Raw genomic sequence first — 57,671 nt, forward strand, 5'->3', positions numbered from 1 at the left:
AGAGAACGCGCGTCGGGTCCCGTCGCCGCCCGCGCCCAGCGCGCTGACCGGCACGTACCGTAGTCACCCTTGATGACGCGGCGGCCCCTCCTCCGCAGCGACGTCGAGCAGGGGCGGGAGGTTGAACGGCAAGCTGAGCGTTGACCTTTCACTCCCGGTTCAGCCGGGTCGGTGATGGCCCGGGTTCGGGTCGAGGATCGCGAAAGCGGGCGGTTCGGCACGCTGGGAGGCGTCGGTGTCCTCCATCGACCGGAGAAGGTCGCCGTCCGGTGCCGGATATCCGTCCCGGGCGGAGCCGGCTGCGGTCTCCGGAACGCGTCGATCCTCTCGTGGCGGGGCGCGATCCGTGTGGCGGGCTGCCGGAGGGCGAGGGTGGCGTGCACGGGAGAAGCCGTATCCGGGCCTCGAGGATCCGCCAGTCGTATTCGGTGACCGGCGGGTCGTTGCCATCGGCGACCGTTTCGTAGAGTTCGACGGCTTCGCTGACGAGTTCGGCGGCACGTGCGGCGTGCTGATCGGGTGTCATGCCTTCCAACACTGCAGGTGTCCGCTGGCCGGGGCTGTCCCGGCGGCGTGCTGGACTGTCACCGCGGCCGTCCAGCGTTCGTAGCCGCGCCGCCATTTGTTGTACCGGCCGGCGTGCACGGGCAGCAGGTGCGGGCGGCGGGACCGGCTGAAACGGCAGGGCTTCCCGGCGCCGGCCTTGCAGTGGGGGCAGGTGTAGTCGGTGTAGCGGGGTGCGGGCGGGATGGTGAGGGTGTCGGCCATGACGGCTCCCGGATCTTGGTGTGTGGAACCCGGAGATACCGCAAAACCGGCGGCTGTACCGTCGAGATGGTCACGGATTTTCACGGTGAACCGTGTTCGAGGCAGGGCTGGGGTCCGCGGGCCGGCAGATCAGGCCGCGGTTTCCGGTTCTCGCGTCGGTTCGGTGGCCGGCGCGTACACGATCCGTTCACCCGGTGACCGGCAAGACGGGCTGGTGGTAGCCCGCCCTCGTCTGCTGACAGGCGCGCTCCAGATCGGCCGCGGCAACCTGCCAGGCCCGGCCGCCGTCCTTGGCGCTGCGTCCCATCGCGGCGGAACTCGCCACGATCTCTCCGTTGTCGCTGCGCCGCGCCTGCCGTCCTACATCGTCAGCCAGTAGCAGCCGTGCCGGTGCGTCCGTGGCCTGCCGCCAACCGGCTCGGAACTCTGCGCATGCCTGACGGCCGTGCGGGTCCAAGCCGCCCGCAGACCCGTTCGGGCGCTCGGCAGCGATCACCGACCGCTCGTCACACCCGGCCATCGTCGCCATCGGCAGCGTCAGCAGGAGAGCGGCAACACCGCGACGCCACCGGCAACCAGTCATCATGCGCATGGTGCCGCCATACCCACCGGCCGGGACGCATGAAGCTCGCAGACTGCCCAGGTCACTCGGCCGAGGTAGGCGGCGGCCCCACCCCGTTACTCCTGCTCCTCGGGTCGAGTGAACCTGTCCGGCCGGGCGATCGAGATGCCCGTCCTCACTCGCCTTCGCCTGCTGAACCCAGCAAGCCCCAAAGGCTGGCAGACGAATCTCTACGCCGGCGGCCGCCCACGCTCGGAGACCACCACAGGCACCTCCGCAGCCGGCCACACCTGCAATCGCACGCGCTCCATCGTCTGCGGATCCGCATCCGAGTCGATGCCGGCCCGATGGGCGCGATCGAGATCGGATCGGGACACGCGTAGCCGCAGCCAACCGGCTGCCACCGGAAACCGTCGGGCGTCGGGCTCGAAGTCGGTGCATCCCATGACCACCAGGTGTCCCGACGAGCAGCGAAGACTGGCTTCCGCGACATGATCGAAGTCGACGCTGTCGTCGGACGGCTGCCCGTCCAGCAGTTCGACACCGACACCGACACCGACGTCGACGTCGACCGTGGTGCCGGCTGCGACCGCGTCTCGGCCGACGGCTACCTGATCATCCATTGCCTGATCGGTCCACTCGTCGCCGAGGTCCGTCTCCGATCCCTCGTCGAGGACGTGGATCTGGTGGTAGTCCGCGAACAAGGTCAACTCAGCCACGCTGTCATGATGCACATCCGCCTCCGCGGTTCGCGCACGACGCACGGCTGCAAGATGATCCGGTGCACCCAGGTGGTGTCACTTCCCATGACCATTGATCATCATGGTCCGGACGCGAGCCGGGGCCGTGACCAGGACCTTGGGGCCCCGGTGGGCGACGGCGCCGGTGGTGAGCGGGCGCGAGAACGGTCGGACTGGCGGCGAGCGAACGAGCGCGCGTGCCAGATTCAGGCCCGGCGAGATTCGCTCCGCAGAAGATCAAAACCGGCACGCCCATGTCCACCGGCACAGTGCCGCCGGGTGTCCGTCCCGCGAGCCTGGGCATTCAGCGGATGTGGTCTGGGGAGTACGCGTGACGCGGCTCATCGGGGACGTGCACTTGCCGCTAGTAGACCAGTCGTCTAGGGTTCGGTTCGTGGCCGGCGAGGCCGCACCGGACCGTAAGGCCCGCAGTGAACGAAGGGTTCCGACATGAACGTTCTGATCGTTCTGACCTCGCACGACGAGCTGGGCTCCACGGGCCGCAAGACCGGCTTCTGGCTGGAGGAGCTCGCGGCGCCGTATTACCGGCTCAAGCAGGCCGGCGCCACCGTCACCCTGGCGTCGCCGAAGGGTGGGCGCCCGCCGCTGGATCCGAAGAGCAACGAGCCCGGCTCCCAGACCGACGACACCCGCCGGTTCGAGGCGGATGCGGAGGCGTCGGCAGCGCTGGACGCGACGGTGGTGCTGAGCACGGTGGACCCGGCCGACTACGACGCGGTGTTCTACCCGGGCGGCCACGGCCCGTTGTGGGACCTGGCCGAGGACGCCGACTCGCGGAACATCATCGAGACCACGCTGCGTTCGGGCAAGCCGGTGGCGCTGGTCTGCCACGCGCCGGGTGTGCTGCGGCACGTCACCGACGAGGACGGCGCGCCGCTGGTGCGGGGGCGCACGGTGACCGGGTTCGCCAACACCGAGGAGGAGGGCGTCGGCCTGACCGAGGTCGTGCCGTTCCTGGTCGAGGACGAGCTCAAGGCCAAGGGTGGCGTCTACTCCAAGGGCGCCGACTGGGGCTCCTACGTGGTGCGCGACGGGCTGCTGATCACCGGCCAGAACCCGGCGTCGTCGGCCGAGGCCGCGGACGTGCTGGTGGGGCTGCTCGGCGAGCGCGCCACCGCGTGACCGCAGGGCCATGTCGTCGCGATAGACGACTGGTCTAATGGCCCCGTAGGCTGCCGGGATGACCACCAGGAACCTGAACCGGGACACGCGAGCCGACCTGCTGTCGGCCGCGGAGCGGATTTTCGCGCACAAGGGTTACGCCGCGGTCGGGATCAACGAGGTGCTGTCCAGTGTCGGTGTGCCGAAGGGCTCCTTCTATCACTACTTCAGGTCGAAGGACGCCTTCGGTGAGGCGGTCATCGCGCGTTACTTCCAGCAGTACCTGGCGGAGATGGACGAGATCCTGAACGGCGCCGGCCAGGACGGGGCCGCGAGGATCCTGGCGTATTTCGCGTCCTGGCGGGAGTCGCAGAGCTTCGGCGACTGCGCGGGCAAGTGCCTGGCGGTCAAGCTCGGGGCCGAGGTGGCGGACATGTCCGAGCCCATGCGCCTGGCCCTGAAGGCGGGCACCACGGAGATCGTCGATCGCTTGGAGCGCGCGATCATCGGCGCCGCCGGCGACGGCTCCTCGCCGTTCACCGGGGACGCCCGCGCGACCGCCGAGGCTCTGTATCAGCTGTGGACGGGGGCCAGCGTCATGGCCAAGGTGCACCGCACCCTGGCCCCCCTCGACACCGCGAGCACGGTGACCCGTCAACTGCTCGGGATCTGACCGTGGGCTAACTCGCCCGGTCGGCGACGGCGTGGGCGGGCAGCTCGTCGGCGGGCGGCGGGTCCGTCCCGGCGCCGGGCAGGGCGGCGTGGCGGATGCCGGAGCTGAAGGTGGCGGTGAGGGCGGACAGGCCCACGAAAGCCGCGAAGAACAGCACCGCGGTGGACGCCGACCAGGTGGCCAGGAGCAGGCCGCCGAGGATGGGGGCGAGGGCGGCCATCGAGGTGGCGACGAACATGACGACGCTGATCACCCGGCCCTGCAGACGGTCCGGGGTGACGGCGGCCTGGAAACCGAAGAGCGCGGCGTTGCAGGCGGGACCCAGGAACACGGCCAGGCCCAGGGGTACGGCGGCGGCGATGCTGGACGTGAGCAGCGAGGCGGTGGCCAGCAGACCGGCGGCGGCCCAGCAGATGACGCGGGTGAGGGTGGGCAGACTGAGGCGGCTCTGCAGGGCGGGGGCGAAGGCGGCGCCGAGGAGGCCGCCGGCGGCGACGATGGTCTCGGTGAGGCCGATGACGCCGGGCTGGGTGCCGTTCTGCTGCAACGCCACGATCAGCGTGAACAGGACGCCACCGATGGCGAAGTTCAACGGGGCGGCGACCAGCAGCAGGGCGCGCAGGAACGGGTTGGCGAGCACGAACCGGACACCTTCGGTGAGCGCGGCCCCGTACGTCTGCGGCTCCTCGTCTCTGTCGCTCTGCAACGGTCTGCGGATGAACAGCACGGCGACGATGGAGATCAGGTAGGAGATGACGTTGCCGATGAACGGCACGGCGTGACCGATGCTGAACAGCACGCCGCCGAGCGGGGGACCGGCGAGGGAGACCCCGTACGAACGGGCCTCGTTGCGGGCCACCGCGGCGGGTAGCTGCTCCACCGGGACGATGCTGCGCAGCGACGCGTCCTCGGCGGTGCTGAACAGGGCGCTGCCGGCCGCGTCGAGGACCGCGACGACGAGGATCAGGGCCAGCCCGGCGCTGCCGGTGAAGACGGCGACGGCCAGGGCGCCGAACGCGACCAGCCGCAGCAGGTCACAGAGGATCATGACGCGGCGGCGGTCGAACCGGTCGGCGAGCACGCCGGCCGGCAACCGGAACGCGAGCCGGGCGACGTGCGAGGCGGTGCCGACGACCCCGGCGCTGACCGGGTCCCCGGTCTCCACCAGCACGAGCAGGGCGAGTGCCAGGGAGGCGACGCCGTCGCCCAGGTCGGACAGGGCCTGCGAGGTCCACAGCAGGTTGAACTCGCGGTTGCGCCACAGACTTCTCATCACGAGCCTTCCACGGGCAGGGTGGCGGTGTCGACGACGAACCGGTAGCGCACGTCGGCACTGAGCACCCGCTCGTACGCCTCGTTGATCCGGTCCGCGGCGATGATCTCGACGTCGGCGCCGATCCGGTGGGTGGCGCAGAACTCCAGCATCTCCCGGGTCTCCGCGATGCCGCCGATCAGCGATCCGGCCAGGGAGCGCCGGGCGTCGATGAGGGAGAACGCGTTCAGGGTGAGCGGGGCGGCGGGGGCGCCGACGTTGACCAGGGTGCCGTCGACGGCGACCAGGCTGAGGTAGGCGTCCAGGTCCACGGCCGAGCCGGCGGTGTTGAGGATCAGGTCGAACCGGCCGGCGAGCCGTTCCACGGAGTCGATGACGTGGTAGTGGTCGGCGCCCAGCCGGACGGCGTCCTCCTGCTTCTTGTACGACCGGGACAGCACCGTCACCTCGGCGCCGAGCGCGTGGCCGATCCGCACGGCCAGGTGGCCCAGCCCGCCGAGGCCGACGACGGCGAGGCGGGTGCCGGGCCCGGCGTTCCAGCGGCGCAGCGGGGAGTACGTGGTGATGCCCGCGCAGAGCAGCGGGGCGGCGGTCGCCGGGTCCAGGCCGTCCGGCAGGGGCAGCACGAAGTCCTCGTCGACGACGATGTGGCCGGCGTAGCCGCCCTGGGTGACGGCGCCGTCCCGGCCGATCGCGCCGTAGGTGCCGACCATGCCGGACCGGCAGTACTGCTCGTTGCCGGCGCGGCAGTCGGCGCAGGTCCGGCAGGAGTCGACGATGCAGCCGACGCCGACCCGGTCGCCGGCCCGGTGCCGGGTGACGCCGGAGCCGGTCGCGGTGACGACGCCGGTGATCTCGTGCCCGGGCACCAGCGGGTACGGCCGCGGGCCCCAGTCGCCGCGGACGGTGTGGATGTCGGAGTGGCAGATCCCGGCGTACCCGATCGCGATGAGCACGTCGTGCGGGCCGGGGTCGCGCCGTTCGATGAGGGTGGGTGCCAGCGGTTCACCCGGTGCGGGCGCCGCGTAGGCGGGTACGTGCACTGTGTCTGCTCCGTGTCGGCGTGGCCGGTCCGTCCGGGGCGTGGCGGCGCCCCGGACGGACCGGCGAGGGTGTGGTCAGGCGAGCGGGCTGAGATGCCCCGCCCGGTGCAGCAGGTCGAGGTCGAGGGCCATGCAGCGGATGCCGCCGCCGGCCTTGAGGAACTCGCCGACCGGTGCGATCCGGACGGTGAAGCCCCGGCTCTCCAGTTCGGCGCGGATCCGGGGCGGGCAGGCCGGCATGATCGCGGTGCGCCCGACCATCACCGCGTTGGCGCTGAACGTCAGCGCCTCCTCGATGCTGATCAGAAGCGGTTCGGGTACGAGTTTCTCGACCGCCCGCTGCCCCTCGGAGTCCCACACGTCCGGCGCGTACATCGCCTGCCGCTCGTCGAGCGGGAAGAACGACATGTCCAGGTGGTAGAACCGCGGATCGACGATCGGCACGGTGACCACCGGCACCCCGAGAACCCGGGACAGGTGTTCGGCCGCGGCCGGTGAGGTGCGCGGCCCGTTGCCGCACAGCAGCCCGTCCGCGAACCGGACGACGTCGCCGCCCTCCAGGTACATGTCCGGATCATCCGGCCACGGGATCTCGGTGAAGCCCCGTTCGAGGAGCCAGTCCGCCCCGTGCGCGGCCTCGTCGCGGCGTTCCGGGTGCCGGAACCGGCCGCGGACGAACCGGTCGCCGTCGACGACCCCGACGTCGGTGGGGAACACCATGTCCGACAGGCCGGGCAGGGACGGGAAGTGGTGCACCACCGCCCCGGCGGCCCGTAGTTCGGACACCAGCCCGAACCATTCGTTCCAGCTCTGCTCACGGTCCGGGCGGCGTTCGGTCGTCATCCACGGGTTGATCTCGAAGGTGACGTCGAAGTGGTCGGGGCTGCACAGCAGGAACCTGCGCGGCGTGTCGGTGATGTGCACGGGAGACCTCTTCCGGTCGGGGCGACGGGTCACAGCAGGATGCGGGATCCGGCGCCGGCCCGGATCGCCCGCGAGGCGCGCAGGTCCCGGCTGACGACGATCTTCTTGAGCCAGCGGTCCCGGCCGTCGTACGCGGCCCGGAACGGCCGCCGCCCGTGCACGGCCCGGAAGTTGTCGATGAACAGGATCTCCCCGGCCCGCACGACGATGTCCTGCAGGCAGCCGTCGAGCTGCTTGGTCGCCAGGGTGAGGGCGTTCTCGGCCTCGGTGTCGCCGGGCACGGCCGACATGAAGTACGGGTCGATCCGCAGGTAGGGCCGGTCGGCGCCGCCGAAGAGGACCGCCGCGGGCACCGGGTCGTCGCCGATCTGCATGATCGTCGAGTTCGGCCCGGCGTCCCGGCGGGCGTTGGCGAGGTGCTCGTCGTCCGGCCGGATCAGGAACCGCGGCTCGGCCAGCACCCGCATCACGTCGTCGGGCAGGTTGAGCGCGAGGACGCTGGCGTGCGTGGTCGGCACCGCGGTGTGGTTGCGCATGCCCATCAGGCCCAGGTAGTCGCACCGGTACGGGTGGAACCCGTCCTCGGTGTGCCATTCGAGCAGGTCGGCGCTGCCGTGCCCGCTCTGCTGGTGCTCCTCGCCGCGGATCGGGATGACGTTGTGGATCAGGTTGCCGCCCTGCAGGGTGGACCAGCCGAACGGCTCGCCGAGCACGGTGGCGACCAGCATGAAGTAGATCTCCTCGCGCCGGGTCGACGCCGGGTCCGCCTGCTTCGACCAGTGCGGCGGGGTCGCCCCGATCGCGGCGTCGTCGACCGGGAAGCCCCGCACGACGAGGGCGCTGGCCGGTTCGGACAGCCGGAACGTGCGCAGGAAGCGGGTCAGCCCGGTGGGCAGCCCGGCCGCGAGCCGCGGGGCGTCCAGCAGGAAGGCGGTGTCCTGCGGGTCCCGGTGGTCCGCGCCGATGTCGCTGATCAGGGTCTCGATGGCGGCCAGTTCGCGGTCGGTGAGGTCATAGTGGGTGACGTCGTGAAGGGTGGTGGTGTTCATCGCGGCCTTCCGTGGCAGTTCAGTTCGACAGGAGCGCGGGGGAGGGGGCTATCCGGCCGGCCAGTTCGGCGGGCGTCGGGGCCTCGAAGACGATGCGGACGCCGACATCCGTGCCGAGCGCCGCGTTGAGCCGGTTGACCAGCCGTGTCGCGAGCAGCGAGTGCCCGCCGAGGTCGAAGAAGTCGTCGCGGGCGCCGGTTCCGGTGGCGCCGAGGACGTCGTCGAACAGTTCACAGATGCGGGCCTCGAGCGGGCTCGCCGGGGTGTCGCCGCCGGTGCCCCGGTGGACGGGTCTGGGCAGCCGGTCGCGGTCCACCTTGCCGTTGGTGGTGACCGGCAGGCTGTCGAGGACCACGAACGCGGACGGAACGACGGCCTCCGGCACCACGGCGGCGACGTGCCGGCGCAACGCGGACGGCTCCGGCCGGTCACCGGCGCCGGCCGCGACGACGTAGCAGACCAGACGAGGGTCGCCCGGGTCGTCGGTGCGCAACACGGTCGCGGCCTGTGCCACCGCGGGGTGGGCCGCGACGATCGCGTTCAACTCGGCGAGCTCCACCCGTACCCCGCGGATCTTGACCTGGTCGTCGGTTCTGCCGACCAGCTCCACCGTGCCGTCGGGATGCCAGCGGCCGCGGTCGCCGCTGCGGTACATCCGCGAGCCGGGTGCGCCGAACGGGTTCGCGACGAACCGGGCGGCGGTCAGACCGGGCCGGTTCAGGTAGCCGTGCGCCAGGTTGACGCCGGCCAGGTACAGCTCGCCGACCACACCGACCGGGACCGGCCGGAGCGCCTGGTCGAGGATGTGGACCTGGGTGTTCCAGATCGGCGGGCCGATGGTGGGCCGCACCGGCCAGTCGGCGGTGTCGGCGGGCAGCGCGCCGCCGGTGACGCCGTGGGTCTCCGACGGGCCGTACTCGTTGCGCAGCACCAGCCCGGGACGCGCGGCGTGGAAACCGCGGATCAGCGGGGTGATCTGCAGCGGCTCGCCGCCCTGGATGACGTACCGCAGCGCGGGCAGGTCCAGGCCCTGCGCGGTGGCCGCCTCGTAGACCGCCGTCAGCATCGAGGTGGTCTGGTAGAAGTCGGTGATCCGCTCGGACTCCAGCCAGCGGGCCAGCCGGGCCGGATCACGACGGGTGTCCTCGTCGGGGACGCACAGCGTCTTGCCGTTCATCAGGCCGGCGAGCATCTCGTGTTCGGCCACGTCGAAACCCACCGAGGCGACCTGCGCGACCCGGGCGCCGTACGGCGACGGCACCTCCGCGTCGTGCCAGGCCAGCTCGTTGACCAGCACCCGGCCGGGCAGGACGACGCCCTTGGGCTGCCCGGTGGTGCCGGACGTGTAGATGACGTAGGCGGGGGTCTCCCCGGTCAGCGGCCGCGGCCGGTCCGCCGGTCCCGGATCGCCCGGCGCGGCGGCGGCCAGCTCGGCGAGCACGGCCGGGTCGTCGAGCGCGAGCACCGGCGCCGGCAGCGCGAGGCCCGCTGCCGGCGACGCCGTCACCACGAGCGCCGGTTCACCGTCGGTGAGCATGAAACGGATCCGGGCCTCCGGGTACGCCGGGTCGATCGGCAGGTACGCCGCCCCGCACTTGAGCACGGCGAGGAACGTCTCGACCGACCGGTGGCCCCGGCCCAGCAGCACGGCGACCCGGTCCCCGGGGCCGGCGCCGCGGGCCAGCAGAACCCGCGCGAGCCGGTTGGCCCGCTCGTTGAGCTCACCGAACGTCAGTTCCCCGGCGGCGGTGCGCAGCGCCGGCCGGCCCGGATCGGCGGCCACCCGCGCCTCGACCAGCTCCGGCAGGGTGGCGTCCGGCAGGGCGGTCGCGGTGGCGTTCCAGCGGCGCAGGTCGTCGCGTTCGCCGGACAGGAACAGATCCAGATCGGACAGGGCACGTCCGGGCGCGGTCACCCAGCGTTCCAGCAGGGCCGCGAACCGGCCCGCGATCAGCCGGGCCGACTCCGGCAGGTACAGGTCGGTGGCGTACTCCAGGCGGCCGTCCAGACCGGCCGGCGCGCCGTCGGCGCCGAAGCGTTCGACGAACGAGAACAGCAGGTCGAACAGGGCGGCGCCGGTGAACGGCTCCTCGGTGCGCACGGTCAGCCCGGGCAGGCGGAAACCGTCCTCGGCGCGCATCAGCAGCATGACCTGGAACAGCGGGTTGCGGGCCGGCGACCGGCCCGGGTTGACCGCCTCGACGACGTCCTCGAACGGCACGTCCTGGTGGTCGAACGCGTCCAGGTCGGTCCGGCGGACCCGGCGCAGCAGAGCGAACAGGTCCGGGTCGCCGGACGTGTCGGTGCGCAGCACCACGGTGTTGACGAAGAATCCGACCAGGTCGTCGAGGGCCGGATCGGGGCGGCCGGCCACCGGGGTGCCGATCGGCACGTCCGGTCCGGCGCCGAGCCTGGTCAGCAGGGCCGCGACGACCGCCTGGACGACCATGAACACGGTGGTCCCGGTGCGGCGGGCGAGAGCGGCGACGGCCGCGTGGGTGGACGGCCCGATGCTGACCGGCACCATGGCGCCGCGCTGCCCGGCGACGGGCGGCCGGGGCAGATCGACGACGAGACCCAGGTGATCCGGTACGCCGTCGAGCGCCCGTTTCCAGTAGGCCAGCTGACGTTCGGCGAGCGGCGTACGGGTGAGCCGGCCGGCCTGCCACAGGGTGTAGTCGACGTACTGCACCGGCAACGGCTCCCACCGCGGGGCCTGTCCGGTGCGGCGGGCGGCGTACGCGTCATGCAGGTCCCGCGCCAGCGGCGGCACCGACCCGCCGTCCGTGCCGATGTGGCTCATCGTCAGCAGCAGCACGTGCTCGCCGGGTCCGACGTGGAACAGGCGGGCCCGCAGCGGCACGTCGGTGGCCAGGTCGAACGGCCGTCGCAACTCGTCGCGGATCGCCGCGTCCACGTCGTCGGGGTGCTCGACCGGCAGGTCCGGCCGGACCGTCGCGGCCGGCAGCACGGTCTGACACGGCACGCCCCGATCGACGGTGATCACGGTTCGCAGCGCCTCGTGCCGCGCGAACACGTCGCCGATCGCCGCTTCCAGGGCCGCCCGGTCGAGCGGCCCGTGCAGGTGCAGGGCGAACGGGACGGTGTACGCGGCCGAGTCGGTGAGCTGCCGTAGGAACCACATGCGCTGCTGGCCGGGCGACAGCGGGATCCGTTCGGGCCGCGGCATCGGCGTGATGCCCGGCTGCGATCCCTCCGCCGATCGCAGCCGCTCGGCCAGCCGGGCCGGGGTGGGCGCGTCGAACAGCGCCCGGATCGACAGTCCGGCGCGGAGCAGCCCGAGCAGGCGTGCCGCCCGCAGCGAGTGCCCACCCAGGTCGAAGAAGTCGTCGTGCCGCCCGACCCGGGGCACCCCGAGCACCGTCGCGAACGCCGCGCAGACCGCCGCCTCCGCGGCGTCCACCGGCTCCTCGCCGGCGGCCGGGGCGGGGGCCGGCGCAGGCAGCGCGGCCCGGTCGAGTTTGCCACCGGCGGTCGTCGGCAGCGCGTCCAGCACGACGATCCCTGCCGGGACCAGGTGGGCGGGCACCCGGCCCGCCAGCCACTCCCGGATGCCGCCGGTGTCCTCGCCGGCGCGCGGCACCACGTAGCCGACCAGGCGCATGTCCCGCGCCACGACCGCGGCCCGCGCCACCGCCGGATGCTCCCGCAGCGCGGCCTCGACCTCGGCCGGTTCCACCCGGATGCCGCGGACCTTCACCTGGTCGTCGGCCCGGCCCTCGAACACCAGGGCGCCGCCGGCGGTGCGGCGGACCCGGTCGCCGGTGCGGTACATGCGCTGCCCGGCCTGGAACGGGGACGCGACGAACCGTTCCGCGGTCAGGTCGGGACGGCCGGGGTAGCCGCGGGCCAGACCGGCCCCGGCGAGGTACAGCTCACCGGCCGGCGCCTCCCGCAGGCCGTCGTCGAGCACGTAGGCGTGCACGCCGTCCAGCGGCGAGCCGATCGGCAGCGGGCCGGCACCGTCGTCCAGGTCGGCGGTGGTGCTGGTCACGGTGGTCTCGCTGAGCCCGTACGCGTTGATCACCGGAACCGTGCAGTGCCGCCGCCAGGTCGCCAGCGTCGCCGCGTGCCCGGACTCGCTGCCGATCACGGCCAGCCGCAGCGTCGCGGGCAGCGGCCGGGGCGCGGCGCCGAGGTCGTGCGCCCACGCCGTCCAGTACGAGGTCGGCAGGTTGACCACCGAGATCCGTTCCCGGTCCAGGAACGCCTCCAGCCGGGCCGGTGCGGGCACCGCCTCCGGCGGCACCACCACCCGGGCGCCCGCCGCGAGCGTCGGGAACAGTTCCTCGGCGTACACGTCGAAAGCCTGATTGGCGAACTGCAGCACCCGGTCCGGGGCATCGAGCCGGTAGCGGCCGAGGACGGCGCGGGCGTGGTTGGTCAGGGCGCGGCGTGGCACCGCCACCGGCTTCGGCTCGCCGGTGGAGCCGGAGGTGAACACCACGTAGGCGAGGTTCTCCGGGTGGGCGGCGTACGGCGCGGAGAGGGTGTCCTCGCGCGGGGTGACCAGCCGCAACCCGTCCGGGACCGTCGACGGGTCGTCGGTGAGCAGGTGCCGGGCGCCGGCCGCGCGGACCATCCGGCGTACGTGCGCCGCCGGCACGGCCGGGTCGACCGGCAGGTAGGCCGCTCCGGCCCACAGCACGCCGAGCACGGTGGCCGCGAGTTCGGCGCCGCGTTCCATCCGCACCGCCACCACGTCGTCCGGGCCCACCCCGGCGGCGCTGAGCGCCGCCGCGACCCGGACGGCCGCCCGGCCGAGGTCGCCGTAGGTGAGCCGGCCGTCCGCGGCGTCCACCGCGATCGCGGCGCCGTCGTGGCGTATCCGTTCGCCGATCAGTTCGACGATGTCCACTGTCACACCTCACCCGGGTGGACGCGCAGGCTGCGGGGCCGCAGGTCGGTCCAGTTCGCGCGGACGTGCGCCAGGCAGGTTTCCCGGTCGGCGGCGCCGTGCGTGATCGCCCAGCCGGCCGGCGCCGGTACGGCCTCCGGCCAGAGCGAGTGCTGTCCCTCCTCGTTGACGAGGACGAGGAACCGCCCGTCCGGGATGTCGAAGGGGTTCGGCATCAGATTCCTTTCTGGCGGCTGGTTGTCAGTGCTGTCTCAGCGCCGCTGAGACAGCACTGACAACCAGCCGGATGTGGGGTGAGGGCGGCGGCGAGGTTGGCGAGGACCTGTGCCTCGGCTCGCCGGACCGAATCGGCGGTCCGTGCCGCGTAGAGGTCGTGGATCTCCAGGCCAGGCAGGTCGCGCAGGTCGCCGGGGAGGCCGTCGGCCGCGCACAGGTCGAGCACGACCCGGCCGCCGCGCGCGGACTGCCAGGACCGCAGCGCGGCGGCGTCCATCGGCAGGCCGAGCGTCGTGATGACGACGAACGTGCCGTCCGGTATCAGGCGCAACTGGTCCGGCCGGACCGCGTGCCGGTAGGCGGGGGAGTGGAAGGTCAGCAGGTCGGCGGAGGCCAGCAGCTCCGGCAGCGGCGACCATCGGGGCTCGCCGGCCGCGGCCGTGCGGGCCGTCGGGGTGTGGAAGGCGACGTCCATGCCGAGCGCCTGGGCGACCCGGCCGACGGCCCGGCCGACCCGCCCGTACCCGACGATGCCGAGCCGGCGCCCGGCCAGCTCGCCGCGGGCCTCGCCGCCGTGCCGGGCGTGCCGCAGCAGCTGCTCGGTGACGAACTCGACGGTTCCGGCGTCGCCGTAGCCCTCGATCGGGGCGACCGTGATCCCGTGCCGGCCGGCGTAGTCGAGGTCGACCCGGCCGGTCGAGGTGGCCCGCAGGCCGATGTAGCGCAGGTCGGGCAGCCGGCCCAGCCGGTCCGCGTCCAGGGTGTCCTTCCAGCCGGCGAGCACCGCGTCGGTACGGGCGAACGACCGTCCCGTGTCGGAGTCGTCGTGCGGCCACGCGTCCAGCACGAGCGGCTGCCGCCGGCTCAGCGGGCGGAGCCGGTCGAGCAGGCCGGGTGAGGCCCACACGCCGGGCAGGACCGAGATCTGATGGAAGACCGTCGAGGGCACGTCCGCCTCACAACCGCGTCACGGGAGGCACGACGGCCTCGATCAGGTGGGGGCCCGGCTCCGCCAGCGCGCGGCTGAGCTGGGCGTACAGGTCTCCGGCGGTGTGCGCGCGGGTGGCCGGGACACCCATGCCGGCGGCCAGGGCGACGAAGTCCAGGCCGGAGATGTCGACGAACGATCCGGCCCGCCGGCGGCCGGCGTCCGGGACGACCCGGTCCAGTTCGCCGGCGAGGATCGCGTACGAGGAGTTGTTGAACACGACGGTGACCGCGTGCAGCCCTTCCCGGGCCTGCGTCCACAGCGCCTGCAGGGTGTACATGGCGCTGCCGTCGGCCTCCAGGGTCAGCACGGTCCGGTCCGGGCAGGCGATCGCCGCGCCGGTGGCGACCGGCATGCCCATCCCGATCGCGCCGCCGGTCAGGCACAGCCAGTCGTGCCGGGCGCCGCCCGCCGTCGCCGCCACCAGCGCCGAGCTGGAGGTCATCGCCTCGTCGACCACGATCGCGTCCTCGGGCAGCAGGTGCGCCACCACGGCGGCGGCCTTCGCGACGGTCAGTTCGCCGCTCGGCAGCCCGGTCCCGGCGGTCTGTTCCGCGGCCGGGGCGGACAGGCCGGGAGCGACCAGGTCGGCCAGATGTTCCAGGGCGTCCGGGGACATGCCCAGGTGGTGCGTCTCGGTGTCGGCGGGGACGAGGTCGGCCGGCTTGCCGGGGTAGGCGAAGAACGCGGTCGGCGGCCGGGCGCCGGCGAAGACGATGTGCCGGTGGCCGCGCAGGCGGGCCATCGCGTCGTCGATCGGGTACGGCAGCCGGGCGATGTCCGGGACCCCGGGATCCCGCCGGTGCCGGGCCGGTGACTTCTCGCCCAGCAGCCGCGCGCCGGTGGCCGCGGCGATCCGGGCGGCGGCGCGCAGCCCGGCCGGGCGCATGTTCGGCCCGCCGACGAAGAGCAGACAGTCGGTGTCGTCGCGCAGGGCCTTGGCGGCCCGCTCGACCGCCCCGGCGTCGAAACCGGGCGCGGCCGGCGCCGCGGCCACGGCCGGGCTGCCGCCGCCGGACCAGCACACGTCGGCGGGCAGCACCAGCGTGGCGACCCCACCGGAACGGGCCGCGGTGATCGCGTCGGCGGTGTCCCGGCCGGCGCCGGCGGCGCTGGTGGCACGGCGTACCCAGGCCGACACCGGCGCCGCCATGGTCTCGATGTCGGAGTGCAGCGGCGGGTCGAACGGTGTCAGAAAGGTGGCATGGTCGCCGACCAGCGTGACGACCGGGGTGCCGGCCCGGCGGGCGTTGTGCAGGTTCGCCAGGCCGTTGGCCAGCCCGGGGCCGAGGTGCAGCAGGGCCGACGCGGGCTTCTCCGCCATCCGTCCGTACCCGTCGGCGGCGCCGCTGGCCACGCCCTCGAACAGGCACAGCACGTGCCGCATCTCCGGCCGGGCGGTCAGCTCGGCGACCAGGTGCATCTCGGAGGTTCCGGGGTTGGCGAAGCAGACCTCGACACCGCTGCCGAGAAGGGTGCCGATGACCGCCTGGGCGCCGAGCACGCTCATGCCGCCGCGATCTGGACGCGCTTGAGGTGCCGGGCCGGGTCCTGGAACGCGTTGCGCGAGTGCAGCATCCGCCAGTTGTCCCAGACCACCATGTCGCGGGGCTGGTACCGGACGGCGATGTGCTTCTCGGCGAAGAGGACGTTGCCGCGATCGATGAGCCGGCGGGCCAGCTCGTCGCCCTCCGGGACGATCAGGTAGTTGCTGGAGAACCGGAGGATCAGCCCGTTCTCGTGCCGCTCCAGCACCGGGTGCTCGGCCGTCGGCGTCACCCCGTGCCGGGCCAGCCCTTCGGTGGAACCCCAGCGGTAGACGGTGTCGTGAAGCCGACCCCGCTCCTCGTCGCTGAACTCGGCCAGGATCCGGTCGCCGTCCAGCATGGTGGTCTCGCCGCCCGGGCCGGACGGCGGGACGACGCACCAGAGGGCAAGGTAGCGCGGCGGCAGACCGCGGAACTCGTAGCCCTCGGTGTGCGGGGTCAGGCCGCCGCGGTTCTGCCCGTGGTTGACGTCGTCCATGCCGCGTTCCGGTTTGACGTCGCCGACCACGGTGCCGGTCGGGGTCGGCTGGAAGTCGCCCAGCTCCTTGAGGAAGGCGACGTGGTCGAAGTCCTCCGGAACGCCGACCAGGTGCACGTAGCCGTTGTTGCCGAGCAGCTGTCCGAACGCGTACCGCAGCACGCCGTCGGCCAGCGCCTCGCCGTTCATGTCGACGCAGGACAGCACGCTGTCGGGCGACCTACCCATCTCGGAATCCCCATCTCTACTGTTCGGTGTGCTGACTGTTCCGCCGCGGCCGGCGGCCGCGAGGGCAAGGCCCGCGGACTGCGGAAATGCCTTACCGATGATTAAGTCCGTGATCGCCGATGAGGCGTGATCGCGAATAGTTCGAGTTTCTGGACATTCGCACCCGACCGGGTCCGAATCGACGCACGCAAGCAGTCACGCTTTATTCGGCGTCGGCGAGTCATCTTTACCCGGGGCGTCTCTGCCCGTCAACGCCATAGCCAAAAACTCTTGCGCACAGTGGTGGCGCCGTGATGCCGTCATGTGGCACTGTGTGACGGCAAGACATTGACCGGCGACTGTTGATCAATCCGTTGCCCGGTCCCGCACGCCAGGAGGGGTTAGCGGCAGAACACGGGGGCGACGGCGATACGGCCGTCATGATTGCAGGTTGGACAGGATCGGCGAGGACGGGCCAGGAGTGCCTGCGGCCGAGCTGTGAAATACCGGTGCTGCCGGCGGGTGAATGTCCGTACCGTTGCCCAGGCCGGCGAATTCGAACGGTTCGCACAGCTCAGAGCGCCTCTCCATGAGTCCGAGCACTGCTGCCATGTGCCGGTGCACCGAGACCTGACACCTGCCGGCGTCAACCGCCACCAGCGTCATCCGGGCCGTCGCGCCCGGGCCCCGCCGTGGGGTCCGGCCAGCGCGAAGGCGGCCCGATCCTGCGCGGAAACGATCTGAAAGCCGACAACGAATGGTGGACAGAGTGGTTCGTTATCATCATGTCGGGATCCAGACAGACGATCTGACTAATTGTCTGAACTGGTATCTCGAATTCTTCGAAGCAGAGCAGTCATGGCGTCTCGACCGTTTCTCGGAGCTGACTCGCAGTCGCCTTCCCGGCATTGTCGAGCTGACCGAAGTGGTGGCCGGCGGTGTCCGTTTTCATCTCTTTGACCGCAGTTCCCATGATCGGCGGCAGCCGTCGCCGGAGGGTTATCAATTTCAGCACGTCTGTCTCGCAGTGGACAGTTCCGAAGAGCTGTGGGAAATGCGCCGGCGGTGGCTGGAGATCTACGAATCCGGTAAATACACGTTCGCCCGGGCGGATCAGCCGACCGACATCGTCGTCGACGACGACGGCATCCAGAGCCTGTACGTGCTGGACGTCAACGGCCTGGAGTTCGAGTTCACCTACGACCCGGCGAGTCCCCGTGTCTGACCTGCGTATGCGCGAGCCGGAGACCCGCCCGGCGCACCTGGACTGGGACTTCGGCGACTTCCCGTACGGGCTCGAGCCGCTGCTCATGCCGGTGGCCGGCCAGCCGGCCGCCGCGGCGTCGCTGCCCGGCCTGCTGCCGGCCGCGGACATCGCCCGCACCCTGGCCGCGCTCGACCTGCCGCCGGGCGGTTCCGGGGCGGCGCCGGCCGACGACACCGACACGCTCTACTGGTTCCGCTGGATCACCGGCCACCAGGTCACCATGCTGCTCTGGCACCTGATGACCGAGCTGGCGGCGGGCGCCGCCGAGACCGGCGCCGCCGACGAACGGACGCTGGCGCACCTGGAGGCCTGCACCGACGGGTACACCGCGATGCTCGACTACACCGGCTCGTGCCCGCCGGAGATCTACCGGACCCTGATCCGGCCCCGGATGTATCTGCACCACCGCGCGTTCAGCGGGCTCTGGGCGGCCGACTTCGTGCCGCTGCGCCGCCTGCTGCGCGGGCAACGGCCGCCGTGGATGGCCGGGCCGTCCGGCAACCGGCTCAGCGCGGCGGTCGCGCGCAGCCGTACCCAACACGAGGTCGTCGCGGCCCGGCTGGTGCCGGCCGGGGCGTCGCTGTTGCAGCAGAGCGCCGCGACCACCGCGGTCCGCCCGACGCCGCGGACCGCGGCCCTCTTCGACAGTTTCTTCCTGACCGCCCGCGCGCTGGTCGGCCGCGACGCGGTGGTGGCCCAGCTGCTGCACCGGGTCCGCGCGGTCGCGCTGGACCTGGCCGCCAACGGCTGCGGCGGGCCCACGGCGACCGGTGAGATCGTGGCGTCGCTGCGCCGGGTCGTCGCCTACGCCGGATCCACCCGCTGACGCTCACCCTTCCCACCGACAACGGAGGCTCCACCATGCCCGCGACCGAGATCTACCAGGTCGTCGTCAACCACGAAGAGCAGTACTCGGTGTGGGCGGCCGACCGGCCGCTGCCCGCCGGCTGGACCAGCGAGGGCACCACCGGCGACCGCGACGCCTGCCTGGCCCACATCGCCGCCATCTGGACCGACATGCGCCCGCTGAGCGTCCGGAGCGACACGGCATGAACCTGTCCTACGCCGAACGGCGGATGTGGTTCCTGAACGAGCTCCATCCGGGCGCCACCGACTACCTGCTGCCGTACGTCTTCCGGGTCGACGGCCCGCTCGACGCGGCCGCGCTGCGGTCCGCGGCCGGTGAGCTGCACCGGCGGCACGAGGTGCTGCGCAGCACCTACCGCACCGAGGACGGGGAGCCGCGGCGTGTCGTGCACGCCGCGGCCGGCGACGGCCCGTCGTTCACCGTCACCGACCTGCGCGACCTGGCCCCGGCCGAGCGGGCTGGCCGCCTCGGCGACCTGCTCGCCGCGGACCAGCGCACCCCGTTCGACCTGGCCCGGCAGTTCCCGGTCCGGTGGCTGCTGATCCGGCTGTCGGACACCGAACACGTCCTCGCCGTCACCGCGCACCACATCGCCTTCGACGGCTGGTCCGGCTGGGTGCTGTGTGAGGAGCTGGGCACCCTCTACGACGCGGCCGCCGCCGGGACCACGGCGGCGCTCGCGCCGGTCCGTTTCGGTTACGCCGACCACGTGGCCCGCGAACACGACCGGATGAGCCGCGGCGACCTGGCCGCGGCGATCGCCTTCGGGGAGCGGACCCTCGCCGGGGTCGCGCCCCTGGATCTGCCGCTGGACCGGTCCCGGCCGCCGGTCTGGCACCCGGACGGCGACAGTGTCGCCCTGCACGTCCCGCCGGCGCTGGCCGGGGCGCTCACCGCGCTCGGCCGCACCGCCGGCGCCACCCGCTTCATGACCGTCCTGGCCGTGTTCACCGGACTGCTGGCCCGGCTCACCGGGCAGACCGACATCGCCGTCGGCACCGCCGTCTCCGGCCGGGACTCCGAGGACACCCACGAGACGATCGGGCTGTTCACCAACACCGTCGTGCTGCGCGCCGAGGTGACGGCGGAGGCCACCTTCCGGGACGTGCTCGACCGGGCCGTCACCACCACCCTGGCCGCGATGGACCACCAGACGGTGCCGTTCGACGTGCTCGTGGAACGCCTGCAACCGGACCGGGACCTGTCGCGGAACCCGCTGTTCCAGGCCATGTTCGTGTTCGAGGAGCTCGGTGGCGCCACCGTCGCCACCACCGGCCCGCGGTTCACCCCGGTGGAGGTGACCCCGGGCACCGCGATGGTGGATCTGACCCTGACGATGCGCCGCGACGCCGACGGCGGTTTCTCCGGGCACCTCGACTACGCCACCGCCCTGTTCGACAGGTCCACCGTCGAACGGATCGGGCGGCTGTTCCTGCGGCTGGCCGAACGGGCCGTCGCCGAACCCGGCCGGAGCCTCGCCACGTACCCGTTGAGCAGCGCGGACGAGCAGGCGGCGGACCTGCCGTACCGGCCCGCGCCGCTGCCCGCCCCGGTCCCCGAACTGATCGCCGCGCAGGCCCGGCTGCGGCCGGACGCCGTCGCGGTCGCCGGCCCGGACGGCACCGTCGACTACCGGACCCTCACCGCGGCCGCCGGCGACCTCGCCGCCGACCTGGCCCGCGCCGGAGTGCGCCGCGGCGACGTCGTCGCGATCTGCGCCGACCGCGGCCCGCACCTGGTCACCGCCCTGCTCGGCACCCTCACGTCCGGCGCCGCGGCGCTGTGGCTGAACCCCGCGCACCCCACCGAACGCCTGCGGGCGGTCCTCGCCGACGCCGGCGCCCGCCTGGCCGTCACCGCCGGCACCGGCCACGACACGGTGCGGGACTGCGGCGTGCCGCTGCTGGCCGCCGACACCGCTCGGCCGTCCGCCGCCGGTTCCGGCTGGCGGCCGCCCCGGATCGCCGCGTCCGACGTCGCGTACATCGCCTACACGTCCGGCTCCACCGGCACGCCCAAGGGCGTCCAGATCACGCACGGCTCGCTCAGCGAACACCTGCCGGTGATCGCGGCCGAGTTCGGGATCACCGCCGGATCCCGGATCGCGCTCACCGCGGCCCTCGGCTTCGACGTGTCCCTGGAACAGATCCTCACCGCGCTGGTGGGCGGCGCGCGGGTGGTGCCCCTCGACCCGGGCACGATGAGCGCCGACGAGGTCCTCGACGGCGTCGCCCGCCACGGGGTCACGCATCTCAACCTGACACCGCTGTACTACCGGGAGCTGATCGGCCGGGCCGCCCCGCGCGACCCGCGCCTCGCACCGGTCGAGGTGGTGTACCTGGCCGGTGACGTGATCCGCGGCAGCGACCTGCAATGGTGGCGGGACGGCGGGTTCGACGGCCGGTTCGTGTGCTGTTACGGCCCGACCGAGGCGACCGTCACCTGCACCGCGATCGACACCGCCGGCTGCACCGGCCGGGAGAGCGTGATGCCGATCGGCCGCCCGGTGCCCGGCACCCGCGCCTACGTCCTGGACGGCGCGCTGCAGCCGGTTCCGGCCGGGATGCCGGGAGAGCTGTACCTCGGCGGGCGCCGGGTCGCGCGCGGCTATCTCGGGCGTCCCGCCGCGACCGCCGGGGCGTTCCTGCCGGACCCGTTCAGCGACGAGCCCGGCGCCCGGATGTACCGCACCGGCGACGTGGTGCGCGCCCGCCCGGACGGTGTCCTGGAGTTCCAGGGCCGCGCCGACCGGCAGATCAAGATCCGCGGCCACCGGGTCGAACCGGCCGAGGTCGAGACCGCACTGCTGGCCTGCCCGCGAGTGCGTGCGGCCGCCGTGGTGCACCGGCCGGTCGGGGCGACCGGAGAGAAGGGCCTGGTGGCGTACGTCGCCGGCCCCGGCCCGGACGAGGTGGCGGCGCTCGCCGGGCGACTGCGGAGTGAGCTGCCGTCCTACCTCGTCCCGGCCGCGATCGTCGCACTGGACGAGCTGCCCCGGACACCGAGCGGCAAGCTCGACCACACCGCCCTGCCCGCGCCCGAGCTCGGCCGTCCGGATCCGGACATCGCGGCCGTCGCCCCGCGGACCCCGGCCGAGACCGCGCTGCTCGACGCCATGCGTGCCGTGCTCGGCATCGACGGGTTCGGCGTGCACCACGACTTCTTCCGGCTCGGCGGCTCCTCGCTGACCGCCACCCGCCTGGTCGCCCGGCTGCGTGACCACGCCGGCCTGGTCGTGTCGCTGCGGGACGTGTTCACCACCCCGACGGCCGCCGCGCTGGCCGAGCGGGTACGACAGGCGCCCGCCGCGGCCGCCGCCCCGCCGGCGCGTGCCGACCGCACCGGCCCGCTGCCACTGTCGGCGGCCCAGCGGCGGCTCTGGTTCCTGCACCGCCTCGACCGCACCGGCCGGGAGTACCTGGTGCCGGCCACCTACCGGCTGCGCGGCCCGCTCGACGTCGGCGCGCTGCGCGCGGCCTGCCGCCGGCTCGCGGAACGGCACGAGATCCTGCGGACCCGGTACGTCATCGGGCCGGACGGCGAACCCGCCCAGGTGATCGACCCGCCCGGCGACGTGCCGGTGGAGGTCGGCGGGACGGCCGGGCCGCGGGGCTTCGACCTGAGCCGTGACCACCAGTTCCGGGTCTCCGTCGTCCCGGTCGGCCCGCAGGAGCACATCCTGCTGCTGCTCACCCATCACATCGCCGTCGACGGCTGGTCGTGGAAGATCATCGGGAACGAGCTGGCCGCGCTGTACCAGGGGTCGGAGCTGCCCGCGCCCGCCTGGCAGTACGCCGACCACGCCGTCGCCGAGACCGCCCGTGACCTGGGTGCGCACGTCGCGTACTGGCGTGACGCCCTGACCGGCGGCGGCACCCTGAACCTGCCGATCGACAGGCCCCGGCCCGAGGTCCGCGACGCGACGGGTGCCGTCCGTTCCGTCCGGATCCCGGCCGAGCACGCCCGCGCGATCCTGGACCACGGCCGGACCGCCGGGGCGACCGTGTTCGCGACCTGGTTCGCCGTCTACTCGGCGCTGCTCAGCCGGGTGTCCGGCCAGCCGGACCTGGTGATCGGCGTGCCGGTGGACTGCCGGGACGGCGACGAAGCGGCGACGGTGCTCGGCTGTTTCGTCAACACCATGGCGGTCCGGGTGCCGGAGATCGCCGCGACGTTCACCGGGCACCTGGCGGCGGCCCGCTCGCTGCTGGCCGCGGCGTACCCGCATCGGGAAGCGCCGTTCGAGCAGGTGGTGGCGGCACTGGGCCGGGACCGGGACCCGTCGCGCACGCCCCTGTTCGACACCCTGTTCCAGGTCCTCGACGACGCCGGGCCGGCCCTCCCGCTGGCCGGGCTGGTCACCGAGCGAATCGACACGGTCCCGCCGGCGGCGATGACCGACCTGAGCCTGGCCATGCGCCCGAACCCGGACGGCAGCTGGACCGGCGAGCTCGAATACGCGACCGCGCTGTTCGACCCGGCCACCGTCGACCGGATCGGCGAACGCCTGGTCCGCCTGATCGCCGCGGTCGCCACCCGCCCGGACGCCGAACTGGCCGGCATCGACCTGCTCACCGGCCGGGAACGGGCCGCGCTCGGCGCGTCCGAGCCGTACACCGACGATCCGCGGACCGTGCCCGAGCTGTTCGCCGCCCACGTGGCCCGGACCCCGGACGCGATCGCGGTCACCGGGTCGGCCGGCACCATGACCTACCGTGAGCTGGACGAACGTGCCGACCGGCTGGCCCGGCGGCTGCTCGCCGCCGGGGTGAAACCCGGGTCGGCGGTCGCGGTCTCCGCGGGCCGCAGCGGGCGTACGATCGCCGCGCTGCTCGCCGTCCTGCGGTGCGCCGCCGTCTACGTGCCCGTCGACGGCGCGGAACCGCCGGAACGGCGCGCCGCTCTGCTCGACGAGATCGCGGCGGTCGCCGTGGTCACCGACGAGACGACCGCGGCCCGGTTCGCGGACGCGCCGTGCCCGGTGCTCGTCGAAGGGCTGCCCGACGACGACGTCTCGGCACGCCGGACGCCGCCCGGAGCGCTGCCGGCCGACGCCGCCTACGTGATCTTCACGTCCGGGTCCACCGGCCGCCCGAAAGGCGTGGTCGTCGACCATGCCGCGTTCACACACCACTGCCAGGTGCAGGCGCGGGCGTACGACCTCGCGCCGGGCGCCCGGATGGCCCTGCTCGCCTCGCTCAGCTTCGACGCCTCGATGGACCAGATGGCGGCGCCGCTGATCAGCGGCGCGGCGGTGGTGCCGCTCGATGCCCGGTCGGTAACGCCGGCGCAGATGCTCCAGCAGTTCCACGACCACGGTGTGACGCTCGCCGACGTGACCCCGGTCTACTACCGGGAACTGCTGCGGGCGGCGGTGCCCGGCGACCCGCGGCTCGCGTCGCTGCGGATGATGGACGTCGGCGGCGACGTGGTGACCGGGGAGGACGCGGCGGCGTGGCGGGCGCTCGGTGTCGGCGCCGAGTTCAGCGTCACGTACGGGCCGACCGAGGCCACCGTCGCGGCCACCTTCCAGGTCATCGACGAGGACGAGGCGCGTCGGGCGGGCCGTGCGGCGCTGCCGATCGGGCGGCCGCTGCCCGGCTCCCGGCTGCTGGTCCTCGACGAGGCGCTGCGGCCGGTGCTGCCGGGGGCGATCGGTGAACTGTTCATCGGCGGGCGGCGGATCGCGCGCGGCTATCTGAACCGGCCGGACCTGACCGCGGACCGGTTCGTCCCGGATCCGCTGGGGCCGCCGGGTGCCCGCCTCTACCGAACCGGCGATCTGGTACGGCTACGCCCGGACGGCTCGTTCGAGTTCCACGGCCGCACCGACCGGCAGGTGAAGATCCGCGGGTTCCGGGTGGAGCCGGCCGAGATCGAGTCGGTGCTGTCGGCGCTGCCCGGTGTGTCCGCGGCCGTCGTCGTGCCGGGACTCGGGGCGGGCGGGGAGCAGCGGTTGCTCGCCTACCTCGTACCGCGAACCGGTCTCGATCTCGATGTGCCGGCGCTCCGCGCCCTGGCCCGCACCCGGCTGCCCCGGCACCTGATGCCGGCCGCGCTGACCGTCATCGACGCTCTGCCGCTGACCGCGAGCGGCAAGGTCGACCGCGCCCGGCTGCCGCGGGTGGACCCGGCCGCCGTCGCCGAACCGTCGCCCGGGCGCGCCCTGGATCCCACCGAACAGCAGGTCGCCGAGATCTGGGCCGAGGTGCTCGGGGTGCCGGCGCCCGGCCCGGACGACGACTTCTTCGATCTCGGCGGCCACTCGCTGACCGCGATCCGGGTCGGCCAGCGCATCGAGGAGATCTTCGCGATCGAGCTGCCCCTGCACCGGTTCTTCACCACCACCACCGTCGAGTCCCTCGCCGCCGCGATCCGCGACGCCGTCGAGGCCGCGCTCGACACCCTGACCGACGCCGAGATCGTGGCCCTGGCCGCGCAGGACCTGGAGAGCGACTCCCGATGAGCATCGACGCACCGCAGACCGGAACGGATCTCGCCGAGCTTCGCCGGCGGATCCTCGAGAAGCGCCTGGCCGGGCGGACCGGCAGACCGGCGGCAGCGGCGGGCATCCCGCGGCTGCCACGCACCGGGCCCCTCGCGCTGTCGTTCGCCCAGCAGCGGCTGTGGATGCTGGACCAGCTGCGGCCGGCGCAGGACGAGTACCTGATCCCGGTGGCGCTGGAACTGACCGGGCCGCTCGACGAGAACGCGCTGGCCACCGCCCTGAGCGCGCTGGTGGCCCGGCACGAGGTGCTGCGCACCCGTTACGTGCTGCAGGACCGGGAGCCGCGGCAGGTCGTCGACCCGGCCGCGCCGGTCCGGATCGGCCGGGCCACCGCCACCGGCGACGACCTGCAGCGGGTGCTCGCCGGGCTGTCCCGGGCGTCGACCGATCTGCGGCACGAGCACCCGATCCGCTTCCACCTGGTCGAACTCGGGCCGCAGCGGCGGGTCCTGCTGATCTGCGTGCACCACATCGCCTTCGACGGCTGGTCCACCGGGGTGCTGCTGCGCGAGCTGAGCGAGTCGTACGCGGCCGCGCTGGACCGGCGGCCACCCCGGCTGGACGCGGTGCCGACCCAGTACGCCGACTACGCCGGATGGGAACGCGACCGGGTCCGCGGGATGCTCGGCGACGGGCAGCTCGAGTACTGGCGTACCCAGCTCGCCGGCCTGGACGACCTGGCCCTGTTCACCGACCGGCCGCACCCCGCCGAATGGGACGCCACCGGCGCCGCGGAGCGGTTCGTCATCCCGGCCGCCGTCGCCGGCGAACTGCGGCGACTCGGCCGGGAAGCCGGCGCCACCTCGTTCGTGACCCTGCTCGCCGCGGTCCAGGCGTTCCTGAGCCGCTACTGCGGGCAGGGTGACATCGCCGTCGGCGTGCCGTCCGCCGGCCGGCCCCGCGCCGACCTCGCCGACACCATCGGCTACTTCGGCAACATGCTGGTGATGCGGGCCGACCTGACCGCCGGCCCGACCTTCACCGAGCTGATGCGGCAGGTCCGGGCCACCGCGGTGTCGGCGTACGCCAACGCCGACGTCCCGTTCGACTGGCTGGTCACCGAGCTGCGCTCGCACCGCGACCTGTCCCGCAACCCGATCTTCCAGGCCAGCCTGACCGTCGAGGAGGGTACCGCCGGGGAGGACGTGACACTGCCCGGCCTGACCGCCCGGCCGGTCGACGTCGACTGGATCGCCGCGAAGTTCGACCTGTCCTTCAGCGTCACCGTCGACCCGGACGGCGAGTGGACCGGCGCGATCGTCTACCCGTCCGCCCTGTTCGACGCCGCCACCGTCCGGCGGATGGCCCGGCACTTCACCGCCTTCGTCGCCGCGCTCGCCGAGCGGCCGGACCGGCCGATCCCGGGCATCGGGTTCGCCGGGCCCGAGGACCTGCCGGGCGTCGCCGCGACCGCGAGCCTGCCGGTCACCGGCACGATCCACGAGGCGGTGCGCCGGGCCGGGCCCGGCCGGGTCGCGATCAGCTTCGCCGGCCGGCAGTGGACCTACCGGGACCTCGAGGAGCGGGCGAACCGGCTGGCCCGGCACCTGATCGGATGCGGCGTGCGCCGCGGCGACCTGGTCGGCGTGCGGCTCGGCCGGGGCCCCGACCTGGTCGCGGCGCTGCTGGCGGTGCTCAAGACCGGCGCGGCGTACCTGCCGCTCGACCCGGACCAGCCGGACGAACGCGTCAATTTCATGATCAAGGATGCGGCGACGGCTGTCGTCGTCACCGAGACCGGGCACGCGGCCGGGCTCGACGCGCGGCTGGTGCTGCTCGACGACGCGGACACCCGGACGGCGATCGCCGCACAGGCCGGAACCGACCCCGGATGTCCGGCGGGCCCGGACGACCTGGCCTACGTCATCTACACCTCCGGGTCGACCGGCCGCCCCAAGGGCGTGATGGTGACCCACCGCAACGTGCTGCGGCTGTTCGCGGCCATCGATCGGGACCTCGTCACCGGCCCGGAGGACGTGTGGACGGCGTTCCACTCGTACGCCTTCGACTTCTCGGTGTGGGAGATCTGGGGCGCGCTCACCCACGGCAGCCGCCTGGTCATGGTGCCGTTCGAGACGTCCCGGTCGCCGCACGACTTCCTGCGGCTGCTCGCCGCGGAGCGGGTCACCGTGCTCAGCCAGACGCCGTCCGCGTTCGCCGGCCTCACCCAGGCGCTGACCGGGGACGATCTGTCGCTGCGCGCGGTCGTGTTCGGTGGGGAGGCCCTCGACCCGGCGCTGCTCGCGCCGTGGTTCCGGCTCGACGGCCGGTGCCCCCGCATGATCAACATGTACGGGATCACCGAGACCACGGTGCACGTCACCTACCGGGAGATCGCCGAGGAGGACACCCGTACCCGTACCGGCTCCGCCCGCAGCCCCATCGGGGCGCCCCTGGCGGACCTGAGCCTGCACGTGCTCGACCCCGCCGGGCAGCCCGTGCCGGCCGGTGTCCCCGGCGAGATCCACGTCGGCGGCGCCGGAGTGGCCCGCGGCTACCTGGGCCGCCCCGAACTGACCGCCGAACGCTTCGTCCCCGATCCGTTCGCCGGCGAGCCCGGCGCACGGCTCTACCGCACCGGCGACCTGGCCCGGCGCACCGCCACCGGGGAGATCGAATACCTCGGCCGCACCGACCAGCAGATCAAGATCCGGGGCCACCGGATCGAGATCGGCGAGATCGAGGCGACCCTGGCCGCCCATCCGGCGGTGACGGCGGCCGCCGTCGACGTGCGCTGGTCCAGCCCCGGCAACGGGCAGATCTTCGGCTACGTCGTGCTCGCCGGTGACGTGCCGCTCGACGAGATCCGCCGGCACGCCGCCACCCGTCTGCCCGGCTACATGGTCCCGGCGGCCGTCGTCGCCATCCCGCGGATCCCGCTCACCGTCAACGGCAAACTCGACCGCGGCAGACTGCCCCAGCCGAGACTGGAATCGGCGGTGCCGTACCAGGCACCGCGCTCGGCCGCCGAGACCACCGCCGCCGACGTGCTGCGCGAGGTCCTCGACGTGCCGCGGGTCGGCGTGCACGACAACTTCTTCGCCCTCGGCGGCGACTCGATCCGCGCCGTCCGCGCGGTCGGCCTGCTGCGAGCCCGCGGGTTCGCCGTCTCGGTCGCCGACATGTTCCGCCGCCAGACCGCCGCCGAGATCGCCGAACTGGCCGGCGGGAGCGTCGACGACGACCTGCGCACCGAACCGTTCTCGCTGATCCCGGCGAGCGACCGGGCGAAGCTGCCGGGCGGGCTTGCCGACGCCTACCCCCTCTCCCAGACCCAGGCCGGCATGCTGTTCGAACTGCTCGCCGACGACGAGGTGCACCGCTACCACAACGCGACCGCCTACCCGATCAGGGAACGCGCCACCTTCTCCCTGGACGCGCTGCGCCGTGCCGCCGAGTACGTCACCGCCCGTCACGACATCCTGCGGACCTCGTTCGACGTCACCACGTACAGCGAGCCGTTGCAGCTGGTGCACCGGCACGCGACACTCGACATCCGGTTCACCGACCTGCGGACGCTACCGGTGGGGGAGCGGGAGCGGCGGCTGTGGGAGATCGTCGCCGACGAGCGGGCCGATCTGTTCGACATCGCCGCGGCGCCGCTGTGGCGGCTGCACGTCGTGCTCACCAGCGACGAGGTGTGGCACATGTGCCTGGTCGAGTTCCATCCGGTGCTCGACGGGTGGAGCCACAACTCCCTGGTGACCGAGCTGCTGCACGCGTACGAGGCGTACCGTGACGGCGGCGCCCCGGACGCCGGGCCGCCCGACGCGGTGCGGTTCGCCGACTTCATCGCCCTCGAACAGGCTTCGATGCGCTCGGCCGAGGACCGGGAGTTCTGGGCGCGGCGGGTCCACGGCGACGCCGAGCGGATCACCCTGCCCGAGCAGTGGGCCGGGCCCAGCGGGGCGTTGAGCTACGAGGTACGGGTACCCCTCGACACCCTCGACCCCGGTCTGCGCGAGCTCGCCGCCATCGCCGGTGTGCCGTTCAAGACCGTGCTGCTCGCCGCCTACCTGCGGGTCCTCGGCATCGCCACCGGCCAGGAACGGTTCTTCGCCGGGGTGGTCTCCAACGGCCGCCCGGAACAGCTCGGCGGCGACGAGGTCCGCGGCATGTTCCTCAACATGGTGCCGTTCCTCGCCCCGCCCGTCGCGGACACCTGGGTGCGGTACGTGCAGGCCGTGTTCGCCGAGGAGATCGCCGTCCACGCGCACCGCCGGTACCCGCTGCCGGTGATGCAGGCCGCGTGGGGCGGCGACACCCCGCTGCTGGACACCGCGTTCAACTTCATCAACTTCCACGTCCTCGACCGGGAGCTCGTCGACGTGGAGACGCTGCACGACATCAGCCCCACCCAGTTCGCGCTGTCGCTGTCGACCGGCGACAACGCGATCGGGCTCACCGCCCGCCCGGAGCGCATCGCCCCCGAGTACGGGGAGATGCTGGGCCGCCTGTTCACCCAGGTCCTCACCGCCATGGCCGGAACCCCGCACGGCGACCCGCGCCGGCCCGCCCTGGACGCCGCCGACCACCGGCGGGCGCTCGCCCTGGCCGCCGGCCCGGTGGAGGAACCGGCCGCGAACGTCGTGGAGCTGATCGACAGGTGGGCCGGTGGAACCGCGGTGCACGACAGCGCGGGCGATCTCACGTACGCCGAGCTGCGGCGACTGTCCGCGGAGGTGGCGGGTGGCCTGCGGCGACGCGGGGCCGGGCCGGACAGCGTCGTCGCCGTCAGCCTGCCGCGCGGCCGCGACCTGATCGTCGCCCTGCTCGGGGTGCTCCGGGCCGGCGCCGCCTTCCTGATCATCGACCCGGCACAGCCCGAGGCGCGGCGCCGGGAACTGCTGCGGGACGCCGGCGCGCTGCTGACCGTCGGCGACGGCGGGGTGCCGCTGCCCGCGCTGACCGGGAGCCCGCTGACCGAGCCGGTCGCGGTGACCCCGGCGAACCTCGCCTACCTGATCAGCACCTCCGGTTCGACCGGGCGGCCGAAGAGCGTCATGCTCACCCACCGCGGGCTGCGCAACCTGGTCGGCACCCACCTCGACGCCCTCGGCGTGCGGCCCGGTGACCGGGTGGCGCAGCTGGCGCCGGTGGTGTTCGACATGGCCGTCTTCGAGATGCTCCTCGCCCTGACCCGCGGCGCGACGCTGTGCGTGCCGGAGCCCGGCGTGCTGGCCGTCGGCGACGTCCTGGCCCGTCACCTGACCCGGATGGCGGTCACCCACCTGGTCACCGTGCCGTCCGCGCTGGACGTCCTCGACCCGGCGGGCGTGCCCGGCCTGCGGGTGGTCGCGGTGGCCGGGGAGACCTGCCCGGCGGAGCTGGCGAGCCGCTGGTGCGGCCGGGTCCGGTTCCTCAACCTGTACGGGCCCAGCGAGTACACCATCTGGGCCACCGGCACGGAGATCACCAGGGATCGGCAGAACCCGACCATCGGCCGCCCGATCGCCAACACCACCGCCCACGTCCTGGACGGCCGGCTCCAGCCGGTGCCGGTCGGCGTCCCCGGCGAACTCTGCCTGGGCGGGCACGGGGTGGGCCGCGGCTACGCCGGCCGCCCGGACCTGACCGCGGACCGGTTCGTGCCCGACGAGTTCGCGGGCGTCCCCGGCGCCCGGCTGTACCGCACCGGCGACCGGGTGCTCCGCCGCCCCGACGGTGAACTCGTGTTCCTCGGCCGCCTCGACCAGCAGGTGAAGGTCAACGGCAGGCGGATCGAGCTGGGCGAGATCGAGGCGGCGCTCCAGGCGCACCCGGACGTCCGACAGGCCGTCGCCGTGGTCGGCGGCGACCGGGAACGGCGGCATCTGGCGGCGTTCGTCACCATGACCGGTCCGGCGGGCGCCGGCGACCTGGAGCGATTCCTGCGCGATCGGCTCGCCGCCTATCTGCTGCCGTCCCGGATCGTGACGCTGCCCGAGTTGCCCCGCAACGCCGCCGGCAAGATCGACCGGAAGGCTCTGGAGAACCTGCCGACCGGCGGCGACCAGCGGCCCGAACCGGTCGCGCCCCGCGACGACCGGGAGGCCCGGATCGCCGCGGTCTGGCAGCGGGTGCTGGGCGCCGACCGGGCCGGGGTGCACGACGACTTCTTCGACATGGGCGGCCACTCGCTGCTCGCGGTCCGTCTCGCGGCCCGCCTGTCGGAGGCGCTCGGCAGCCCCGTCTCGGTCGCCGACGTGGTGCAGCGCCGCACCATCGCCGCGATCGCCGCCGCCGTCACCGCGGGCGACACCGGAGCCGGCAGCGGCCCGCTGCACTGGTTCCGCCGCGACGGCGACCAGGCGCCGCTGCTGTGCGTGCATCCGGGCGGCGGTGACATCCGCTGGTACGAACGTCTCGCCGCAGTGGTTCCGGCGGGGCCGGTCGCCGGTTTCCGGTTCCCCGGCGTCGCGTTCCCCGGCCGCGGTTCGACCGCCGCGCTGGCCCGGCACTACCTGGACCAGCTCGGCCCGATACCCGCCGCGGGGGTGCGGCTGCTCGGCTGGTGCGGCGGCAGCGGCATCGCCTGGGAGATGGCCCGCCTGCTCACCGGCGCGGGCGTGCCGGTCCGGCTGGCGCTGCTCGACCCGGCGTCCCCGCTCACCGACGCCGACGAGCAACTCGCCGACTTCGCCCGCTGCGAGCGGCTGTTCGCCCGGCTGTCGGCGGGCGAGGACGGCGTCCGGGCCGAGGCGTTCGCGGTGCTCGCCGGCCTGCTCGACGAGGAGCTACCGGAGGACGATCTCACCGATGGCGAGTGGCTGGACCGGGTCCGCGGCTGGACCGACCTGCTGCGGGCCACGTTCTCGTACGAGTTCACCCGGCCGGCCTGGCCGGTGGACCTGGTGTTCGGCGACGAGATCGCCGCCGGAACCCACCCGGTGGTCCAGGGCCTGCTCCCGGAGGACTACCTGCGCTGGTGGCGTGAGCTGGTGGCCGACGCTCCGCACACCTGGAACAGCATCCCGGGCAGCCACATCGGCGTCCTGGAGGAGCCCGGCGTGACCGGGCTGGCCGAGATCCTGACCACCCGACCCGAGAGGAAGAACTCATGAGACTCATCGCCCGGATCGCCGTCGCCGTCGCCGCGACGGCACTGCTGGCCGGCATCGCGGCCGCTCCCGCCTCGGCGGCTCCCGTTCAGTCCGCCACGTGCGGGCCCTGGGAGATCCGTGGCCCCTGGTGCCAATGACGGCAGGGTGTCGCACGACACCTGAACGCGAAATGTAAATCCTTCCGCGGCACCGCACCCCTGCTCGGCGGGGGTGCGTGTCCGGAGTGGACGCCGGCGCGTCACATGACGTTCTCTTGCAGGAAATGACGCTTCTTGCAAGGTTCATGACGTGCGCTTACGGTCACCGGCCGTGAGACTCTTCCTATCGCTCCTCACGACACTGTCCCTCGCCGGCGCAAGCGCACTGGTGGCCGGCCCGGCCGCGGCCGCCACCGGGGCACGGACCGTCGACGGCATCTATGAACTCATCGAGAGCACCCCCGAACTCGGCAGCACCGCCGGCCATCAGGAACTGCGGTTCCTCCGCGAGGCCGACGGCGACCGGATCCGCCTCGACGGCCCCGACGAGGTCTTCGACGAACTCGTCCCCGGGCAGCGCGCCTCGGTCACCGGGCAGCAGACCGCGTCGGCGTTGCGGGCCGGCGAGGCCCACCCGCTCTCCGTCGCCGAAACCCCGCAGGTCACCGGCGAGGAGACCCTCGCCGTGGTGCTGCTGCGGCTCGGCCCGTCCGGCGGGCAGCCGATGACCGCCGCCGAGGTCCGGCAGAGCTTCTTCACCGCGCCCGACTCGGTCTCCGCGTACTTCCGGGAGAGCTCCTGGTCGCAACTCGACCTGCGCGGCGACGTCATCGACTACCTCGAAGTGCCCGCCGACACCGGCTGCTGGGCCGAAGCCACCGCCGGTGAGACCGCCGTCCGGGCCGCCGGGCTCGACCTCAGCGGGTACGACCGGATCGAGTACCTGATCGACGGCGGCGCCCGCAACTGCGGTTACGGCGGCTGGGCGTGGATCGGCGGCCAGCTCAGCGTCAACATCTACCAGGGCGAACCGGCCGTCCGCGCGGTCGCGCACCACGAACTCGGCCACAACTTCGGGCTCTACCACGCGCACGCGCTGCGCTGCCGCGCCACCGGCGGCGGATACACCGTCATCGAGGACGGCCCGGCCTGCGAGACCGACGAGTACGGTGATCCGTTCGACTCGATGGGCGCCGCGTACGACCAGATGCAGTTCTCCGCCTACACCAAGAACCGCCTCGGCTGGATCCCGGACGCCCGCGTCACCACGATCACCGCCGACGGGACGTACCCGGTCGCGCCGTCGGAGGCCGACACCGACGCCCCGCAGAGCCTGCGGATCCCGCTCAGCGACGGCCGGTTCTACGACATCGACTTCCGCCGCCCGTACGGCGAGTACTGGGACGCCCGGGTCGCCGACAACCCGGCCCTGATGAACGGCGTCTCGCTGCGGCGCGTCCTCGGCCCGGACAGCTCGCTGCTGGACACCACCGCCGACGGATGGTTCCACGACGCCCCGCTGCAGGTCGGCAGCACGTTCACGGACACCGCCAACGGCGTGACCATCCGTACCGAATCGGTCAGCGCCACCGAGGCCCGGGTCCGTGTCTCCTTCGCCGGCGACGTCCAGCAGGTCCACCTGCGCGGCACCGCCAACGGCTGGGGCGCCACCGCGATGACCCGGGTGCCGGGCACGCCGCACGACTGGACCGTGCAGGCCGACTTCGGATCCGGTGCCGACGAGCGGTTCAAGTTCGACATCTTCGGCGACTGGTCGGAGAACTACGGCGACCACCAGGGTGACGGCATCGCCGACCGCGACGGCGCGGACATCCCGGTCACCGGCGGCGCCGGGCGCTACACGATCGACTTCAACAGCAAGACCAGGGTGTACGCCGTACGCTTCACCGAACCCGCCCACAACCACCCGTCGATGAACGTCCGGGGCACCGCCCACGGCTGGACCACCACCCCGATGACGCTGACCGCCGACCACACCTGGACGGCCACCGTGCGGTTCGAATCCGGCGGCGCCGAGCGGTTCAAGTTCGACGTCGACGGCACCTGGGCCACCAACTTCGGCGACAACGACACCGACGGCATCGCCGACCCGGACGGCGCCGACATCACCCTGCCCCGCTCCGGCACCTGGAAGCTCACCTTCAACGACGAGACCCGCCGCTACACCGCCACCCTCACCTGACGCCCCCACCCGCGGGCCTGTCTGCCGGTTGGCGGGCGAGCGGGGAACCGGGTTACCTCCGGCCGACTCTCCCGGCTGTCTCGGAGCCGCCGAGACAACCGTGACGACCAGCCGGAGACCCCCGGCCGCCGGCGTGCTGCCGCGCGCCCTGCCGGACCTTGACCGGGGGCCGTCCGAAGGTGTCACGGTGCGGGTTCTCCCCGTCGACATGCTGCACGGCGGAGCCGACCCGGCGCGGATCGTCCGGCTGGTCCGCGACGGTGACGTGGCGGTGCTCGCCGTCCAGGAGTTCACCCCGCAGGGCGAGGCGGCCCTGGCGGTGGCCGGCATCGGCGACCTGCTGCCGTACCGGCACCTCTCTCCGGAGCCGGAGGCCGGTGGCTCGGGCCTGTACTCCCGGCATCCGATGCTCGCCGTGTCGTCGCGGCGCAACGCCGGCGGCTTCCAGCAGGCGTCCGCGACCATTCAGCCGGCCGGCGCCCCCGCGGTGCAGGTCGTGTCCGTGCACCCGCTCGCGCCCGCCGGGCCGGACATGCTCGCCGGCTGGGCCGCCGATCTGCGTGACCAGCCGCCCGCCGGTGGGGACGGCCCGCTGCGGATCCTGCTCGGCGACTTCAACGCCACCCTCGACCACGCGGAGCTGCGTAGACTCATCGGCACCGGTTACCGGGACGCGGCCGACGCGGGCCTGGTCCCGAGCCGGCCGGCCCGGGACGGGTTCAGCGGCCTGGTCACCATCGATCACGTGCTCGCCGACGAGCGGATCGGGGTCCGTGCCGCCGAGGTGCACACGGTGACCGATTCCGACCACCGTGCCGTTCTCGCCACCCTGACGCTGCCGGCCGCCGGCTGAAGGGTGCCCTGGTGGTACACGTAACGTCAGAGGCTGGCCGACCGGATGCCGATGCGGTTTCCTGGGTAATGGATCACGAATCCACGTCGTCGTATTCGAACGGAGAAGCACCATTCTTACCGTCAACGCCATCGCCGCGCCGTCCGCGACCGACCCGCTCGTACGCACCACGATCGAGCGCCGTGACCTGGGGCCGCGCGATGTTCTGATCGAGATCCGGTACGCCGGGATCTGCCACTCCGACATCCACACCGTCCGCGGTGAGTGGGGCCCGGTTCCCTACCCGCTCACCGTCGGTCACGAGATCGTGGGTCGCGTCACCGAGGTCGGCTCCGGGGTCACCCGGCACGCCGTCGGTGACCGGGTCGGTGTCGGCTGCATGGTCAACTCCTGCCGCAAGTGCGCGAACTGTCTCGCCGGCCAGGAGCAGTACTGCGCCGAGGGCAACGTCGGCACGTACGGCAGCGTCGACCGGGACGGCACCGTCACGCAGGGTGGCTACTCCACTCACGTCGTCGTCGACGAGGACTTCGTCCTGCGGGTGCCGGAGAACATCCCGTACGAGGCCGCCGCGCCGCTGCTCTGCGCCGGCATCACCACGTACTCGCCGCTCGCGCACTGGAACGCCGGCCCCGGCAAGAAGGTCGCCGTCGTCGGCATGGGCGGGCTCGGCCACATGGCCGTCAAGATCGCCGTGGCGATGGGCGCCGAGGTCACCGTGCTGTCCCAGACGCTCAGCAAGAAGGACGACGGTCTCGCCTTCGGCGCCAAGGACTACTACGCGACAAGCGACCCGGCCACCTTCGAGACCCTCGCCAACAGGTTCGACCTGATCGTCAACACGGTCAGCGCGCCGATCGACATCAACGCCTACTTCCGGCTGCTGGCCCTGGACGGCACCCTGATCAGTGTCGGCGCGCCGCCGGAGCCGCTGCCGGTTCAGGTGTTCGCGCTGTTCGGCAACCGGCGCTCGTTCGCCGGCTCGATGATCGGCGGCATCGCCGAGACCCAGGAGATGCTCGACTTCTGCGCCGAGCACGGCATCGCCCCGGAAATCGAGCTGATCGACGCCGACGCGGTCAACGCGGCGTACGAGCGCGTTCTCAAGTCCGACGTCCGCTACCGCTTCGTCATCGACGTCGACTCGCTGCGCTGAAGCACACGCACTGATGCGGAAAGCCCCCGGCCGGACGGCCGGGGGCGCCGGAGGTCAGGGTCGGCGGGCCCGGGTGCAGCGGGTGACGTACGGAAGGTCGAAGCTCTCGCGGCCGCGCAGGTCCGGATGGCTGTCCAGCAATTCCTCGACGCTGCCGAGCAGTTCCCGCCGCCGCTGTTCGGGAAGCACGATGACGTAGCTGCGCGAGGCCACCATGTCGAGCAGCTCGCCGCGGCCCAGCCGGTGACGCCAGCGGATCTCGGCGCGTTCGACGGGCCCGAACGGTTCACCGAGATCCGGTGCGGTGTCGACGTCCTGGCGGGTGTGCCGGTGCAGGACCTCGTCGAGCCGGGCGACCCACGGCTCGGTGTGGTCGCGCACGTTCCACAACAGGCTCAGCGTGCCGCCGGGGCGCAGCACCCGGGCGACCTCGGGAACCGCCCGCCCGGGGTCGGCCCAATGCCAGGCCTGCGCCACCACGACCGCGTCCACATGGCCGTCCGGCAGCGGGATCCGCTCGGCCGTGCCGTCCAGAACCGCTGCCTCGGGGACGGCCGCGGCGAGCTGCTCGCGCATCCCCGCGGACGGTTCGACGGCGACCACGTCGAGGCCCGCGTCGGCCAGGAGCCGGGTGAACTTGCCGGTCCCGGCGCCCAGGTCGAGGATCCGGCGGGCGCCCGGCGGCACGGCCCATGCCAGAACCGAGACGGGGTACGGCGGCCGGCCGCGCTGATATGCCGCGGCCGCGTCACCGAACGACGCGGCATGCGCTCGGCGTGATCGGGCTTCGGCCGGCTGCTCGCCCATGCCGGGCAACCTACCACCGAGACCTCGTCGATGGAGGGTCACCACTGTCCAGCTGCCGCCGTGCCGGGAAGGCAGAATCCCGGAGTGGGCAGGGATCGATATGCGCCGCCGCCTCCTGCCCCGTTTCACCGCGGTCTTCTACGACCAGGATCGACGCGGCCGGCGAGTGGGCCTATCGATAGTGGCCGGCTTGGAGGGCGTACATCTGGGCGTATTCGCCGCCGGCTGCCAACAGGGCCGCGTGGGTTCCGGTCTCGACGACGGTCCGTTCGCCGAGGACGACGATGAGGTCGGCCATGCTCGCCGTGGAGAACCGGTGCGACACGAGCAGGGTCACCGCGTCCGGGCGGCCGGCGGCCGTGGCGAACCGTTGGAACATCTCGTGCTCGGCCAGCGGGTCGAGGGCGGCGGTCGGCTCGTCGAGCACCAGCAGCAGCGGATCGGTCCGCATCAGGCCGCGGGCCAGCGCGAGCGTCTGCCACTGCCCGCGGGACGGCTCCACCCCGCCGAACACCGTGCCCAGCCGGGTGTCGAGGCCGTCGCCGAGCCGGTCGACGAGCGGGCCGGCGCCCGCCCGGTCGACGGCGTGCCGTACCGCCGCGTCGTCGTCGCGCCTTTCCAGGTCGCCGATGCCGACGGCGTGCCGGACGGTGAGCTGCGGCTGCAGGAAGTCCTGCAGTGTCCCGCCGACCCGGGCCCGCCAAGCCTCGGGGTGGATCGAGGCGAGGGGGGTCCCGTCCACCGTGATCCGGCCGCGGGTGGGCGGGTAGAGGCCCAGCAACAGCTTGATCAGGGTGGTCTTGCCGGCGCCGTTGACACCGACGAGGGCCACGGTCGCCCCGGCGGGCAGGTGCACCGAGACGTCCTCCAGGACCGGTGCATCGGTGCCCGGGTACGCGAAGGACACCCCGTCCAGGGTGATCCCGTTCCGCAGGGCGGCCGGGGGAGTGCGGTCGCCGGTTCCGGAGTGCTCGCCCGCGTACCGCAGCAGCCACCGGTAGTGCCCGATCGCGTGCCCGGCGTCGGCGACCCCGCTGAACCCGGTGACGGTCGTCGCCACCTGGGCCCGTAACTGCGTCGACAGGGTGACGACCAGGACGAGGTCGCCGGCGGTGGCGCGGCCGTCCACGGCCAGCCGTCCCACGTACCACAGCGCGCCGACCAGCCCGGCCGCGTAGCACGTCCAGCCGAGCAACTGCCACAGCCCGGCCCGGATCTGTGCCCGGCGGCGCCGGCGCTGACTTCGCGCCCACAGCCGGTCGGCCCGCTCGTCGAGGACCTGGTCCGCCAGGGCGATCCGCATCTGCATGGCGTCCCCGGCGGTGAGGAACAGGTCGTGCAGCTCCTTCTCGATCCGGGTGGCCTCGGCGGTCTCGTCGGCGGCCCGCTGCACCAGCACCCGGGTGCGGGACACCGCGTACAGCGGCACCGCCGCGAGGACCACCATCACGATCAGCGCCGGCGCGACGGTGGCCAGCAGCCACAGACTGAGCAGCAGGCTCAGCACCGACGCGGCGGTCTCGGCCACCAGCCACGAGGACGCTGCCAGGGCGCGGGTCCCGGCCCGCAGCACCTTCATCCGGTCCTGGTAGCCGGGCCGTTCCAGGTGCTCGATCGTCGGGATCGTGGCCGCCCGGGCCAGGATCTCCTGACTGAGTTCCACCTCGGCGGCGAACGCCAGATCGTTACGGATCTTGGACTGGGCGCGCTGCACGCCGTTGTGGACCATGTGCGCGAGACCGCCCACGACCGCGGCCGTCACCACCCCGGCCACGGTGCCGCCGGTCGCCGAGTCGACCAGCCAGCGCTGGCTGAACCCGGTCATCGCGACAGCTCCGGACAGCAGGGCGACGAGAACGAGGACCACGATCGCCCGGGTACGGTCGGCGCGGAACGCCACCGCCAGGACGTGCCGCAGCACCCGCAGGTTCGCCCTCACCGCTCGGCCCCGCCGCCGGCCTCGGCGAACCGGGCCGCCTGCAACCGGAACAGGCCGGCGTACGCGCCACCCGCCGCGAGCAGCTCGTCGTGGGTGCCGGTCGCGGCGATCCGGCCGCCGTCGATCAGGACGATCCGGTCGGCGTTGCGGATCGTGGAGAGCCGGTGCGAGATCAGCAGCACGGTCGCCCCGCGGACCTCGGCGACCATCCGGTCGAAGAACTCGGACTCGGCGCGCACGTCGAGGTGGGCGGTCGGCTCGTCGAGCACCACCACGTCGCGGCCGCAACGGACGGCGTACAGCGCCCGGGCGAACGCCAGCCGCTGCCACTGACCGCCGGACAGGTCGGTGCCGCCGGTACGGCCCCGGCTCAGGGGAACCTCCAGATCGTCGCGGCCGATGTCACCGGCGAGCCCGGCGACGGTCCCGGCCGGCAGCGGCGGGTGGTCGGCGGCGCCGAGCGCGATGTTGTCGCGGATCGACAGCGGGTACCGGATGAAGTCCTGGAACACCACCGTGATCCGGCGCCGCCAGGCGTGCACGTCGTGGTCGGCGAGGTCGGCGCCGTCGACGGTGATCCGGCCGGTGTCCGGGCGGTACAACCCGGCCAGCAGCTTGATCATCGTGGTCTTGCCGGCGCCGTTCACCCCGACCACGCCGATCACCTCGCCCGGCCGGATATCCAGGTTCAGCCCGCGCAGCGTGGGCCGGTCCGCACCCGGATAGCCGAAGGCCACTCCCTCGAACCGGATCAGCGGCGGCCCGGATCCGGCGGCCCGGCCACCGCCCGCTGTCACCGCGGACCGGGGCAGGTGCCGTCGCTCCAGCCGGTCCAGGGCCCGGACCGCGCCCGCGCCGTACTCGATGTCGAACGCCTCGAGGCCCACGCCCGCCACCCGGAACACACCCCACGCCGCACCTAGGCAGGTGGCCAGCGCGGCCACCGTGATCTGCCCGCGGGCGGCGGCCAGACCGGGCACCAGCAGAGCGGACGCCGCCAGCAGAAAGGTCGGTGTCAGCACGTACCCCTGCCTGCGCAGCATCGCCCGCCCGGCCGTGCCGGTGGCCAGCAGCCGCACCCGTTCGCTGATCCGCCGCTGCTCGATCACCCAGCCGCCCAGTCCGAACAGGCGGACCTCCTTCGCCGCCGCCGGTCCCGCCGCCAGGTCGGCCCAGTAGCCGCCGCGCCGCTCCTCCGGAACCAGGTCGTCCCAGACCTCCACCACGCCGATCCACTGTTGCCGCACGATCGCCCGCATCAGCAGCGAACCCAGCACCAGACCGGCGGCGAGAACCGGGAAGTACGCCGCCAGCAGTCCCGCGGAGACCAGCGCGCACCCCCAGCGGAACAACAGCCGGATCTGCCCGGTCGCGGCGGTGCCCGCCGACCTGGTCCCCCAGCCGCCGGAGCCGTTGTCGGAGGCACGCAGCGCGTCGTCGGCGAAACCGGGACTCTCCAGGTGCTCGATGCCGGGCGGCGCGGCGGCCAGGCGGCGCACCCGGCGGCGTACCCGCCGGTCGATCTCGTCGGCGGCCAGCCGGTCGGTGATCTCCCGGGTCATCTCGGCGGCCTGCTCAGCCAGCAGCAGCGCCGCGAACACCAGCAGCATCCGGCCGGCGCCCGCCGACAGGGTCACGCCACCGGTCCCGGTCATGGTGGCGACCAGACCGCCGGTGGCCAGGGCCAGGGCGGCGGGGGACACCGCGGCGACGGTGTGCGCGACGATCAGGACGGTGGCGTACCCGGGGCCGGCCAGCCGGAACAGGGCCAGCAACGCCAGGCGCTCCCGCAGCGTCCGGCTCGCCGGCGCCGGCTTCGGCGCGACCCCGGCCATCGCCCGGACCATCCGGTACGCCAGACCCCCGACCGTGTCGAGCCACCCCATGCGCGCTCCTCCGTACTGCCGGAAAGCGTTTTCCCGGAAGACACGCTATCGAGCCGGATGGATCTCCGGCAACCTCGGAGGTGGCGCCGCCGCCTACGATGTCGTCGTGACGGGTGACGATGCGCGGCCGCTCCGGCTCGGGGTGATGCTCACGGTGGTCCTGCTGGCCGGTTGCTCGGTCGCGGGCACCGAACCGCCGGGCACCACGACGCCGGCGACCACGGCACCGGCCGCGTCGCCCGTGCCGTCGCCTGCCGGCCCGGTGACGGTGAGTCCGTTCTTCGTCGGCATCTTCAGTGGCACCCGGCTCGACGACAGCGCTCTGGCCAAACCGCCGGCGGCCCGGGCGGAGCTGCGCGGCGCGGGCTGGGCGGTGATCACCGACGCGGCCGGCGCGGCCCCGGCGGTGCAGACCAGGGAGCAGGTCGCGGACGCCGTCACCGGCGCGTGGACCATGCCGCCCGGCGCCACGCCCGAGCTGCGTGCGCCGTCCGGTCAGGAGCTGGTGGTGCTCAGCTTCGCCAAGGGCGACTCGATGAAGGAGCCGGAGGCCGGGGAGCCGTGGATCCCGCATCCGCTCACCGTCCGCACCGGCGGCCGCCAGGTGCGGCTGCCCGCGCTGCGGGAGCTGTCCCTGCTCGTGAGCGCACCGGTCGGGCAGCCCGTCACGCTGACCGTCGACGACGGCCGGCCGCAGACCATGGACATGCGCACCGGCGCCCGTGTCGGTGACCGGTCCGACATGGCCCTCGTCTACCACCCGGTGGAGCCGTTCGCCAAGCAGTACGCGGCCGACCAGCCACAGCTGCCCGCGTTCTCGCTCGCGGTCGAGAGCGTCGACGTCGGCCTGTTCGCCGCGGTCGAGGGCCGTGGCTACGCCCCGCCGGGCCGCGCCTGGCTCGTGGTCACGCTCCACTGTTACGTCACCCTGCCGATCGCGCTGACCCCGGACCGTTCCGGGTCGCTGCCGTTCACCGCCGGCGGGAAGACGTACCGCCCGGTGTCCGTCGACAAGGTCTCGTTCGGGCCGTGGGGCCGCGGCAACATGTCGCCGTCCCCCATGACCGCGGTCTACGACGTGCCGGCCTCGCTGCGGTCCGGCGAGCTGCGGTTCCAGCTCGCCGGCGCCATGTCGGTCAGCGGCGGCTCCGCCGAGCGGACCCGTGGCAGCGCCCGCAACACCGGCCCACTGAAGGTCCAGCTGCGATGACCGTCAGGATCAGCGGTCGCGCCGCGCCCTGACGATCCCGGTCACGGCCAGAGCGACACCGGCCACCGCGCCGGCGTAGAACATCGACTGCAGCATCCCGCCCCCGATGTTCGGGCCGCCCCACTGCGCCGGGAACGCCTCCCGCGCCCACAGGTTCGCCACCGCCCCGATGACACTGACAGCCAGCAGTGACAGCCCGCCCGTGGTCATGCGCATGTTCGGTTCCCTCTTCCCTGATACGGCGTCGCATCGTGTCACGCCACCTGTGTCAAGATCCAGTCGCTGCCGGGGACATCGCCGGCCTCATGGCCGCCGGGTCGGCGGTCCCCGATGATCCGGCCCGCGGGGGTGGGCCGTGCGGGTCACAGCAGGCCGGCCAGGCGGTAGAGGACGAGGGAACCGGCGACGGCGACGTTGAGGCTGGATCCGGTGCCGGTCATCGGGATCTCGACCGCGCCGTCGAGCAGATCCAGGGCCTCCGGTGGGATGCCGGTGGCCTCGTGCCCGAGCACCATGACGGTTCGGCGGCGGGCCGGTGGCAGGTCGGCGAGCCGGACCGCCTCGTCGGCCAGTTCGACGCCGAGGACGGCGGCGCCCGCCCGGCGTTCGTCGGCGAGCCAGCGCAGTGGACTGCCGACCCGGTGCACGCAGGCGGGCTGGCGCAGGGTGTTCCCACGGGCCAGGACCTCGTCGACCCAGCCGAACGGCGGCACCGCGAGGCAGGCGCCGACGGCGTCGCAGGTACGCAGTAGGGTACCCAGGTTGGCGCCGTGCATCGGCCACAGTGGCGCCGCGACGAGGTGGCCCCAGCAGCGGTGGCGACGTGGCCGGCGAGCTGATCGGATCTCTCGGGGCGTCCGCACCCGGATCGCCGGCTTCACCACAGGGGAGCCAGGGCGCTCCAGTAATCAGAAGTCATCGGCGGCGTGCTTCTCGGCGCACGCGGGCCATCGACGAGCGACAGGATTCCGGCCGAGGATACCGTGCCCTCTCGGACCGCGGCTACCGCGGATGGAGCAGGCCGTACCCCGGCGACAACGACGGCAACCGCAATCCTCCCGGGATCGCTCGGCGTCGCGCTGTGCCTAAGATCCGCTGATGCGGATCGCGAGTGTGAACGCCTGGGGTGGCGCGATGTGTGACGAGCTGCTCGCGTGGCTGCCCGGCAGCAAGGCGGACGTGGTCTGCCTGCAGGAGGTGACGCGGACGCCGGGGTTGACCGGCTGGACCCGGTTCGCCGACGGCGAGCGGGTTCTGCCGCAGCGTGCGGACCTGCTCGCGGACGTCCGTGGCGCGCTGCCCCGCCATCAGGCGGTCTTCGTGGCCGCTGACTCCGGTCCGGTGTCGGACGGTGACGGCGCCCGCCATCGTCAGGATTTCGGCCTGGCCACCCTGGTCGCCGAGAATCTGCCGGTCGCCGGTGTGGAGTCGGCCTTCGTGCACGGCGAGTTCGCCGACCACGACGAGTGGACGGTCACCGACCGGCCCCGGGTCGCGCTGGCGGTGCGCACGGTGGACCGGGCCGCCGGCCGTGCGGTCTGGGTCGTGCAGGTTCACGGGCTGCGGGATCCGCGGGGCAAGGGTGACACGCCGGCCCGGCGGGAGCAGGCGGAGCGGCTCGCCGCTCTGGTCGGCCGGATCCGTGGTCCCCGCGACCTGGTGGTGTTGTGCGGTGACTTCAATCTGCTGCCGGACAGCGAGACGTTCGGGGTGCTGGCCGGGGCCGGGCTGACCGACCTGGTCGGCGCCGCCGACACCCGGACCTCTCGTTACCCCAAGCCGGTACGCCACGCGAGCTACCTGCTGGTCTCCGACGTCGCCGCCGTCAGCGGGTTCGAGATCCTGGCCGTGCCGGAGGTCTCCGACCACCGTGCCTTGATCCTGGACGTCTGAGCGCCGGGGTCAACCGGTCGCGAGGGCCGGGCGGAGCCGGAAGGTGCTCGAGGTCCGGAAGCCCGCGGTGTCCTGGAAATATCCGATGCCGAGCCCGTTGCCGTCCCACCGCAGGTAGAAGTCGGGATAGTTGAACGAGCGCAGCATCACCGTGCCGGCGCCGGCGCCGGGCTGCGGGCAGTACGTGGCGTCCTGCCGGAAGATCGGGGTCGCGGCGGCCTCGTGGGTGTACGCCTTCAGTTCGTAGTGCCGCAGGTACCGCCCGTCCAGGGTGCGAAACGACACGCAGGCCGGATCGGAGAGCCCGGCGACCGCGACGAAGGTGGCCCGGCGGCGGCCGGCGCCGGTGACTCCGGCGACCGTGGCGGCGTCGCTTGTCGCGCTGGTGGTGAGGTACCCGCCGCCGGTCCATTCCAGGGATAGGCGGCCCAGCGGGACGGTGGGGGTGGCCGGGGCGGCGGTCACGGCGGGCGCGGCCGGCCCGGATCCCATGGTGCCGACGACCGGCACGGCGATGGCGGCCGCGACGGTCAGGCTCGCCACGGCGGCGGCGATCGGGTGTGCGGCGATCGCGGCGGTGACACCGGTGGCGGCGGCTGTCCCGGCGACCCCGGCGGCGGTCTTGACGAGGGTCGCCTCGAGCAGTCCGGCGGGTACGGCGAGCGCGGGCAGGCTGTTCAGGAGCCGTTCGGCCGGCACCCGTGCTCCGGCTGCCGCGGCGCAGGCGGGGCAGGACCGGACGTGCCGGGCGATGCGTTTGCGCCACAGCGGGCTGGGCCGTCCGTCCCAACCGGTGATCGTCTCGGCGAGCCGGGGGCAGGTGGGGTGGGCGGCGAGGGCGGCCACGATGCCGCGGGCGGCGTCGAGTTCGGCGCGCATCCGCTGGACCCGCACCGCTGCGTGGGCGATGCTGAGGCCGGCCGCGTCGGCGAGTTCGGCGCGGCTGATCAGTCCGCCGACCTCCTGCCACCACAGCGCGAGCACGGTCCGGTCGCCGGCGTCGAGCCAGCGGGTGGCTTCGGCGACCTCCCGGCGCTGCCCGGTCAGGTGTGCCCGCAGCGCGGTCACCCCTTCGATGTCGGCGTCCGGGTCGGGCCGGCCGGTGGCCTCGTCGAGGGAGGCGGTTCGGTCGCGGGCCGCCTGCTGTTGGTGGGTGCCGACCTGCCGGACGGCGATGGCGGCGAGCCAGGGGCGGAAACTTCCGGGGGTACGGAGGGAGCGCAGATCCCGGACGGCACGCAGCATCGTGTTCTGCACGACGTCGTCGACGTCGGCCGGGTCGTCGAGCGCGCCGGCGGCGATGTTGTAGACCAGCGGGAGATGTTCGGCGACGAGCCGGTCGAGGGACTGCCGGTCACCCCGCTGGGCCGCGGCGACCAGGTCGGCCGTCGTCGTCTCGGTCACTGTCATCGCCCGGCCCGTCCTCGATCGTTTCGCGCTGCCGGGCAGGATACCGCCCGGCGGTCCCGCGAGAAAGTTCTCGGAAAGTTGTTATGCGGTCGCCCTCGCAATGGTCGAGCATTCGGTTCCAAAGAAGTTGTTATCGTGAACATGTATTACTGGTCGCCTTTATCAAACGCATCCTGAGCTGGGAAAACGAGCCAGTTGAAACGTGCTCGTAATTGTGGCAACATCGCCAATTGTATTGCCGTGCGCATCCCCCTAACTGTTCTCGCGCACGGAATTCCCCAGTTGGAAAGGCTCCACCATGCCCCGTTTCCCCCTACGGCTGCGCAAGCTGTTGCCGGTGTTGCTGACCGGCACGGTCGGCGCCGGCGCCGCGATCTTCTTCGCCGGCACCTCCGACGCCGCCGCCACCCTCGGCGCGTCGGCTGAGGCCAAGGGCCGCTATTTCGGCGCCGCCATCGCCGCCTCGAAACTCGGCGACAGCACCTATACCCGGATCCTGAAGTCCGAGTTCACCTCCGTCACCGCGGAGAACGAGATGAAGTGGGACGCCACCGAGCCGTCCCGCGGCGTGTTCAACTACACCGGCGGCGACCGGATCCTCGCCCAGGCGCAGGCCAACGGCCAGAAGGTCCGCGGCCACGCGCTGGCCTGGCACTCGCAGATGCCCGGCTGGGCGCAGTCGCTGTCCGGCAGCACCCTGCGGTCGGCCATGCTCAACCACGTCACCCAGGTCGCCACCCACTACAAGGGCAAGATCCACTCGTGGGACGTGGTGAACGAGGCGTTCGCCGACGACGGCCGCGGCTCACGCCGCGACTCCAGCCTGCAGCGCACCGGCAACGACTGGATCGAGGCGGCGTTCCGGTCCGCGCGGGCCGCCGACCCGGCCGCGAAGCTCTGCTACAACGACTACAACACCGACGGCGTGAACGCGAAGAGCACCGCCGTCTACAACATGGTCCGGGACTTCAAGGCCCGCGGCGTGCCGATCGACTGCGTGGGCTTCCAGTCGCACCTGACCAACTCGGCGCCCGGTGACTACCAGGCCAACCTGCAGCGCTTCGCCGACCTCGGCGTCGACGTGCAGATCACCGAGCTGGACATCTCCGGCAGCGGCCAGGCCGCCGCGTACGCCGCCGTCACCAAGGCCTGCCTGGCCGTCGCCCGCTGCACCGGCATCACCGTGTGGGGCATCCGCGACAGCGACTCGTGGCGGACCGGCACGAACCCGCTGCTGTTCGACGCCGGCGGCAACAAGAAGGCCGCCTACACGTCGGTCCTGAACGCGCTCAACGCCGGCGGCAGCACCCCGGGCGGCGGCTGCACCGCGACGGCGACCGCCGGCACCGTCTGGGGCGACCGGTACAACACCTCGGTCACCGTCACCGGGGCCTCCACCTGGACGGTCGTGGTCGCCCTCACCGCGCCGCAGAAGGTGAGCACCGTCTGGAGCGGCGCCGCCAGTTGGGACACCAGCGGCAACGTGATGACCGTCAAGAGCAACGGATCCGGCAACACGTTCGGCTTCACCACCACCTTCAACGGCAACACCTCCGCGCGGCCGCAGGTCCGGTCCTGCACCGCCGGCTGAACCCTTCCCCCGTACATCCCCGAGCTCCTGGAGAACCGCTCATGACACCCACCCGGACGCGCCGCAGAACGTGGCGCACCGCCCTCGCGGCGATGGTCCTGCTCACCGGCGGCGCAGCCGTCGCGGTGACCGCCACCGCGGCCTCCGCCGCGACGATCGACACCAACGCCTCGTACGTGCTGGTCAACCGCACCAGCGGCAAGGCCCTCGACGTCTACAACCTGTCCACCAGTGACGGCGCGCGGATCACCCAGTGGACCCGCAACGACCAGGCGCAGCAGCAGTGGCAGTTCGTCGACTCCGGCGGCGGCTTCTACCGGCTCAAGTCGAAGCACTCCGGCAAGGTCCTCGACGTGTACAACCTGTCGACCGCCGACGGCGGCGCGATCGTGCAGTGGACCGACAACAACACCACCAACCAGCAGTTCAGCGTCCAGGACGTCGACGGCTACATCCAGCTGATCAACCGCAACAGCGGCAAGGCCGTCGAGGTGCAGGGCGCGTCCACCGCCGACGGGGCGAACATCGTGCAGTACAGCGACTGGAACGGCGCCAACCAGCAGTGGCAGCTGGTCAAGGTCGGCGGCAGCACCCCGACCACCTCGCCGACCTCCGGTGGCTCCTGCACCCTGCCGTCCAGCTACCGCTGGTCGTCGACGGGTGTGCTGGCGAACCCGAAGGCCGGCTGGGTGGCGCTCAAGGACTTCACCCACGCGCCGTACAACGGCAAGCAGCTCGTCTACGCCACCACGCACGACAACGGCACCTCGTGGGGCTCGATGAACTTCGGCACCTTCACCAACTGGTCCGAGATGGGCTCGGCCAGCCAGAACGGGATGAACTTCTCGGCCGTCGCGCCGTCGCTGTTCTACTTCGCGCCGAAGAACATCTGGGTGCTCGCCTACCAGTGGGGCGGTCCGGCGTTCTCCTACCGCACCTCCAGCGACCCCACCAACCCCAACGGCTGGTCGGCGCCGCAGACCCTGTTCACCGGCAGCATCACCGGCTCCGGCACCGGGCCGATCGACCAGACGCTGATCGCCGACTCGCAGAACATGTACCTGTTCTTCGCCGGTGACAACGGCAAGATCTACCGGGCGAGCATGCCGATCGGGAACTTCCCCGGCAACTTCGGCTCCTCGTACACGACGATCATGAGCGACACCACCAACAACCTGTTCGAGGCCCCGCAGGTCTACAAGGTCAAGGGCCAGAACCAGTACCTGATGATCGTCGAGGCGATCGGTGCGAACGGCCGTTACTTCCGGTCGTTCACCGCCACCAGCCTGAACGGCTCGTGGACGCCGCAGGCCGCGACCGAGGGCAACCCGTTCGCCGGCAAGGCCAACAGCGGCGCCACCTGGACCAACGACATCAGCCACGGCGAGCTGATCCGGTCCAGCGCCGACCAGACCATGACGATCGACCCGTGCAACCTGCAGCTTCTCTACCAGGGTCGCTCGCCCAACTCGGGTGGCGACTACGGGCTGCTGCCGTACCGGCCGGGCGTCCTGACGCTGCAGCGCTGACCATCTGAAGGGATGAACCGGGGAGGGCGGCCGCCCTCCCCGGTTCGCATCCACGTATTTGCATGGGTCGAGTAGAACGGGCGCATGCGAAGAATGCTGATCGCCGTGGCGGCGGCGAGCGCGCTGCTCCTGGGAGTACCGGTACCCGCGTCGGCGGAGCCACCCGAGCCGGTGGCGAGCGTGCTGCCGCCCGGCTGGTCCTTCGACAAGGGCGCCTTGACCTGGACCAGCGAGCGGATCATCCCGCCCGGGGACGCCGCCGTCGAGTTCTGGGCCGGCGACCGGCTGCTCGGCCGGGCCCGCGGCGCCGCCGATCTGAAGACGTTCGTGCTATCGGGCGGGGCCACCGGCAAGCTGTCCGACCTGCAGGTGCGCATCGGCGGCCGGCGGGTGGACGCGGCCGCGCCGAAGGCCCCGAAACGAGCGGCTGCCGCACCGGCCACGGCCGCCGAACAGCCGGCCCACACGTTCGACCCCGGCGTGCCGGGGCCGTACACGACGACGACCGGTGAATACACGCTGCCCGGCATCAAGCTCTCCACCTATCCGCAGCCGGTCGAGATGCAGGCAGTCGTGGTCGGACCGGTGAACGCGCCCGGCAGACGGCCGCTCGCGCTGTTCCTGCACGGCCGCCACTGGACCTGCTGGGTCCCCGGTGAGGAGGGCTTCATCCTCGGCCAGTGGCCGTGCCCGTCCGGCGCCGAACCGGTGCCCAGCCACCGCGGCTACCTCCAGGCGCAGCAGCTGCTCGCCTCGCAGGGCTACCTCACCGTGTCGATCTCGGCGAACGGCATCAACGGCCAGGACGGCGCCGACACCGACGGCGGCGCGCAGGCCCGCTCGTCGCTGGTGCGCACCCACCTCGCCCGCTGGGCCGACTGGGCCGGCAGCGGCCGGGCCGGTGCGCCCGCCGTCGTCCGCGCGCTGCCCCGGGCCGACCTGTCCCAGGTGCTGCTGATGGGCCACTCGCGCGGCGGCGAAGGGGTGAACCGGGCCGCGATCGACAGTCTCGCCCCGCCCGCCCCCGACGACTACCGGGGCCCGGTGCGCTGGACGATCCGCGGGCAGGTGCTGGTCGGGCCCACCATCTTCGGCCACAACCCGCAACCGGACGTGCCGTCGGTGACCATCCTGCCCGGCTGCGACGGGGACGTCGCCGACCTGCAAGGGCAGATGTTCGTCGACGCGACGCGCGGGGTGAGCTCCGGACGGGCGCTGCACAGCGCGCTGTACATGATCGGGGCGAACCACAACTACTTCAACACCGAGTGGACCCCCGGGCAGGCGGCCGGGCCGGCCTTCGACGACGTGTGGGCCGAGGACGACCCGCTGTGTACGGCCGGGGTCGCCCCGGCCCGGCTGACCGCGGAGCAGCAGCAGACGGCGGGCGCGACCTACATCGCGGCGGCGGCGTCGCTGTTCGTCGCCCGTGACGAGCGGGCCCGGCCGTTGCTGGACGGCTCCGGGGTACGGGCGCCGTCGGCCGGCCCGGCGCGGGTACTGGCGCACGCCATCGGGGCGAACCGCAGCGCCGCGATCGTTCCGGACGCGTCGCTCGGCGTCCGGGGTGCCCGGCTCTGCCCGCAGGTGAGCGGCGACCCGGACGACGCCGCCTGCCTGATGGACCCCGAGATCGCCGTCGAGTCGCCGCATTTCGTGCCGTTCTGGCAACCCGAGCCGGGCCGGTACGCGGTGGCGCTGACCGGCGGCACGACCGGAACCCTGAAACCGGCCCGGGCGATGCCGGTCGCCGGATCGCATCAGCTGGCGCTGCGGCTGATCGTGCCGCCGAACGCGCCCGCCACGCCGTTCACCGTCGCCGTCACCGACGACCGGGGTCGGCGGTCCACGCTCGGCACGGCCACCGTCACCGGGCTGCCCGGCAGCGACTCCACCCGCTCGTACTGGGCTCAGGAGGTCCGGCTGCCACTGCCGCGCGACGTCCGTGCGGTGACCGCTCTGGAGATCACCCCGCAGGGCGGCGGGCCGGCCTGGCTGATCGACGCGTGGGGCTGGCGGCCCGGCACCCCCGATCCGCGGCCGGCCCCGCTCGACCGGATCGACGTGGGACAGCTCGACGTCGGGGAGACCGACTCGGGGACCACCACGTACACGGTGCCGGTCCAGGTGCGCGGCAAGCTGCCCGCCCAGGTGCGGCTGTTCCTGACCGATCCGCGCACCTACCGGACGACGAGCTGGGTGACCGACATCAGGCCGGGCACCACGCGGATCCCGGTGCCGGTGTCGGTGCTCGGCAACACCACCTACAGCGGCGACCTGCGGTACACGGTGTCGGCGAAGGCGCTGCGCAACGCCGTGGTCGGCGACCACGACGGCGGCGTCCTCGTCCGCGACGACGAGCCGGCGCCGGAGATCACCATCACCCCGGCCGCGACCGCCGCCGAAGGATCACCGCTGACCTGGACGGTGAACCTGTCCGGGGCCGCCGACGCGTACCTGTACCTGGTGCTGCTGCCCGAGAAACCGGCGACCGGTACCGAGCTCTCCTCGACCGACGTGGACCCCGCATGGTTCACCTCGGTCAGCGGCGAGGACCCGCAACCGTCCCGGCCGCTGTCCAGCACCTTCCTGCAGCCGTTCATCGAGATCGAGCCGGGCACGACCACGTTCACCGTGACCACGCCGACCGTCACCGACACCGAGGCCGAGGGCCCGGAACACCTCCGGTTCCTGCCGATGGTGTTCCTGCCCGGCGTCCAGGAGCCGGTCGCCCTGTCACCGATCACCGGCACCCTGACCGACTGACCCGGAAACGGCCCGGTCCGGCGTCTTCTCGCCGGGCCGGGCCTTCGCCGAAATTGTGACCACCGCAACGAAACCGTGGTGGGCGGAAGCTGGCGGGCCCGGGGAGACTTGTCGCCAGGTGTGACCCTGCCCCTTTCTCCCGGCGAACGGCTCCCGCTCGGGCGCCGTTTCCGGATCGTGCTCGTGCTCGGCTTCCTCACCGCCCTGGGGCCGCTCACCATCGACATGTACCTGCCGTCCCTGCCGACGATCACCGACGACCTGCAGACCACCGCCGCGTCCGTGCAGCTCACCCTGACCGGCACGCTCGTCGGCCTGGCGTTCGGGCAGTTGCTGGTCGGCCCGCTGTCCGACGCGTTCGGGCGCCGGTTCCCGCTGCTGGCCGGCATCGCCGTGCACGTGCTCGCCTCGGTCTTCTGCGTGATCGCGCCGAACGTGGCGGTGCTCGGCACGCTGCGGGTGCTGCAGGGCCTCGGCGCCGCCGCCGCGACCGTCGTCGCCACCGCCATGGTGCGCGACCTGTTCACCGGCCTGGCCGCGGCCCGGCTGTTCTCCCGGCTGATGCTCGTCGTCGGCGTCGCCCCGATCCTCGCCCCGACCATCGGCGGCCTGGTGCTGAACTGGACGTCCTGGCGCGGCGTGTTCGTCGTCCTGACCGTCATCGGCGTCACCATCATGGCGGTGTCGGCGATCGTGCTGCCGGAGACCCTGCCACCCGCCCAGCGCCGCGGCGGCGGCGTCCTCGGCACCGCCCGCGACTACGGCAGGCTGCTCACCGACCGGGTCTACGTCGGCCTGATCCTGGTCGCCGGCCTGGCGATGGCCGCGCTGTTCGCCTACGTGAGCGGCTCGTCGTACGTCTTCCAGGACGGGTACGGCATGAGCGAGCAGGAGTTCGCCCTGGTCTTCGCCGGCGGCGCCATCGGCCTGATCGCCGCCACCCAGTTCAACGTGCGCCTGCTGCGCCGCTGGACCCCGCAGCAGATCATGAGCGGCGCCCTGGTGGCCGGCACCGTCTTCGGCCTGATCCTGCTGATCCTGGCCGGCACCGGCACCGGCGGCCTGCCCGGCATCCTGATCCCGCTGTGGCTGGTCCTCGCGATGGTCGGCTTCGCCATGCCGAACGCGCCCGCCCTGGCCCTGTCCCGCCACGGCGAGGCCGCCGGAACCGCCGCGGCCCTGCTCGGCGCCGTCCAGTTCGGCGTCGGCGCCCTGGCCGCGCCGCTCGTCGGGGTGCTCGGCGTCGGCGCGGTCGCGATGGCGGTGGTGGTGTTCGGCGGCATGCTGGCCGCCACCCTGGTCTGTTACCTGATCGTGCGGCCGGGCCGCCTCCCCGCCGAACGCTCCGAGCCGGCCGTCGCCGTCGCCGTGCACTGAGCCAGCACCACCGCACGCGGGCCGGTCGAATCCTCGACCGGCCCGCTTCCGTTCACACCCAGCCCTTGGTGTTGCAGGGCGGGCCGCAGAAGAACCGCCGTCCCCCGGGCAGGGCGATCTCCCCGGACCCGTCGCACTGCGGGCAGGTCCGGGCGCCCGGCGGGCGCCGGGGCATCAGGTGACGCAGCTCCGGATGACGGCGGGCCGCCTGGGCGTGAGCGGTCTCGCGCTCGTCGCCGGTGGCGGCGGACAGCGCCGCGTCCGGCAGGCCCCGATCGACGAACACCTCGCCGGACGGGGCCAGCAGGAGTGACTCCCACAGCTGGGCGAAGACGGTGAGCAGACCCCACTGCCGGGCCCGGGCACCCCACGGATGCTCCGACGCGGCCTGCTCGGCGACCAGTCGAGCGAACGAGTCCGGCGCTGTCATGGCGGCCACGATAGGAGAACCGGTCCAGTCAGCCGGGCCGCCCCGCGCCCGCGGATGCGGCGACGGACGATTCGAGAACGACCAGCCCTGCGCATCTCCACGGAGACGGGGAAGACCCACGTCCGCGGCATCCCGGCTCCCGTCGTGCCGCCTTCCTCGTGGGCCTTCCGCAGGAACTCGTACTGCTCCTGGCTGAGCAGCATGATCTCGTCGAGATCGTCCGGCACGTCGTCGTCAGGCACGGTCCGTCAGTCCCGCCCGGTCGTGGACGTCGTAGGTGAGCTGGACCATGCCGTTGGCGAAGCGGCGTTCCCGGGTGAGCGTCAGGGCCAGCCGCAGCCCGTCGGGGAGCACCCGGGTTCTGCCGCCGACGACGGTCGGGCAGAGCAACAACTCGACCACGTCGACGAGGCCCAGCCGGAGCGCGCTGTGCGCGAGCGTCGTCGGGCCTTCGATGGTCAGGCCGCCCGCGGATTCGGTGTGACAGCCGTCCAGGGAGGACGCCACCGAACAGATGACTCGAGCCATTTGTCGAGGCTGACGGCCGTGCCGTGGGCTAGACAGTGGGGATGGTCATGCGGCGACATCTGATGGCGACGGCGCTCGGGGCGGGACTGGTCACCGTGACCGGCATGCCCGCTGAAGCGGCCTCGGCGACCCGGTTCGGTGTGATCGCGTCGACGCAGGGACCGCCCAGCGACGACGCCGACACGTTCCGGCGGCTCTATGCGGAGCAGCGCGAGCTGTACGGGGGCGGCCCCATCGGCATCCGGCTGTTCGCCGGTGGGCGGCTGCCGCTTCCCGGTGAGCGGAACATGGTGGGCACGCTGCTCACCTGGGCGGCCGAGCGGCATCCCGAGGAGACGATCACCATCTCGCACAAGACCCGCGACGACGGCCGGTTGCGGGCGCTGCTGGACTGGGCGGGGGAGCACCGCGTCCGGCTGTCGGTGATCTACTTCCACGAGGTGCAGGACGACTGGGGCCGGCGGCGGGATCCGCGTGCCGCCCCGGACGTCTACCTCGGCACCTACCGCGCCTACCGCCGGATCGTCGACGCGCACCCCGCCCGTACGCGGACGTCTCTCGAGAAGAATCTGATGTGGTACTGGCAGCACTACCACGCCGGGAAGCGGGGCGCCGACTGGAGCGAGTTCGTCGAGCGTGACGACCCGGCGGATGTCGTCTCCTGGGACACCTACGTGTTCCCCGGCATGCCGCCGGACCAGGGGCGGTACGCGACACCCGACGAGTTCTTCCGCTATCCGCATGCGGTGTGGCGCACGACCGGCCGGCCGTGGGCGGTCGGCGAGATCGGCACGACGGTACGGGGTGACGCCGCCCGGTTCGTCGGCTGGGTCCGCACGATCACCGCGGCGGCGGCCGATCCCGGCAGGATCAGTCCCGACTACGCGGGCATGCCACCGGCCCGGTTCATGAAATGGTGGGCGGGCCCGGACGCGGCGGGCAACGAGCAGGGCCTGCAGCAGGTGCCGGCCGCGGTGGACGTCTACCGCCGCCTGGTGGCCGCGGGGTGACGCTCATTGCGGCCTGACCGCCCGTGATCCGGTCAGGCCGGCCACGAGCAGCAGGAACGCCGCCATCTCCAGGACGGTCGTCAGCGCCGGCACCGGCTGGGGCATCGCCATCGTGGGCATGATGAGATCCCAGCCGAACAGGCCGGGGTCGTTGCTCGCGGCGTACGGCAACGGTGTCGCCGCGACTCCCGCGTCGATGGTCGGCAGCGCGACGACGGCCAGCAGGGACGCTCCGGCGGCGGCGAGCCGGTGCCCGCGCCCGGCCAGGGCCGCCGCGAGCGTGACGGCGGCCAGGCCGAGGACGACAGCGGGCAGCACCGCCAGGCTCACCGCGATCACCGCGTCGGCTTGCGGGGCCAGGAGCCCGACACCGATCACCCGTACCACCGCGTAGCCGGTGATCAGCACCGCCGCGGTCGCCGCGACGGCGGTGACCACAGGCGACGGCCGTCGCCCGCGAGCCCGGACGGTCAGCAGCAGCACCACCGCGACGAGCGGCGCCCACCACGCGGCCAGCGCGGACCCGAACCCGGATGTCGTGTCGATCCCGTCCGCCGGCGTGCGCACCTGCCAGTCGTAGTCCGCATCGCCGGGCGTGCCGGAAAGTGTCCGGACCGCGTCCACGAGCAGCACCGCCAGGGCGGCCGGCAGCGCCCACCGGGGTGCGGGCAGCCCACTCACCACCGCGTACAGGATCAGCGACGCCAGACTCAGCAGCTCCGCGAAACGCCAGACCGGCGCCGCGAGGAGCACCCCGACGGCATGTGTCACGGCGAACAGCGCGGCCGCCACGAGAACGATCCGCTGGGAACGCATGATCGGGCGGGCTCTCAACGGATGACGGCCTGGGCGGCCTCGGCGGTCGCCTGGTACAGCGCGACGGCGGCGCCGTCGGCGTGCGTCACCACCCACAGGTGACCGGCGTAGGTCGTCTGGTCGTAGCTCTGGCCGGGTGTCAGATCCATGTACCGGACGCGTTGCTTCTGGTAGTCGAGCCACAGAACGGTGACCGGCTCGGCGGAGACGTTGACGAACCGGATCGAGGTCACGTCCCCGTACGTCACCTCGCGGTCCTCTGTCTCGGCGCTCGGGGGCAGCGCGGTGAGCTCCGGCAACGCGGCGGCCGGCGGCGGCGCGGCGGTCGCGGTGGCGGTCGCGGCCGCGGTCGCGGTCGTGTCCTGCGGCACGACAGCCGGCACGGACGGCGGCGGGGTTTCCTCCCGCGTCCGGAGCTGGGCGGAGATCGCCACCAGGCCGCCGAGCAGGGTGACCCCGAGAACGACTGCCGCGACGACGAGACCCGATCGGCTCCGGGTGCCGCGCGGCGGCACGGGTGGCTGGGGAACCTGTCCCGGGACCACGTGCGGCCGGTAGGCGGTGTCCGTCTCCGGCAGGGCTGGCTCGGCGGCGGTCTCCGGCGGGTGCGCCGGCGGCTGGTACGCCTCGGGGATCTCGGGCAGCTTCTCGCTCACGCCACCGACGGTAGTATCCCCGGACCCGTGCGGGGGAGCGCCCGGCGCCGGATCGGCGACCATTCGGTGATGTGAATGGCGGCCGGCTTCTGCGATCATGCTCGGGTGCATGTCACCCGCCGTATCGTCCTGGCCGCCGGCGCCGCCACGCTCGCCGGCTGCGCCAACCCGACCCAGCCGTCCGCGACGGGGCAACCGCGGGCCTCCGCCGTGCCCGCCACCAAAGCCGACCTTCCGGGGGCGAAGGCCGCCGTGCGGAGAGGGAAGGCGACCGCCGCGTACACCGAGGCCGTCACCGGCATCCTGCACAGCAACCTGAAACCCACCCCGCAGAACCCCGCGCATCCGGGCTATGCCGGGGCGGTCGCGCTGGCCATGGTGGACGGCAGGATCACCATGCACACCGCGGTCGGGCACGCCCTGCGCTACGCCGCCGGTCCCCGGGAGCTGCCGGCCGCCGAGCGGGTCGCCATGCGGCCCGACTCGATCTTCGACCTGGCCTCGCTGACCAAGGTCTACACCGCGATCCTGGCGCTGCGCCTGGTCGACCAGGGCAAGGTCGACCTGGCCGCGCCGGTGCGGCGGTACCTGCCGGAGTTCACCGGCGCCGGCAAGGACCGGGTGACGGTGGCGATGCTGCTGACGCACACCGGGGCGCTGCCGGTCGGTGTGAAGGTGACCGGCCTGCCCGACGCCGCCGCCCGCCGCCGGGCGGTGCTCACCGCCCCGCTGGTGCCCGGAGGCGTGCCGGGCGACGCGTTCCGCTACTCCAGCACGGGGCTGATGGTCCTCGGGCAGCTGGTCGAGAAGCTGACCGGGAAGTCCCTGGACCGGGCGCTGGCCGACGAGGTGCTCACCCCGCTCGGCCTGCGCGACACCGGGTTCCTGCCGCTGACGTGGCTGACCGCGGCGGCCCGCGCGCAGCGGCTGGTCGCCACCGACGCCCGCAGCTCGCGGGGCCTGCTGCGGGGTGTCGTCCACGACGACGTGTGCAACGTGCTCGGCGGGGTCGCCGGTCACGCGGGTGTCTTCGCCACCGCGCGGGACGTGGCGGTCATCGGGCAGATGCTGCTCGACGAGGGGATCCACAACGGCCGGCGGATCCTGTCGGCGGACATCGTGCGGCGGATGCTGGTCAACGCCAACCAGGGCAAGCGGGCGTACGACGCCGACCGCCCCGGCCGCCCCTCCGACCACGGGCTCGGGGTGACGCTCAACCAGCCGTGGTTCATGGGCCGGCTGGCCGGGCCGGCCACGTTCGGGCACACCGGGTTCACCGGCACGTCGCTGGTCGTCGAGCCGCGCCGCCGGCTGGTCCTGGTGCTGCTCACCAACCGGGCACACCCGAACTGGAGCTGGGCGAACCCGGATCCGGTGCGCGCCGCCGTCGCGAACGCCCTCGCCGCGCACCTCTGACCGCTGTCACTCGGCCCGGACGTGGTCGATGTCGACGGCGCCCGGGTTGATGTAGATCCACA

The 57,671-nt window shown here is 73.0% G+C and carries 44 protein-coding genes (1 of these 44 running past the window's edge); 19 read left to right on the forward strand and 25 right to left on the reverse strand.

Annotation, left to right across the window (positions count from 1 at the left end):
• Positions 1 to 522: 522 nt before the first annotated feature.
• From Aut01nite_RS25690 to Aut01nite_RS25700, 3 genes are all read right to left on the reverse strand, one after another.
• Positions 523 to 768, reverse strand: a complete 246-nt coding sequence (locus Aut01nite_RS25690) for a zinc finger domain-containing protein (protein ID WP_043526587.1) — start codon at positions 766 to 768, stop codon at positions 523 to 525.
• A 187-nt stretch (positions 769 to 955) separates the two neighbouring features.
• The gene (locus Aut01nite_RS25695) at positions 956 to 1,360 is read right to left on the reverse strand and encodes a hypothetical protein (RefSeq protein WP_043526589.1); all 405 of its coding nucleotides are present in this window, start codon (positions 1,358 to 1,360) and stop codon (positions 956 to 958) included.
• A gap of 200 nt (positions 1,361 to 1,560) precedes the next feature.
• Positions 1,561 to 2,064: a hypothetical protein gene (locus Aut01nite_RS25700; RefSeq protein WP_236642768.1), complete on the reverse strand. Its 504-nt coding sequence runs from the start codon at positions 2,062 to 2,064 to the stop codon at positions 1,561 to 1,563.
• Positions 2,065 to 2,520: 456 nt separating this feature from the next.
• On the opposite strand from Aut01nite_RS25700, the gene Aut01nite_RS25705 reads away from it, so the two are divergent.
• The gene (locus Aut01nite_RS25705; RefSeq protein WP_043526592.1) at positions 2,521 to 3,213 is read left to right on the forward strand and encodes a type 1 glutamine amidotransferase domain-containing protein; all 693 of its coding nucleotides are present in this window, start codon (positions 2,521 to 2,523) and stop codon (positions 3,211 to 3,213) included.
• Between the two features lie 58 nt (positions 3,214 to 3,271).
• The gene (locus tag Aut01nite_RS25710) at positions 3,272 to 3,865 is read left to right on the forward strand and encodes a TetR/AcrR family transcriptional regulator (protein WP_043526593.1); all 594 of its coding nucleotides are present in this window, start codon (positions 3,272 to 3,274) and stop codon (positions 3,863 to 3,865) included.
• A gap of 7 nt (positions 3,866 to 3,872) precedes the next feature.
• Here Aut01nite_RS25710 and Aut01nite_RS25715 read toward each other — a convergent pair whose 3' ends face one another.
• The 9 genes from Aut01nite_RS25715 to Aut01nite_RS25755 form a co-directional block, all read right to left on the reverse strand.
• Positions 3,873 to 5,138 carry an MFS transporter gene (locus Aut01nite_RS25715; protein ID WP_063958793.1) on the reverse strand — a complete coding sequence of 422 codons (1,266 nt, stop codon included), beginning with the start codon at positions 5,136 to 5,138 and terminating at the stop codon, positions 3,873 to 3,875.
• Positions 5,138 to 6,181: an NAD(P)-dependent alcohol dehydrogenase gene (locus tag Aut01nite_RS25720; RefSeq protein ID WP_043526595.1), complete on the reverse strand. Its 1,044-nt coding sequence runs from the start codon at positions 6,179 to 6,181 to the stop codon at positions 5,138 to 5,140. The genes Aut01nite_RS25715 and Aut01nite_RS25720 overlap by 1 nt, the downstream gene beginning before the upstream one ends.
• Positions 6,182 to 6,256: 75 nt before the next feature.
• The gene (locus Aut01nite_RS25725) at positions 6,257 to 7,105 is read right to left on the reverse strand and encodes a dimethylarginine dimethylaminohydrolase family protein (RefSeq protein WP_052163890.1); all 849 of its coding nucleotides are present in this window, start codon (positions 7,103 to 7,105) and stop codon (positions 6,257 to 6,259) included.
• 29 nt (positions 7,106 to 7,134) lie between these two features.
• The gene (gntD, locus tag Aut01nite_RS25730) at positions 7,135 to 8,154 is read right to left on the reverse strand and encodes a guanitoxin biosynthesis L-enduracididine beta-hydroxylase GntD (protein WP_043526597.1); all 1,020 of its coding nucleotides are present in this window, start codon (positions 8,152 to 8,154) and stop codon (positions 7,135 to 7,137) included.
• Between the two features lie 19 nt (positions 8,155 to 8,173).
• A complete protein-coding gene (locus Aut01nite_RS25735) occupies positions 8,174 to 13,033 on the reverse strand; it encodes a non-ribosomal peptide synthetase (RefSeq protein WP_052163891.1) in 4,860 nt (1,619 codons plus the stop codon).
• 2 nt (positions 13,034 to 13,035) lie between these two features.
• The gene (locus tag Aut01nite_RS25740; RefSeq protein ID WP_043526599.1) at positions 13,036 to 13,248 is read right to left on the reverse strand and encodes an MbtH family protein; all 213 of its coding nucleotides are present in this window, start codon (positions 13,246 to 13,248) and stop codon (positions 13,036 to 13,038) included.
• Positions 13,248 to 14,198 (reverse strand): NAD(P)-dependent oxidoreductase, encoded by a 951-nt coding sequence (locus Aut01nite_RS25745; RefSeq protein ID WP_043526601.1) that lies wholly within the window; start codon positions 14,196 to 14,198, stop codon positions 13,248 to 13,250. Before Aut01nite_RS25745 ends, Aut01nite_RS25740 begins: the two co-directional genes overlap by 1 nt.
• A gap of 7 nt (positions 14,199 to 14,205) precedes the next feature.
• Positions 14,206 to 15,747, reverse strand: a complete 1,542-nt coding sequence (locus Aut01nite_RS25750; protein WP_043526602.1) for an acetolactate synthase large subunit — start codon at positions 15,745 to 15,747, stop codon at positions 14,206 to 14,208.
• Positions 15,744 to 16,490, reverse strand: coding sequence for a TauD/TfdA dioxygenase family protein (locus Aut01nite_RS25755; RefSeq protein WP_043526604.1), 747 nt, complete (start codon positions 16,488 to 16,490; stop codon positions 15,744 to 15,746). The genes Aut01nite_RS25750 and Aut01nite_RS25755 overlap by 4 nt, the downstream gene beginning before the upstream one ends.
• Before the next feature lie 748 nt (positions 16,491 to 17,238).
• On the opposite strand from Aut01nite_RS25755, the gene Aut01nite_RS25760 reads away from it, so the two are divergent.
• The 8 genes from Aut01nite_RS25760 to Aut01nite_RS25795 all read left to right on the forward strand — a co-directional run bounded on the left by Aut01nite_RS25760 (position 17,239) and on the right by Aut01nite_RS25795 (position 35,189).
• On the forward strand, positions 17,239 to 17,694 hold the full coding sequence (locus Aut01nite_RS25760) for a VOC family protein (protein WP_201775534.1): 456 nt from the start codon (positions 17,239 to 17,241) through the stop codon (positions 17,692 to 17,694).
• Complete coding sequence (locus tag Aut01nite_RS25765) at positions 17,687 to 18,562, forward strand: 3-methyl-L-tyrosine peroxygenase-related protein (RefSeq protein WP_152628780.1); 876 nt, start codon at positions 17,687 to 17,689, stop codon at positions 18,560 to 18,562. Before Aut01nite_RS25760 ends, Aut01nite_RS25765 begins: the two co-directional genes overlap by 8 nt.
• 35 nt (positions 18,563 to 18,597) lie before the next feature.
• Positions 18,598 to 18,789, forward strand: coding sequence for an MbtH family protein (locus Aut01nite_RS25770; RefSeq protein WP_043526607.1), 192 nt, complete (start codon positions 18,598 to 18,600; stop codon positions 18,787 to 18,789).
• Complete coding sequence (locus Aut01nite_RS25775) at positions 18,786 to 25,070, forward strand: non-ribosomal peptide synthetase (RefSeq protein ID WP_043526608.1); 6,285 nt, start codon at positions 18,786 to 18,788, stop codon at positions 25,068 to 25,070. The genes Aut01nite_RS25770 and Aut01nite_RS25775 overlap by 4 nt, the downstream gene beginning before the upstream one ends.
• Positions 25,067 to 32,155: a non-ribosomal peptide synthetase gene (locus tag Aut01nite_RS25780; protein ID WP_043526610.1), complete on the forward strand. Its 7,089-nt coding sequence runs from the start codon at positions 25,067 to 25,069 to the stop codon at positions 32,153 to 32,155. Before Aut01nite_RS25775 ends, Aut01nite_RS25780 begins: the two co-directional genes overlap by 4 nt.
• Complete coding sequence (locus Aut01nite_RS25785; RefSeq protein WP_161790658.1) at positions 32,152 to 32,292, forward strand: hypothetical protein; 141 nt, start codon at positions 32,152 to 32,154, stop codon at positions 32,290 to 32,292. The genes Aut01nite_RS25780 and Aut01nite_RS25785 overlap by 4 nt, the downstream gene beginning before the upstream one ends.
• Before the next feature lie 172 nt (positions 32,293 to 32,464).
• On the forward strand, positions 32,465 to 34,336 hold the full coding sequence (locus Aut01nite_RS25790) for a hypothetical protein (protein WP_152628781.1): 1,872 nt from the start codon (positions 32,465 to 32,467) through the stop codon (positions 34,334 to 34,336).
• A gap of 187 nt (positions 34,337 to 34,523) precedes the next feature.
• Positions 34,524 to 35,189, forward strand: coding sequence for an endonuclease/exonuclease/phosphatase family protein (locus tag Aut01nite_RS25795; RefSeq protein ID WP_236642769.1), 666 nt, complete (start codon positions 34,524 to 34,526; stop codon positions 35,187 to 35,189).
• Between the two features lie 73 nt (positions 35,190 to 35,262).
• On the opposite strand, the gene Aut01nite_RS43725 is transcribed toward Aut01nite_RS25795, so the two are convergent.
• Positions 35,263 to 35,490, reverse strand: coding sequence for a hypothetical protein (locus Aut01nite_RS43725; protein WP_236642770.1), 228 nt, complete (start codon positions 35,488 to 35,490; stop codon positions 35,263 to 35,265).
• Here Aut01nite_RS43725 and Aut01nite_RS25800 point away from each other — a divergent pair.
• The gene (locus Aut01nite_RS25800) at positions 35,395 to 36,345 is read left to right on the forward strand and encodes an NAD(P)-dependent alcohol dehydrogenase (RefSeq protein WP_236642774.1); all 951 of its coding nucleotides are present in this window, start codon (positions 35,395 to 35,397) and stop codon (positions 36,343 to 36,345) included. The genes Aut01nite_RS43725 and Aut01nite_RS25800 overlap by 96 nt on opposite strands.
• 54 nt (positions 36,346 to 36,399) lie before the next feature.
• Here Aut01nite_RS25800 and Aut01nite_RS25805 read toward each other — a convergent pair whose 3' ends face one another.
• The 3 genes from Aut01nite_RS25805 to Aut01nite_RS25815 all read right to left on the reverse strand — a co-directional run bounded on the left by Aut01nite_RS25805 (position 36,400) and on the right by Aut01nite_RS25815 (position 40,977).
• Complete coding sequence (locus Aut01nite_RS25805; RefSeq protein ID WP_043526615.1) at positions 36,400 to 37,152, reverse strand: class I SAM-dependent methyltransferase; 753 nt, start codon at positions 37,150 to 37,152, stop codon at positions 36,400 to 36,402.
• 172 nt (positions 37,153 to 37,324) lie between these two features.
• Positions 37,325 to 39,091 carry an ABC transporter ATP-binding protein gene (locus Aut01nite_RS25810; protein WP_043526616.1) on the reverse strand — a complete coding sequence of 589 codons (1,767 nt, stop codon included), beginning with the start codon at positions 39,089 to 39,091 and terminating at the stop codon, positions 37,325 to 37,327.
• Positions 39,088 to 40,977, reverse strand: a complete 1,890-nt coding sequence (locus Aut01nite_RS25815) for an ABC transporter ATP-binding protein (RefSeq protein ID WP_052163894.1) — start codon at positions 40,975 to 40,977, stop codon at positions 39,088 to 39,090. Before Aut01nite_RS25815 ends, Aut01nite_RS25810 begins: the two co-directional genes overlap by 4 nt.
• A gap of 106 nt (positions 40,978 to 41,083) precedes the next feature.
• On the opposite strand from Aut01nite_RS25815, the gene Aut01nite_RS25820 reads away from it, so the two are divergent.
• Complete coding sequence (locus Aut01nite_RS25820) at positions 41,084 to 42,187, forward strand: hypothetical protein (protein WP_043526617.1); 1,104 nt, start codon at positions 41,084 to 41,086, stop codon at positions 42,185 to 42,187.
• Positions 42,188 to 42,196: 9 nt separating this feature from the next.
• Here the strand turns inward: Aut01nite_RS25820 and Aut01nite_RS25825 are convergent, their stop codons facing one another.
• Together Aut01nite_RS25825 and Aut01nite_RS25830 are read right to left on the reverse strand one after the other, a co-directional pair.
• Positions 42,197 to 42,403: a hypothetical protein gene (locus Aut01nite_RS25825; RefSeq protein WP_043526619.1), complete on the reverse strand. Its 207-nt coding sequence runs from the start codon at positions 42,401 to 42,403 to the stop codon at positions 42,197 to 42,199.
• A gap of 146 nt (positions 42,404 to 42,549) precedes the next feature.
• Positions 42,550 to 42,963, reverse strand: coding sequence for a TrmH family RNA methyltransferase (locus Aut01nite_RS25830; RefSeq protein WP_043526620.1), 414 nt, complete (start codon positions 42,961 to 42,963; stop codon positions 42,550 to 42,552).
• A gap of 322 nt (positions 42,964 to 43,285) precedes the next feature.
• Between Aut01nite_RS25830 and Aut01nite_RS25835 the strand changes: the two genes are divergently transcribed.
• On the forward strand, positions 43,286 to 44,080 hold the full coding sequence (locus Aut01nite_RS25835) for an endonuclease/exonuclease/phosphatase family protein (RefSeq protein WP_043526622.1): 795 nt from the start codon (positions 43,286 to 43,288) through the stop codon (positions 44,078 to 44,080).
• Positions 44,081 to 44,089: 9 nt separating this feature from the next.
• On the opposite strand, the gene Aut01nite_RS25840 is transcribed toward Aut01nite_RS25835, so the two are convergent.
• Positions 44,090 to 45,490 carry a sigma-70 family RNA polymerase sigma factor gene (locus Aut01nite_RS25840; RefSeq protein WP_043526624.1) on the reverse strand — a complete coding sequence of 467 codons (1,401 nt, stop codon included), beginning with the start codon at positions 45,488 to 45,490 and terminating at the stop codon, positions 44,090 to 44,092.
• A gap of 298 nt (positions 45,491 to 45,788) precedes the next feature.
• Here Aut01nite_RS25840 and Aut01nite_RS25845 point away from each other — a divergent pair, with 298 nt between their 5' ends.
• From Aut01nite_RS25845 to Aut01nite_RS25860, 4 genes are all read left to right on the forward strand, one after another.
• Positions 45,789 to 47,081: a glycoside hydrolase family 10 protein gene (locus Aut01nite_RS25845; RefSeq protein ID WP_043526625.1), complete on the forward strand. Its 1,293-nt coding sequence runs from the start codon at positions 45,789 to 45,791 to the stop codon at positions 47,079 to 47,081.
• A 41-nt stretch (positions 47,082 to 47,122) separates the two neighbouring features.
• On the forward strand, positions 47,123 to 48,610 hold the full coding sequence (locus tag Aut01nite_RS25850) for a non-reducing end alpha-L-arabinofuranosidase family hydrolase (protein ID WP_043526627.1): 1,488 nt from the start codon (positions 47,123 to 47,125) through the stop codon (positions 48,608 to 48,610).
• 84 nt (positions 48,611 to 48,694) lie between these two features.
• Positions 48,695 to 51,376: an alpha/beta hydrolase family protein gene (locus Aut01nite_RS25855; RefSeq protein WP_204037682.1), complete on the forward strand. Its 2,682-nt coding sequence runs from the start codon at positions 48,695 to 48,697 to the stop codon at positions 51,374 to 51,376.
• Positions 51,377 to 51,496: 120 nt separating this feature from the next.
• Positions 51,497 to 52,753, forward strand: coding sequence for a multidrug effflux MFS transporter (locus Aut01nite_RS25860; protein ID WP_052163896.1), 1,257 nt, complete (start codon positions 51,497 to 51,499; stop codon positions 52,751 to 52,753).
• 52 nt (positions 52,754 to 52,805) lie between these two features.
• Here the strand turns inward: Aut01nite_RS25860 and Aut01nite_RS25865 are convergent, their stop codons facing one another.
• Genes Aut01nite_RS25865 through Aut01nite_RS25875 form a run of 3 tightly spaced genes read right to left on the reverse strand, consistent with a single transcriptional unit; the run spans position 52,806 to position 53,711 of the window.
• Positions 52,806 to 53,183 (reverse strand): hypothetical protein, encoded by a 378-nt coding sequence (locus tag Aut01nite_RS25865; RefSeq protein ID WP_152628782.1) that lies wholly within the window; start codon positions 53,181 to 53,183, stop codon positions 52,806 to 52,808.
• The gene (locus Aut01nite_RS25870; protein ID WP_043526630.1) at positions 53,180 to 53,425 is read right to left on the reverse strand and encodes a hypothetical protein; all 246 of its coding nucleotides are present in this window, start codon (positions 53,423 to 53,425) and stop codon (positions 53,180 to 53,182) included. Before Aut01nite_RS25870 ends, Aut01nite_RS25865 begins: the two co-directional genes overlap by 4 nt.
• Positions 53,418 to 53,711 carry a dihydrofolate reductase family protein gene (locus Aut01nite_RS25875; protein WP_083999198.1) on the reverse strand — a complete coding sequence of 98 codons (294 nt, stop codon included), beginning with the start codon at positions 53,709 to 53,711 and terminating at the stop codon, positions 53,418 to 53,420. The genes Aut01nite_RS25870 and Aut01nite_RS25875 overlap by 8 nt, the downstream gene beginning before the upstream one ends.
• Positions 53,712 to 53,758: 47 nt before the next feature.
• Here Aut01nite_RS25875 and Aut01nite_RS25880 point away from each other — a divergent pair, with 47 nt between their 5' ends.
• Positions 53,759 to 54,721, forward strand: coding sequence for a hypothetical protein (locus tag Aut01nite_RS25880; protein ID WP_152628783.1), 963 nt, complete (start codon positions 53,759 to 53,761; stop codon positions 54,719 to 54,721).
• A gap of 3 nt (positions 54,722 to 54,724) precedes the next feature.
• Here the strand turns inward: Aut01nite_RS25880 and Aut01nite_RS25885 are convergent, their stop codons facing one another.
• Positions 54,725 to 55,537, reverse strand: coding sequence for a hypothetical protein (locus tag Aut01nite_RS25885; RefSeq protein WP_043526633.1), 813 nt, complete (start codon positions 55,535 to 55,537; stop codon positions 54,725 to 54,727).
• Between the two features lie 14 nt (positions 55,538 to 55,551).
• A complete protein-coding gene (locus Aut01nite_RS25890) occupies positions 55,552 to 56,193 on the reverse strand; it encodes a VHL beta domain-containing protein (protein WP_152628784.1) in 642 nt (213 codons plus the stop codon).
• A gap of 105 nt (positions 56,194 to 56,298) precedes the next feature.
• Here Aut01nite_RS25890 and Aut01nite_RS25895 point away from each other — a divergent pair, with 105 nt between their 5' ends.
• Positions 56,299 to 57,609 carry a serine hydrolase domain-containing protein gene (locus Aut01nite_RS25895; RefSeq protein ID WP_236642771.1) on the forward strand — a complete coding sequence of 437 codons (1,311 nt, stop codon included), beginning with the start codon at positions 56,299 to 56,301 and terminating at the stop codon, positions 57,607 to 57,609.
• Positions 57,610 to 57,615: 6 nt separating this feature from the next.
• Here the strand turns inward: Aut01nite_RS25895 and Aut01nite_RS25900 are convergent, their stop codons facing one another.
• Positions 57,616 to 57,671: the end of a glycoside hydrolase 5 family protein gene (locus Aut01nite_RS25900; RefSeq protein ID WP_052163899.1), read on the reverse strand. The gene runs 1,420 nt beyond the window's last position; the window shows 56 of its 1,476 coding nt (coding positions 1,421-1,476); the start codon falls outside the window, past its right edge — the gene reads right to left on this strand; the stop codon is at positions 57,616 to 57,618.

The sequence above is a fragment of the Actinoplanes utahensis genome (assembly GCF_016862455.1).
Taxonomy (GTDB): Bacteria; Actinomycetota; Actinomycetes; order Mycobacteriales; family Micromonosporaceae; genus Actinoplanes; species Actinoplanes utahensis.

Excerpts from the sequence above, each read along its gene's own strand:
- Aut01nite_RS25690 (WP_043526587.1), bottom strand. The coding sequence starts at position 768 with ATGGCCGACACCCTCACCATCCCGCCCGCACCCCGCTACACCGACTAC.
- Aut01nite_RS25695 (WP_043526589.1), bottom strand. The coding sequence starts at position 1,360 with ATGCGCATGATGACTGGTTGCCGGTGGCGTCGCGGTGTTGCCGCTCTC.
- Aut01nite_RS25705 (WP_043526592.1), top strand. The coding sequence starts at position 2,521 with ATGAACGTTCTGATCGTTCTGACCTCGCACGACGAGCTGGGCTCCACG.
- Aut01nite_RS25710 (WP_043526593.1), top strand. The coding sequence starts at position 3,272 with ATGACCACCAGGAACCTGAACCGGGACACGCGAGCCGACCTGCTGTCG.
- Aut01nite_RS25715 (WP_063958793.1), bottom strand. The coding sequence starts at position 5,138 with ATGAGAAGTCTGTGGCGCAACCGCGAGTTCAACCTGCTGTGGACCTCG.
- gntD (WP_043526597.1), bottom strand. The coding sequence starts at position 8,154 with ATGAACACCACCACCCTTCACGACGTCACCCACTATGACCTCACCGAC.
- Aut01nite_RS25740 (WP_043526599.1), bottom strand. The coding sequence starts at position 13,248 with ATGCCGAACCCCTTCGACATCCCGGACGGGCGGTTCCTCGTCCTCGTC.
- Aut01nite_RS25750 (WP_043526602.1), bottom strand. The coding sequence starts at position 15,747 with ATGAGCGTGCTCGGCGCCCAGGCGGTCATCGGCACCCTTCTCGGCAGC.
- Aut01nite_RS25755 (WP_043526604.1), bottom strand. The coding sequence starts at position 16,490 with ATGGGTAGGTCGCCCGACAGCGTGCTGTCCTGCGTCGACATGAACGGC.
- Aut01nite_RS25770 (WP_043526607.1), top strand. The coding sequence starts at position 18,598 with ATGCCCGCGACCGAGATCTACCAGGTCGTCGTCAACCACGAAGAGCAG.
- Aut01nite_RS25775 (WP_043526608.1), top strand. The coding sequence starts at position 18,786 with ATGAACCTGTCCTACGCCGAACGGCGGATGTGGTTCCTGAACGAGCTC.
- Aut01nite_RS25780 (WP_043526610.1), top strand. The coding sequence starts at position 25,067 with ATGAGCATCGACGCACCGCAGACCGGAACGGATCTCGCCGAGCTTCGC.
- Aut01nite_RS25785 (WP_161790658.1), top strand. The coding sequence starts at position 32,152 with ATGAGACTCATCGCCCGGATCGCCGTCGCCGTCGCCGCGACGGCACTG.
- Aut01nite_RS25805 (WP_043526615.1), bottom strand. The coding sequence starts at position 37,152 with ATGGGCGAGCAGCCGGCCGAAGCCCGATCACGCCGAGCGCATGCCGCG.
- Aut01nite_RS25815 (WP_052163894.1), bottom strand. The coding sequence starts at position 40,977 with ATGGGGTGGCTCGACACGGTCGGGGGTCTGGCGTACCGGATGGTCCGG.
- Aut01nite_RS25825 (WP_043526619.1), bottom strand. The coding sequence starts at position 42,403 with ATGCGCATGACCACGGGCGGGCTGTCACTGCTGGCTGTCAGTGTCATC.
- Aut01nite_RS25830 (WP_043526620.1), bottom strand. The coding sequence starts at position 42,963 with ATGCACGGCGCCAACCTGGGTACCCTACTGCGTACCTGCGACGCCGTC.
- Aut01nite_RS25835 (WP_043526622.1), top strand. The coding sequence starts at position 43,286 with ATGCGGATCGCGAGTGTGAACGCCTGGGGTGGCGCGATGTGTGACGAG.
- Aut01nite_RS25840 (WP_043526624.1), bottom strand. The coding sequence starts at position 45,490 with ATGACAGTGACCGAGACGACGACGGCCGACCTGGTCGCCGCGGCCCAG.
- Aut01nite_RS25845 (WP_043526625.1), top strand. The coding sequence starts at position 45,789 with ATGCCCCGTTTCCCCCTACGGCTGCGCAAGCTGTTGCCGGTGTTGCTG.
- Aut01nite_RS25850 (WP_043526627.1), top strand. The coding sequence starts at position 47,123 with ATGACACCCACCCGGACGCGCCGCAGAACGTGGCGCACCGCCCTCGCG.
- Aut01nite_RS25855 (WP_204037682.1), top strand. The coding sequence starts at position 48,695 with ATGCGAAGAATGCTGATCGCCGTGGCGGCGGCGAGCGCGCTGCTCCTG.
- Aut01nite_RS25865 (WP_152628782.1), bottom strand. The coding sequence starts at position 53,183 with ATGACAGCGCCGGACTCGTTCGCTCGACTGGTCGCCGAGCAGGCCGCG.
- Aut01nite_RS25875 (WP_083999198.1), bottom strand. The coding sequence starts at position 53,711 with ATGGCTCGAGTCATCTGTTCGGTGGCGTCCTCCCTGGACGGCTGTCAC.
- Aut01nite_RS25880 (WP_152628783.1), top strand. The coding sequence starts at position 53,759 with ATGCGGCGACATCTGATGGCGACGGCGCTCGGGGCGGGACTGGTCACC.
- Aut01nite_RS25885 (WP_043526633.1), bottom strand. The coding sequence starts at position 55,537 with ATGCGTTCCCAGCGGATCGTTCTCGTGGCGGCCGCGCTGTTCGCCGTG.